This is a genomic window from Streptomyces sp. NPDC058279 (assembly GCF_042881255.1).
Taxonomy (GTDB): domain Bacteria; phylum Actinomycetota; class Actinomycetes; order Streptomycetales; family Streptomycetaceae; genus Streptomyces.
The window spans coordinates 54,935-110,375 of the sequence record NZ_JBHVYA010000016.1 but is presented as its reverse complement, the minus strand read 5'-3'; the positions used below and the strand labels follow the sequence as shown (position 1 = coordinate 110,375).

Sequence of the window (55,441 nt, the reverse complement as noted above, 5' to 3'; positions counted from 1 at the left end):
CAGGGACAGCCCTTCGGCGTCCGGGAACGGGGCGCAGGACAGCACCGTGCGCGCGTCCATGTTGACCACGTTGTCACGGCCCAACAGCCGGCCGATCTGACCGAGGGTCAGCCATCGGAAGTCCTCGTGCTCGGGGACTTCGCCGACGGCCTCGACGAGCATGTTCCGGTTGCTCTTGCGGAAGAACCACGAACCGTGTTCGGACTGGAGCACGTCGGCGAGCACCCGCCCGCGGCCGGGACCGGCGAAGTACTCCAGGTAGCGGACGTCGGCACCCTTGTGGGCCTTCGTGTAGTTGCTGCGGGTGGCCTGCACGGTCGGCGAGAGCTGGAGCAGGTTGGGGTTGCCGGGCTCCATCTTCGCCTGCATCAGGAAGTGCAGGACGCCGTCGAATTCCTTGACCAGGATGCCCAGGATGCCGACCTCGGGCTGCCGGATGATCGGCTGGTGCCATGCGTGGGCGAAGCCGTCCGTTGTGGAGGTGACCCGCAGGCCCTCCACCGTGAAGAACTTGCCGCTGTGGTGTCCCAGGTTGCCCGTCACCGGGTCGAACGACCAGCCGTCGAGTTCGGCGAAGGGAATCCGCTCCACCTGGAAGCGGTGGGCCCGGCGACGCTCCTCCAGCCAGCCGGCGACGTCCTCGGTACGCAGCGCGGCGCCCTCCGGGGTGGCGGCCGACCGGGCGAAGCGGTACGGGACTTCGATGTCGAGGCGCGCCTTGAGGGCTGGTTCGACCGGGCCGGGGAAGAGGGTTCGTACGGTCACCGCCGGCCTCCCACGAATTCCTTGACGGAGGCGATGACGTAGTCGAGCATCTCGTCGGTCAGCGCCGGGTACACGCCGATCCAGAAGGTCTGGTCGGTGATGATGTCGCTGTTGGTGAGGTCGCCGACCACGCGGTGCTCCTCGCCGATGTAGGCCGGGTGCCGGGTCAGGTTGCCCGCGAACAGACGCCGCGTTCCGATCTTGCGGTCTTCGAGGAAGTCGACGAGGGCTGCCCGGGTGTAGGGCGCGCCGGGGTCCACGGTGAGGGCGAAGCCGAACCAGCTCGGGTCGCTGCGCGGGGTGGCCTCGGGCAGGATCAGGTGGGGCACGCCGTCCAGGCCCTCGCGCAGCCGGCGCCAGTTGCGGCGGCGCGCCTCGCAGAAGTCGTCGAGCTTGTCGAGCTGGGTGAGTCCGAGTGCCGCCTGGATGTCGGTGGCCTTCAGGTTGTAGCCGACGTGCGAGAAGATGTACTTGTGGTCGTAGCCCTCGGGGAGGGTGCCCATCTGGTAGTTGAAGCGCTTGAGGCACTTGTTGGTCTCGCCCGGCTCGCACCAGCAGTCCCGGCCCCAGTCGCGCAGTGATTCCACGATCCGCGCGAGCGCCAGGTTCGAGGTCAGGACGCAGCCGCCCTCGCCCATCGTCAGGTGGTGGGCCGGGTAGAAGCTGACCGTCGTCATGTCGCCGAAGGTTCCGGTGAGCTGCCCGTCGTACGTGGAGCCCACCGCGTCGCAGTTGTCCTCGATCAGGAACAGGTCGTGGTCGGCGGCGAGCCGGGCGATCTCCGCGACCTCGAAGGGGTTGCCGAGAGCGTGTGCGATCATGATGGCGCGGGTCTTGGGCCCGATCGCCTGCGCGACCCGGTCCGCCGTCGTGTTGTAGGTGCCCAGCTCGACGTCCACGAAGACCGGGACGAGCCCGTTCTGGATGATCGGGTTGACGGTGGTGGGGAAGCCCGCGGCGACCGTGATGACCTCGTCCCCCCGCTTGAGGCGCCGGTCCTCCAGCAGGTGCGAGGTGAAGGCCGTCATGGCCAGCAGGTTGGCGGAGGAACCCGAGTTGGTCAGGTGCGCCTTGCGGTGTCCCAGCTTGCGGGCGAAGCGCGACTCGAACCGGCGCGAGCTGGGTCCGGCGGCGATCCGCATCTCCAGGGCGGCCTCGACCAGCGCCGTGCGGTCGCGTTCGTCCAGTACCGCTCCGGCGGGCCAGATCTCGGTGGTGCCGGGGACGAAGGGCCGCTCGACCTGGGTGTCCTGGTGGAACTTCACGGTCTCGTCGAGGACGAGTCCCTTGTGTGTGTTCATGACGTGGTCCCTTCCCGGCCTTCCAGGCCGGAGTGGTCGCTCGGGTGCTTCACTGCCTTCCACCAGCCGGGGTTGTCCCGGTACCAGGCGACGGTGTCGGCGAGGCCCTGTTCGAAGGGGACACGCGGCGTGTACCCCAGCTCTTCGCGGATCTTGGTCCCGTCGAGGGCGTAGCGCAGGTCGTGGCCCCTGCGGTCGGCCACCCGGCGCACCGCGGACGCGTCCGCGCCGCACAGTGCGAGCAGCCGCTCGGTGATGTGCCGGTTGGTGTGCTCGCTGCCGCCGCCGATGTTGTAGACCTCGCCCGGCCGGCCTCCGGCCAGGACGAGGGCGATCGCCCTGCAGTGGTCGTCGACGTGCAGCCACTCCCGGACGTTGCGGCCGTCGCCGTACAGCGGGACCTGGAGGCCTTCGAGCAGGTTGGTGACGAAGAGCGGGATCAGCTTCTCGGGGTGCTGGTGGGGCCCGTAGTTGTTCGAGCAGCGGGTGATCGACACGTCGAGCCCGTGCGTCTTCCAGTACGAGCGCGCGATGAGGTCGGAGGCCGCCTTCGAGGCGGCGTACGGGGAGTTGGGCAGAAGTGGCCACTCCTCCGTCCAGGAACCTTCGGCGATGGACCCGTAGACCTCGTCGGTGGAGACGTGCACGACCCGGCCGACGCCGGTGGCCAGACAGGCATCCAACAGGGTCTGGGTGCCCGCGACGTTGGTGTGGACGAACTCGGCCGCGGAGCGTACGGACCGGTCGACGTGCGACTCGGCCGCGAAGTGCACGACCGCGTCGTGGCCGGGGAGCAGCTCCAGCAGCAACGGCCCGTCGCAGATGTCGCCCCGGACGAAGTCCAGGCGGGGGTGTGCGGCCGGCAGGTTCTCCCGGTTGCCCGCGTAGGTGAGCTTGTCGAGGACGGTGACCCGGGTCTGCCCGTGGCCGGCGTAACCGCCGTCGAGCAGGGTCCGTACGAAGTGCGAGCCGATGAACCCGGCCCCACCGGTGACGAGCAGTCTCATGCCGCCACCTCGGTGCGCGTCCGCTCGGGGACGAGGCGTGTCATGGATGTCTCCTTGCAAGGAATGGGGAGGGGAAGAAGGGGTTGCGAAGGGGCGCTGACACTCAGGCCGACGGGGCGGGCGCGGAGTGGTCGCGCCAGGTGCGGGGGCCGAGGAAGCCGCGCGTCCGCTCGGGCCGGTACCAGCTCGCCCGGGCCGGTCCGCCGCCCGCCGTACCGCCGTGCTCTCCCTCGTAGGCCGCCGCCCGTGCCAGCACGACGGCGGTCAGGGCCGCCAGTTCCTCGGCGTCGGGCCGGCCCTTCACCACCCGGATCAGGTGGCCGGAGTCGTTCGTTTCCACGGGCTGCTCCTCGTCTCGTGACGTCGCTGCGGCCCCGGGACCGGGTGCCGCGGGGCCGCGCGTCCGCTCACTGCGGCGGGTTGCCGTGCTTGCGGACGGGCAGGTCGGAGTGCTTGGCGCGCAGCATGTCCAGCGAGCGGATCAGCACCGAGCGGGTGTCCCGCGGGTCGATCACGTCGTCGATCAGGCCGCGTTCGGCCGCGTAGTACGGGTGCATCAGCTCCTGCTTGTACTCCGCGATTCGCTGCGCACGGACGGCCTCGGGGTCGTCAGCCGCGCTGATCTCGCGCCGGAAGACGACGTTCGCCGCGCCCTCCGCCCCCATCACCGCGATCTCGTTGGTGGGCCAGGCCAGTGCCAGGTCCGCGCCGATCGAGCGGGAGTCCATGACGATGTAGGCACCGCCGTACGCCTTGCGCAGCACGAGCGAGATCCGGGGCACGGTCGCGTTGCAGTACGCGTACAGCAGCTTCGCGCCTCGCCGGATGATGCCGTTGTGCTCCTGGTCGACGCCCGGCAGGAAACCGGGGACGTCGACCAGCGTCACGAGGGGGATGTTGAAGGCGTCGCAGAACTGGACGAACCGCGCCCCCTTCTCGGAGGCCTCGATGTCCAGTACGCCCGCCAGCGCCGCGGGATTGTTCGCGACGATGCCGACGACGTGCCCGTCCAGTCGGGCCAGCGAGCAGACGAGGTTCGGCGCCCATGCGGGGTGCACCTCGAAGTGGGCGCCGTCGTCGACGACCTCCTCGATCACCTTGCGGATGTCGTACGCCTGCCCGGGCTGGGCCGGCACCAGGTCGAGGAGGACATCGTTGGGACGGTCCGCCGGATCGCCGGAGTGCTCTACGGGGGCCAGCTGCCGGTTGTTGGAGGGCAACAGCCCCAGCAGGTAGCGGACCTCGGCGATGCAGGTCTCCTCGTCGTCGTACGCGAAGTGCGCGACGCCGGAGGTCTGCGCGTGCACGTCCGCTCCGCCGAGGCCGTTCTGGCTGATCTCCTCGCCGGTGACCGCCTTGACGACGTCGGGTCCGGTGATGAACATCTGGGAGGTCTCGCGGACCATGAACACGAAGTCCGTGAGCGCCGGGGAGTACGCGGCCCCGCCGGCGCAGGGGCCGAGCATCACGGAGATCTGCGGGATGACGCCCGAGGCCTTGGTGTTGCGCCGGAATATCCCGCCGTAGCCGGCCAGCGCCGAGACCCCCTCCTGGATGCGGGCGCCGGCCCCGTCGTTCAGCGAGACCAGCGGGGCTCCGGCGGACTCGGCCATGTCCATGATCTTGTGGATCTTCTCGGCGTGGGCTTCGCCCAGCGCACCGCCGAAGATCCGGAAGTCGTGCGCGTAGACGAAGACGGTGCGGCCCTCCACGGTGCCCCAACCGGTCACGACGCCGTCGCTGTAGGGGCGCTTCGCCTCCAGGCCGAAACCGACGGCCCGGTGCCGGCGCAGCGGTTCCACCTCCGTGAACGAGCCCTTGTCCAGCAGCAGCGAGATCCGCTCGTGGGCGGTCAGCTTGCCCTTGGCGTGCTGGCGCCCGGTGGCACCCTCGTCGCCGCTGCGTGCGGACTCCTTGATCCCGTTGAGCTCTTCGATCCGGGACCGGATCGTGTCGTCCGCCATGGGCATTGTCCTCTCCCCACCCTTCCTGTCGGTCGACGGTCAGACTGTGGTGTCGGTGAGCGCGTCCACGGCCGCGGCCAGCCGCGCCGCCGTGTGCGTCGTGTGGACCCGGGCCCGCGGCAGGATGCGCCGGACCAGGCCGCTGAGCACCTGGCCGGGTCCCACCTCCACGAACCGGTCGGCGCCCGAGGCCGCGAGGGTCTCGACGGTTTCGGTCCATCGCACCCGGCTGGTGAGCTGGCCGCGCAGGGAGACGACCGCCTCCTCCGCCGTCGTCACCCGCCCGCCGGTGACGCCGGAGACCAGTGGTACGGCCGGGTCGCGGAACTCGGTGGCGATCAGGGTCTCGGTGAACTCCGCCTCGACATCGCGCAACAGGCTGGAGTGGAACGGGCCGCCGGTGCGCAGCCGCCGCACCCGCGCCCCGGCCGCCCGGGCGGACGCGATGAGGTGGTCGACCGCGACGGCCTCTCCGGAGACCACCGTCTGGCGGGGCTCGTTCTCCCCGGCCACCTCCACGACCCGGCCCGTGGCCGCCCGGGCCTCGGCGCACATCCGCGCCAGGTCGGTGCGGCGCAGGCCGATGACGGCCGCGGTGGCGCTGCCCACCCGGTCGCCGACGGTGGCCACGAGTTCGCCGCGCAGCCGGACCAGCCACAGCGCTTCGCTCCACTCCAGGACGCCAGCGGCGACCAGCGCCGCGTACTCGCCCAGGCTGTGCCCGGCGACCACGTCGGGTTCGAGGCCCTCGCCGCGCAGCACTTCCAGCGCGACCAGGCTCGTCAGGAACACGGCGGGCTGCGCCACCGCGGGGTCCTCCAGGTCCCGGGCTGAGCCCTCCCGGCACAGCCGGCCGAGGGGGATGCCGAGGAGGTCGTCGGCGGCTCGGAGGTAGGTGTCGGCGAGGTCCGGTCGCAGGGCGAGCAGTTCCTTGCCCATGCCGGCGCATTCGGAGCCCTGGCCCGGGAAGACGAAGGCGGTGTGGATCATCCGGTCACGTCCTTACTTGCGGTCGGCTGGGGCGTACTGTGCGGCCGGCCACGGGGAGGCACCGCACGCGGAACCCCCGGCCGCGAGCCAGGTGTCGGGCACCCACCGGACGTCGACCACTTCGGGAGGGGTCCCGGCCACGGCGACGGCGGCGGCATGTCCGGAGTCGGCGGGAACGCCGACCATGGTCCAGCCGTCCGGGTGGCGGTCGTGGTCGGTGCCGAGGTAGTCCTCGGCGGGTGAGCGGCTCAACCCTGTCCCGAGCCCCTTGAGGAACGCTTCCTTTCGCGTCCAGATCCGGCCGAAGAGCTGCCGGCGCTCGTCACCTGCCTCGGTTTCGGCGATCTCCGACTGCTCGTCCGGGTGCAGCGCCTTCGAGCAGATGTCGACGGTTTCGACCCCCGGCAGCTTCTCCACGTCGACGCCGAGGGGTCGGGTACCGACCCCGACGAGCGCGACTCCCCCGCTGTGCGAGAGGGAGTAGTGCAGCGGAGGCGGCGGCGGTGACAGGGCGGGGCGGCCGTGCGCCTCACCGCAGCCGGGGCAGGGCTCGCGCATGAAGCGGACGTCCTGCGGCAGGGTGGCGGTGTAACGGCCGAGCAGCCGGCGCACGGCGACGTGAGCCGCGGCGTAGAGCATGCCGTCGGACTGGCGGATGAACGCGTCGGTCTTCCTGCGCTCGTCGTCGTCCAACTCCCCGATCGCCAGGGCATCGGCCGCCGCGCCGGTGGGACGGCGCACCAGCCACAGGTCGATCCGGTCCGCGGACAGGGTGAAGTCGCAGTCGGGCAGGTCCAGGTGGTGCACCGCCGGGCGGGCGGCGGACAGCAGGGTGGTCGTCGTCATGCCGGCACCGGGGCCCCGTGCAGGTGGGCGTCCGGGCCGAACTGTCCGACGAGGCAGTCGATGAGCTCCTGCGCGCTGTTCGCCAGCAGGAGGCGCTGGAGGTTGAGGTCGACGCCCAGCACCGACTCCATCCGGTACTGCAGTTCGATTCCGGAGATCGATCCGATCCCGAGGCAGCCCATCGGACGGCCCGTCGTGTCGACGTACTGCGGTGCGATCCCGAGGATGCGGCCCAACTCCTCGCGGACGTACTGCTCCAGCATGCGGGCCCGCTCACGCCGCCCTACGGAGTTCAGCACGGTGACGTCCGGCGGGGAGATGCGGACCTGGCCGGTATCCGTCTCGTACGTATGTGACATGTGCAGTGTGGTCATGTTGTTCTCCAGGTCGGGGCGGACGGGTGCCCCCGTCCGCCCGTCGAGGTGAAGTGGGGGTCAGGCCTGGTACGGGGTCTTCTCACGGCCCTCGCGCAGGACGGTTCCCCACCAGGCGAGCTGGTCGAGCAGCACCTTCGCGGCGCCCTCGGGCCCTTCGGCGTCCTTGGGGAGGCCGTCCTCGCCGAAGTGCTCCCACGCCGAGTGGAAGCTGACGACGTCGCGGACGGTGACCGCGTGCAGTTCGGCGAAGACCGGCCGCAGGTGCTCCACCGCCCGCAGGCCGCCGGCCAGGCCGCCGTAGGAGACGAAGCCGACCGGCTTGGCGCGCCACTGGGTGTAGTGCCAGTCGATGAGGTGCTTGAGCGAGGCCGGGTAACTGTGGTTGTACTCCGGGGTGACGACCACGTACGCGTCGGCCCGCTCCAGCCGGGGCGAGACGGAGGCGAGTGCCTCGGCGGTCTCCGGGGAGGGGTTGAAGGACAGGGCGGCCGGCAGGTCGTGCTCGGTCAGGTCGATCACGTCGACCTCCAGGTCCGCCCGCTCACGGGCCTGCGCGGCGATCCATTGGCCGGGCACCGGGCCGAAGCGGCCCTCGCGGACGCTGCTGATGATGACGGCCAGTCGCAGAGGCACGTTGGACATGGGACTTCCTTTCAGAGGTGGGTGTGCGGGAACTTCGGGGCAGGCCCTCGCGGGCCCGCCGGACGGACGGGCGTCGGGGCTCCGACGCCCGCCCCAGGCCCGTCAGCGCGACGACGGCGCCCGCCAGGCCGACTGCCGTCACCAACCACAGGGCGTGATCGGTGCCGGCGGTGTACAGGGCGGAGACGAGGACCGTCGTGAGGGCCGCGCCGAGTTGGACGCAGGTCTGGTAGAACGCGCCGGCCTCCGCCTGCCGGTGCGCGGGAACGCCCGCCGTGGCCTGGAGGTGCAGCGCGGTGAAGGCGAGCACGAAGGCGGCGCCGACGCACCCCGTGGCGGGGAGCAGGTCGGTGTAGGCCACCTCGGTCGCGGGGCCGCGGGGGTACAGGGCGTAGCCCAGCGGGGCGGCGGCCGCGCCCGCCGCCACCGCCCGCGCCGGTCCGAGGCGGACGGCGATCCGCCCGGAGCGCAGCGCGAGCAGCGCGAGCGGCGCCCCTGCCGGGAGGAAGGCGAGGGCCGTCTCCCAAGGGGTCCACCCGGCCCGCTGGAGCTGCAGGGTCACCACGAACAGGAAGGCCACGTACGAGCCGTTGAGCGCGGCGGCGCCCACCGCGGAGCGCACCAGGGGCGCGTGCCGCAGCAGCCCGGGCGGAACCAGCGGCCGGCCGGCCGTCCGCTCGGCCCGCACGAAGCCGGCGCCGAGCAGCAGGGCCCCGGCGAACGCGGCGGACGCGCGCCCCGGCTGCCGCCCGGGCCCGGCCGCCTCCGAGACGGCGTACACGAGCAGCAGCACCGTGCCGGTCAGCGCGGCGCCGCCGGCCGCGGCGCGCCGGGTGTGCACCGCGCGGGTCCGCACGGCGGGGACGTCGCGCGGGACCAGCCGGAGTCCTGCGGCCAGCAGCAGGAGGGCGACCGGGGCGGGGAAGGCGAAGGTCCAGCGCCAGCCGACTTCGGTGAGCAGGCCCGACAGCAGCAGTCCCGCGCAGAAGCCGGCGGCGCCGAAGAAGGAGTACAGCGATACCGCCCGGCGCCGGGCGGCGCCCTCCGGGACGGCGGAAACGATGATGGCGAGTCCGGTGGGCGCGGTCAGCGCGACGCAGAAACCCTTCACCACCCGGGTGGCGATCAGCAACCCCGGACCGTCCGCCAGCGCACCCGCCAGCGAAGCGCCGGCGAAGACGAGGAGCGCGGCGAGGTAGACGGGGCGGCGGCCGAGTCGTTCGACCAGCCGGCCGCCGAGCAGCAGGAGGCCGCCGAAGCCGGCGGCGAACCCGCTGACGACCCATTGGAGCCGGGGCTCGGACAGCGCCAGATCGCTGCCGACGGCCGGCAGCGCCACCAGTGTCGCGGACACTTCCAGGGCGTCGACCAGCATGTTCGCGGCGAGTACGCAGACCAGGGCCCAGCGGGCCGCGGACCGGGGGGCGTCTGCCGGGGAGTTCGTCGAGGACTGCATGCTCGCGTTTCGCCAGAGGATCGGTGTCGTCGGAATTCGGTGCCGGAAGGGGCGGGTGGTGGTGGGAAGGGACGGGCCGGCCGGGGAGGCTCCCCGGCCGGCCCGCCCGTCGCCGGCGTGGCGTGGGTGGGCGCCGGCGGTCTCGGGTGGGGGCCGTCTCGGGTGGGGGTCGTCTCGGTTGGGGGTCGTCTCGGTTGGGGGCGGCGGTCAGCCGAGCAGCGTGCCGCCGGTGGCGTCGACGAAGGAGCCGGTGATCCAGCGGGCCTCGTCGGTGGCGAGGAAGGCGACCACGTCGGCGACGTCCTCCGGCTCGCCGACCCTGTTGAACGCCGACAGCGCCGCCATCTGCTCGACGGCCTCCGGGATGTCGAAGACCGGGTTGCCGTTGCGGGTGATGCCGGGAGCCACCGAGTTGATGGTGATGTTCCGCGGCCCCAGGGCCTTCGCGAAGTGCAGTGCGAGCTGTTCGAGCGCGCCCTTGCTCATCGCGTACGCGATCTCGTCCGGGTTCGCGAAGCGGGTCAGGCCGGAGGAGATGTTGATGATCCGGCCGCCGTCGGGCATGTTCCGCAGCGCCCGCCGGATCAGGAAGAACGGCGCCTTGGCGTTGACCGCGAAGATCCGGTCGAAGTGCTCCGGGGTGATGTCTTGGGCGCCGACCCCGCCCATCACCCCGGCGTTGTTCACCAGGATGTTCAGGTCGGTGCTGCCCGTGCGCTCCAGCAGCCCCTCCTCCAGGGCCGCGAAGAGGCCGTCCACGTCGTCGTCGACGCCCAGTTCGGCCCGTACGGCGAAGGCCCGGCCGCCGTCCCGCTCGACCGAGACGACGACCTCTTGGGCGGCGGCCTCGTCGCTGCTGTAGTGGACCGCGACGAGCGCGCCCTCCTCCGCGAGCCGCCGAGCGGCCGCCCGGCCCATGCCCCGGCTCGATCCCGTGACCAGCGCGGTGCGGCCGGTGAGCCGCTCGCCACCGCCCTGGCGCCGGACGGGGCCGGCCGCCGCCGGGGTCACGGCCGTCGGCGCCGCCGCCTCCGACGCCGGGCGGAGTCCGGCACGGGCCCCGTCCGGTTCCTCCTGCGGGCCGAACCAGCGGACCAGTGCCCCGGTGAGGCCGGGTGCGTCCGGACCGTCGACCCAGACCACGTGGCCGTCGGGCCGTACCAGGACCGCGCCGATGGCGTCCGCGCCGTCCCCGGCCACCGAGACCGCGTCCAGGGTGCCGATCCGGTCCGCCCAGGGTTCGGCCAGGGCCGCCAGCTCCGCACGGCGGGCCTCGGACCCGGGCGGCAGCAGCAGGAAGCCCTTCCCCCGGCGCAGGAGCCGGAACGTGGTGGTGCGGCCTTCGCCGGTGGTGACCTCCCAGTCCGGCAGCCGCAGACCCAGCAGTGGGGAGCTGCCGGCGCCCACGTCGTGCCGTACCGACAGGCCGGAGATGCTCCCGGCCAGATGGGTGCGTACGTTCGCGCTGGTGGTCAATTCGGCGAACACCTCACGGATCGCCTCGACTTCGGCGCCGCCGAGCAGCAGCAGCGCTTGGGTCCGGATGTTGCTCTGGACCCCCTGACCGACCGCGTGCCGTTCGTCGTGGTAGCTGTCGAGCAGGGCCTCCGAGGCTCTCCCCGCGACCGTCGCGGCGAGCTTCCAGCCGAGGTTGAAGGCGTCCTGCAGCCCGAGGTTGAGTGCTTGACCGCCGATCGGCATCTGCTGGTGTGCCGCGTCGCCGGCGAGCAGCAGCGGACCGCGGCGGTACCGGGCGGCCTGTCGGGAGGCGTCGCCGAAGGAGTTCACCCACAGCGGGGTGCCGCCGCCGATGTCCTCACCGGTGATGCGCTTCCACGTGTCGGCGACCTCCTCGAAGGAGGGCCGCCCGTCGCGGGGCCGCGCCCCGAACTCGTGGACCATCACCCGGGTCACCCCGTCGGGGCGACGGGCGGCGATGACCAGGCCGTCGTCGAGGCGCTCGAAGCGGCGGGCGGGGATGTCGATGCCGGCGACGTCGGCGCGCAGGAGTTCACGGCCGGCTTCGGTGCCGGGGAACTCGAAGCCGCCCAGCCGGCGTACGGCGCTGTGCTCGCCGTCGCAGCCGACGACGTACCGGGCCCGGAGGGCCGGCTCCGTGCCGTCCTCGGTGCGCGCGGCGGCCACCACGCCGTCGCCCGTCACCGTCAGGGCGGTCAGCTCGTGGCCGCGGCGGATGTCCGCGCCGAGGTCGGCCGCCCATTCCCCGAGAATTTCCTCGAGGCGGGTCTGCGCGACCTTCCACTGGCCGGGGTAGGGGCCGGGAAGGGCGAGGTCGAGCGGGATGCCCGCGAAGTGGCCGGTGCGCTCGCGCGGTACTTCGCCGAGCCGGTCCAGCAGGCCGCGGCTGTCGAGGATCTCCATGGTCCGGGCGTGCAGCGTGGACGCCCGCGATTCGGAGGTGGGAGCGGTCAGCTTTTCGAGGACCACCACGTCCGCGCCCGCCAGCCGGAGTTCTCCGGCGAGCAGCAGACCGACAGGGCCCGCGCCGACCACGATCACCTGGGTCTCGGTGAAGTCCTGATCGATTGCCATGGGCGTACTCCCTTTCTGTGGGCAGGGGTGGCGGGGAGGGGAGCGGCGGCCCGACGGGCCGGCCTCCGCGCACGTTCCGTGTGCGGAGGGCCGCCGTCGTGCCGGGTGCCGGATCCCGTCAGACTCCGACGGTTTCCTTGAGGCTCTCGTTGATGGCCGCGACCAGGGACCGCGGCGTGCTGTTGTCGACGAAGACGTCGTCGTCCAGCGTGATGCCGAACTCGCGCTCGATCCGGCCGCCGGTTTCCAGCAGCGCCAGCGACTCGTAGCCCAGGGACTCGAAGTCGGTGTCGAGGATGTCGCCGTCGAGGTCGACGCCCTCGTCGGCTCCCGCGCCCTCCAGGAGGATGCGCTTGAGGTCGTCAATGGTGAATTCCTGCTTGGACAAGGTGAATCCCTTCTTCGGTCTGCCCGCAGCGGTGGAAATCCGGTTGCGGGGCATAAAAAGCACCCGCCGCTGTCAGATGAGGTGACAGCGACGGGCGCCGGCTCAGGGGCGGTCAGTCGACGGCTCGTACGATGACCGCGGAGTTGAAACCGCCGCGACCGCGGGCCAGGACGAGGGCGGTGCGGACCGAGGCGGTCCGCGGGCGCACGGCCACCAGGTCGAGGTGGTAGGCGGGCGACAGTTCCACGTTCGTGGTCGGCGGAATGAGGCCCTCACTCATGGCGAGGACCGCCGAGACCACGTCCACGGTCGCGGCGCCCGCGCCGAGCCGGCCGGTCATCGTCTTGGGCGCGGTGACCGGGACCCCCCGCGGGCCGAAGACCGAGGTGATGGCCTCTGCCTCCTCCCGGTCGAGGCGCTTGGTGCCGGCGGCGTCCGCGAAGACCACATCGACCTCGGCCGGGTGGCAGCCGGCGTCCGTGAGCGCCGCGTCGATGGCGCGGCGCAGGCCCGGCTCGCGCCCGCTTCCCGGCTTGGGGTCGAGCGTCGCCCCGTAGCCCGCGATCTCGCCGTACACCGTCCGCGCGCCGCGGGCCAGGGCGCTCTCCTCGTCCTCCAGGATGAGCAGCGCGCCGCCCTCGCCGGGTACGTAGCCGGCTGCGGCCTCGTCGAAGGGCAGGTAGGCGCGCTCGGGCTCGTCGCTCTGCGACATCAGCCCGTCGGACAGGCGTGCCGCCCAGCCCCAGGAACAGATGGAGGCGTCGAATCCGCCGGTGGCCATCAGCCTGCTGCCCTTGCGGATCTGGCGCCGGGCGTGGGCGAGGGCGTCGAGGCCGCCCGCCTGATCGCTGACGACGGCTCCGGTGGGGCCGCGCAGGTCGTTGCGGATGGACAGCTGCCCGTTGTTGACGGCGTAGAACCAGGCGAAGGACTGGTACGCGCTGACGTGGTTGGCGCCCTGGCTCCAGAGTTTGCGGAGCTCGTTCTCGCCGAACTCGAAGCCGCCGGAGCCCGCGGCGGTGACCACCCCCGCGTCGTACGCGTCGAGGTCCCCCGGTGCGACGCCGGCGTCGGCGAACGCGCGGTCCCCGGCGACCAGGGCGAGCTGCGTCATCCGGTCGGTCTGCGGCACGAGCCGCCCCGGCAGGTGCTCCTTGGCGTCGAAGCCGTGGATCTCCCCCGCCAGGCGCGACGGGTAGGAAGAGGCGTCGAAGCGGGTGACGGGCCCGATGGCGTTCTTGCCGACACGGGTCGCGGCCCAGAATTCCTCCGCCCCCATGCCGGTGGGGGCGGCCACACCGATGCCGGTGACCAGGGTCCTGGCGCTCATGCGGTCCTCCTGTCGGGACGGGCCAGCACCATCGCGCTCTGGAACCCGCCGAATCCGCTGCCGACGGTCAGGACGGCATCGGTGCGGTGTTCCCGCGCGACGAGCGGGACGTAGTCGAGGTCGCACTCCGGGTCGGGGGTGTGCAGGTTGGCGGTCGGCGGCACCACGTGGTGCTCCATCGCCAGCAGCGAGGCGGCGATCTCCATCGACCCGACGGAGCCAAGGGAGTGCCCGATCATGGACTTGACGGAGCTGATCGGGGTCCGGTAGGCGTGCGGGCCGAGGGCGAGCTTGTACGCGGCCGTCTCGTGCAGGTCGTTCAGCTTGGTACCCGAGCCGTGCGCGTTGACGTAGTCGAGGTCCTCGGGGTTCAGCCGGGCCTCGTCCAGCGCGACCGTGATGGCCTCGGCCAGCTCCCGGCCGTCGGGGCGCAGCCCCGTCATGTGGAAGGCGTTGGAGCGGGAGGCGTAGCCGGCGAGTTCCGCGTAGACGTGCGCGCCGCGTTTGCGGGCGCTCTCCAGCTCCTCCAGGACGAACGCCGCCGCGCCCTCGCCGAGGACGAAGCCCTTGCGGGAGGCGTCGAAGGGGCGCGAGGCGGTCTCCGGCTCGTCGTTGCGCGAGGTCGTCGCCCTGATCGCGTCGAAGCAGGCCAGGGTGATCGGGGTGATCGGGGCGTCGGCGGCGCCGGTGACCATGATGTCGGCGCTGCCCTCCCGGATCAGGTCGGCGGCGTGCGCGACCGAATCGATGCCGGAGGTGCAGCCGGTGGAGACCACCGTGGCCGGGCCTTCCGCGCCGACGGCCCAGGCCACCTCGGTGGCGAACGAGCTGGGCACGTAGTAGTCGTGCAGGTGTGGCGAGGCGTGGGTGTGGTCGACCGCGGCGAGCCGGCCGTCGTCGCTGACCACGCGGTACTCGCTGTCCAGCCCGGTGGTCGCGCCCACGGCGGTGCCGAAGCTGACCCCGGCGCGGTGCGCGTCGAACGCGGCGGCGTCGAGGCCGCTGTCGGCGAGCGCCTCGCGGGCCGACACCACGCCGAACTGGACGGCACGGTCCATGCGGCGGATCTCCCGGGGCGTCAGCCCGTGCCGCAGCGGGTCGAAGTCCGCCTCGGCGGCGACGCGGGAGCGGAACGCGGACGGGTCGAACAGGGTGATCCCCCGGGTCGCCGTGCGTCCTTCGCTCAGGAGACTCCAGAAGGCCGGGGTGCCGGTGCCCCCCGGCGCCACCACGCCGATCCCTGTGATCACTACCCGGCGGGCCACGAGCGGTTCCCTTCCCTCGAATCGGCGGTCCGGGACCTCACTGCGAAGCCGTCCAGTCGTAGAAGCGGGTTGCCATGGCGTCGGCCGGGGAGCGCCAGGTCTCCGGGTCGTACGGCTGTATGAACGGCTGGAGGTCGTAACTGATCTTCATGAACCGGGGGTCGTTGCGGGATTCCTGGATGCGCCGGCCGCCGTCGTCCTGCGCGAAGTCCTGGAGGTGGAAGTACAGCCCGTTGTACGAGAACAGCCGGCGGCGCAGGGTACCCATCCGCTCCGGCATGTCGGTCTGGTCGAACTCGGCGAAGAGTTCGGCTACTTGGGCGCTCGAACGGACATCCATCCGCGCCACGATCAGGTTGCTGTGCATTTTTTTCTGCTTTCTTCATGGACCGGCGGGTCAGCGGGAAGGGTTCGGGGCGTACAGGCGGATGAAGTCCGCGACGCCGTCCGCGATGAGCGCGTCCTCTTCTCGGCGTGCGAGCGGCAGCGCCCCGTGGAAGGAGCGCTGTACGACGGTCGAGGGGACGAGGAGGATGAACCGTTCGGCGGCCTGTTCGGCGTCGGGGATGTCGAGCAGGCCGCGCGCGGCAACCTGCCGGAGCCGGTCGGCCAGCTCGCGGCGGGCCTGCCGGGGGCCGGCGGCCTGCCACTTCTCGACGGCCTCGATCGGCAGCGAGGTGATCTCGGCGCTGATGTGCCGGACGATGGCGAAGTGCTCGCGGAAGGAGCTCAGCGGCGCGAGCCAGGCCCGGCCCAGCGCGATGAGGCCCTGCTCCAAGTCGGTGATCTCCGCGAGGCGGCTTTCCGCGACGGACGCGAGCAAGGCCGCGACGGACGCCGAGCTGTCCAGCAGCACGCCCAGCAGCAGCTGTTCGTGGTCCGGGAAGTGTCGGGTGACGACCGCCGGCAAGACGGCCGCCTCGCAGGCCGTGGCCTCCGCGGTGCAGTGCCTCCAGCCTTCGCGGGCCAGCACGGTGCGGGCTGCCCGGATGATGTCCCGGCGCTCGTCGGCCGGGCCGGACGGGGCACGGTCGACGGTTGCTTGCGGCGTTGCCATGTGGGTGTGTCCTCCAATTGACGGGCTCGTCCGGCCCGGCGGGCTCAGGGGGTACCGAACCACCGCTCGAGCGCCATGGGCAGGTCGTGGTGGCTGCCGGGGGCGGCCCAGGCGACGTACCCGTCCGGACGGATCAGCAGCGCCGCGGCGTCGCCCGCTTCCGCGCCCCGCGGGGCGCCGTGCGGCTCGGCGGTGACGATGTCGATCCGGTCGGCCCAGGCCGTCGCGCGCCGGCGCAGCCGGGGGTTGTCCGCCAGATCGAGGAGGACGCCGCGGGCCGGGTGCAGCAGCTCGGTACTGGACGTCTTGCCGGCCGCACCGACCAGTTCGAGGTGCGGCATGCGCCGACCGAGCAGCGGGTGGGCGCCCGTGCCGACGTCGTAGGAGATCTCCAGGCCGCTCACCATGGCGGCGAGGTGGCGTGCGACGTCGTCGTACGCCATGAGCTCCTTGAGCGAGTCGCGCAGCGGTTGTACCTCGGCTCCGCTCAGGAAGAGCAGCCCTTGGGCCCGGGTGTTCATCAGCAGCCTGCGACCGACCGCGTGCCGCTCGTCGTGGTACGTGTCGAGCAGGCTCAGCGGTGCCCGGCCGCGCACCACCGCGGCCAGCTTCCAACCCAGGTTGACGGAGTCCTGGATGCCGGTGTTCATGCCTTGTCCGCCGGCGGGCAGGTGGATGTGCGCGGCGTCGCCGGCCAGCAGCACCCGGCCGCGCCGGTACTCGGTGACCTGCCGGGTGGCGTCGCCGAAGGAGCTCACCCACACCGGCTCGGCCGCGGAGATGTCCTCTCCGGTCAGCCGCTGCCAGGCGGCGGCGACCTCCTCGAAGGACGGCGGGGTGTCGCGGCGGCGCGGCGGCGTGCCGCGTTCGCAGACCACGATCCGGGTGGTGCCGCCGGGCAGCGGGCCGACCATCACCATGCCGCCGGGAAGGGTCTCCCCGATCGGCCGGGGCTTCAGATCGACGCCCTTGACGTCGGCGAGGAACATCTCCATCGTCGCCGCGGTGCCGGGGAAGTCGAAGCCGGCCGCCTTGCGGACGGTGCTGCGCCCACCGTCGCAGCCGACCAGGTAGGCCGCGCGCAAGGTGTGTGCCCCGCCCGGGCCACGCACCTCCACCTCGACGCCTGCCCCGTCGTCGTGCAGGGAGAGCACCTCGTGGCCGCGCCGGATGTCGGCTCCCAGTTCCGTGGCCCACTCCTCCAGGTGGGTCTCCGTCACCGACTGCGGCACCGACTTGGCGGCACGGCAGGACCCGCCGAGCACGCCGAAGTCGAGGGGCAGCCCGCCGAAGTGGCCGAGCGCGCCGGTCTCGATGTCGCCGAAGCGGGAGAGGATGCCGCGCTGGTCGAAGGTCTCCAGGGTGCGCGCGGTGAACCCGAGGCCGCGTGATTCGCCCGTACGCCGTTCCAGACGTTCCACGACGATGACGGCGACTCCCGCCAGCCGGAGTTCGCCCGCGAGCATCATGCCCGCGGGTCCGGCGCCGACGACGATGACCGGTGCGTCCATCACGTCTCCTTGAGATCAACCTCCGGAGACAGTGCACCGGATCTTGACTACAAGGTTCTTCGGAGGCGAACGGCCGTTCAATGGCGGCGGATTCAGGACTCGGTCAGGTTTCACAAGAGGCGGTCCGCAGCGTCGGAAGCCCGTCAACCGCATGCAAAGGACGGGTCAAACGGGCTCGGTCGGAGCCCGCCGACCCGCCCTGGGAAGGTCTGCGAAAGGGGTGCGGGAAGCGCCCGGGAACCGGGCGGATCGTGCTTCAGCCCCGCGCGGCGCGCGCGCTGAAACAGGTGCGGACATCGGTCTCGCTGTAGTAGGTGCGGCCGGCCGCCTTGCGTCGGCGCCAGCGCTCCTCGCTCGCCAGCCGGTACACGGTGCCCGTCGGTACGTGCCACAACCGCGCGATGTCGGACCCGGACAGCCAGCGCTCGGTGGTGGGTCGGTCGGCGGCGGACGGACGCGCCGGGTCGGCCGAGTCCATGACGTGGCTCAGCTCGCTCCACCGCTCGCTCGTCCAGCGGTGGGCGGGGTCCGCGTCGCACACGACGGCCGGGTTCTCGTCGGGTGTGCGCGAACGGACGGCCAGGGCGAGGGAGCCCGCGCAGTGGGGTTCCGGGCAGGCCCCCAGCCGGACGGTGCGCGCGGGGTCGGGGAAGGCGGCGCGGCGCCCGGCCCGTACCAGCCGGGCGATCTCCTGCGTCGCCTCGGCGGCGGCCGTGTGGCCCGCGAGCCAGTCCGCGTTGCGCAGCAGGAAGGCGGTGAGGGCGGCGACGGTGCGCGGGGGCGGGACCAGACCGCGCTGCTGCGCCACCAGGCCGCTCCACGAGCCCAGCACGGAGACCATCCTGGACCGTACGTCGGCCGCGGCGCCGTTGAAGGGAAGGCCGGGCAACTCACCGCCGGTGGTGCGCTCACGCATGCTGCCGGGGGCCCCGCCGCCGAGCACGCGCCCGCATTCCTCGTAGAGGTGTGCCAGTTCCACGAGGCCCGCGGTGAAGTGGTCGCGGCATCGGTGGCACAGCCGGGTTCCCCCGGCGGTGCGCTGCCGCGTGTGTCCGGCGCCCCCGCTGCGGCAGCCTTCGCCGTGGCACAGCACGGTCCCCGCCATTCCTTGCCCCCTTGGCCCTGTGTGTGGTGGTCCGCCCCAGCGGTAGACCTGGCCGGTTTCAGCCCTGGCCGAAACGGAAACCGACGCCGCGGACCGTGATGATCCAGCCGGCGCCGATCTTGTTCCGCAGGGTGCTCACGTGGGTGTCGACGGTGCGTCGCGACCAGGAGTCGCCCCAGACCTGCTGCATCAGCAGCTTGCGGGGAACGACGGTGTCGGGGCGGGAGGCGAGGAGGTAGAGCATGTCGAACTCCTTGCGCGTGGTCTCGACCAGCTCGCCGTTCAGCGTCACCTCGCGCGTACCCGCGTCGATCCGCAGCGGCCCGGCGGTGATGCTGGCCGCGAGTGGGCGCGCGGGGCGCGCCCGGCGCATGACCGCCTCCATCCGGGCCATGAGCTCGCGGAACCCGTAGGGCTTGACCAGGTAGTCGTCGGCACCGGCCTGCAGGCCCAGGACACGGTCCAGTTCGCTGCCCCGGGCGGTGACCGCGATCACGGCGATCTCGTGGGCGGCGCGGATGCTCCGGCAGACCTCCAGACCGTCGAGGTCGGGGAGTTCGAGGTCGAGCAGCACCAAGTCGGCGTCCGTGTAGCTGCGCAGCGCATCGCTGCCGGTGGCGACGATGTCGACCTCGTGGCCGTGCCGGCGCAAACCGCGCGCAAGCGTCTCGGCCTCGCCGGCATCGCTCTCGACTATGAGAATGCGCCACAGCGCAGGTTGTGCCTGCCGCTCGGGTGACGCTCTGAGACCCTCCGCAAGGGACGGTCCCCCGGCTACTCCTGCGGCAACTGCGTGAGGTTCCAGCACAGCGATGGAACGCTGGTTCATCTGCCCCCCTCCCTCAAGCTCACGTGAGTCAAGGTCAATGACGATACAAACCGCTTCGTCGGTTTGTCAAAGCCTCAGGGAGGTTTGTTCGGGAAGAGGAGATCCTCAAAGGGCGCCGGATCTCCGAGGTTTCCGCCAGATGCAGCGGTAGTTCAGCCATCGTGCGCAGGATGAGCCCCCTTCCAGTCGACGGAGAAGCCAAACCATACCAACGACGCGGTTTAATAGTAGGCAGGATCTGAAACAGGAGCTACGCGTGAGCAAAAAGGAACGCGCTGCCCGAACCCGTGAGGCGCTGATTCACTCGGCGGCCTCGGTGTTCGGTCAGCGCGGCTATGTCGAGACGACGCTGGGCATGATCAGCTCCGGCGCGGGGGTGAGTGCGGGCGCACTGCACTTCCACTTCGAGAACAAGGCGTCGCTCGCCGCGGCCGTCGAGGCGTCCGCCGCCGACTCCCTGCGCGCGACCGTCCGCGCGGTGTACGCGGCGCGGGGGTCGGCCCTCCATGCCTTGACCGAGAGCTCGCACGCGCTCGCGCGGACCCTCGCCGACGACGCGGTGGCGAGGGCCGGGGTCCGGCTGGGCCACGAAGCCGTGTACGTGACGGCCCGCAACCTGCCCGAGCAGTGGTACGCGTACGTCCGCCGGCTGCTCGCGGAGGCCGCGCAGGAGGGCGCGCTGCTTCCCGGGCTCTGCCTGCGGCACGCCGCCGCCATGGTGGTCGCGGCCACGATCGGCTTCGAGGTGCTCGCCCGGGACGATCCGAAGTGGCTCTCCGCCCGCACGCTCAACGGCTTCTGGCGCGTGGTGCTGCCGGCCCTCGGCACCCCCGAAGCCCTACGGCGACTGGCCCTGCGGGGCCCCGGCCCCTGACCGGCCCCGCGACCGGGCACAGCCGGCGGCAGGTCAGGGGCGGACGCGGGCAGGGCCTCGGCCGCGACGGGCCAGGGGCCGGGGGCCGGTCAGAGGGGAAGGCCGGTCAGGAGGGGAGGCCGGTCAGCGCTTCCAGACCGTCGAGCGGGCCTTCCCGTCGGCGGTGGTCGAGAAGCCTGCGGTCGCACCGAAGTCGTTGACGCCGTACGCCTCGGCCGCGCCCGAGGTGACCCCGGGAAGCTGGGTGATCGTGCCGTCGGGGTTCCAGCGCACCGCGCGGTGCAGACCGTCGGCCGTGGTCGAGAACCCGATGACCGTACCGGAGTCGTTGACCCCGTAGGCGCCGGCGCCGGTGTCGCCGGGCAGCGGCGCGAGTTCCGTGAGCCGACCGTCCGCGCTCCAACGCACCGCGTGCGAGGTCGTGCCGGTGTACGAGTTGCCGACCGCGATGCCGGTGTCGCTGATCGCCGACGCCTGCGCGGAGTCGTGGCCCGCCGGGGTCGTGAGCCGGGTGACGGTGCCGTCGGGGCTCCAGGTCACCGGGGACATCGAGCCCGCCGCGTTCTTGGAGTAACCGGCGACGGTGCCCTCGTTGTTGATCCAGCCGGCGGCCGCGGCCGGATCGCCCGGCAGGCCGGCGAGCTGGGTCGCCCTGCCGTCGCCGCTCCAGCGCAGTGCCTTGTAGACGCCGTCGACGCCCGTCGCGAAGCCGACGGCGATGCCGCGGTTGTTGACCGAGTAGGCCCGGCTGATGGTCGTACCGGGCGGGGTGGCGAGGGCGGTGATGGCGCCGTCGCGGGTCCACTTGACGGGGTGCTGGTTCTGGCCCGGTATCAGCGACCGGCCGACGATGACCGTGCCCCGGTCGTTGACCGTGTAGGCCGTGCTCGCCGTGTCGCCCGGGAGCGTGCCCAGGTCGGTGATCTGTCCGGACTCGTCCCACAACACGGCGTGGTTGGCGCCGGCGGCGTTGTTGGAGTAGCCCACGACCAGACCGCCGTCGTTGACGTCGAAGGCGAAGCTGGTGTTGCCGCCGGGCAGGACTCCGAGGTCGACGGTTCGGGTCGTGGCGGAGGCGGACGTGGAAAGCGTGGCGACCACGGCCGCGGTCAGGGCCACGGCGCCGAGGCGCAGTGCGGAGTGTCTCTTCTTCATGTCGTTCCCTTCCGATGGTTCAGGAGTGGGGGGTGCGCCGCCCGGCCCGCGCCGGTGATGGCGTGCCGGGGGCGGGAGGGGCTCAGGAGGCGGTGCCTACGAAGTAGCCGGGGCGCGTCCCCTGCGGTGCGACGTACTCGACCTTGAGGCCGGCCCGGCTGAACGCGGCCTCGTACTCGGCGGGCGTGAAGAGCGTCAGATCGTCGATCTCGCTGCGGTGGCGGACCCCCTCGGAGTCCGCGGTGACGTAATGGAGCTCCATACGGGCGATGTTGCCGACGCGGGTGGAGTGGGAGACGCGCGTGATGGTGCGGTTGTCCTTCGTGAGCGCGTGGCCGGAGACGTGTCCGTCGAGGAAGGTGTCCGGGAAGTACCAGGGCTCGATCACGACGACACCGCCGGGGGTGAGGTGCTCGGCGAACCGGCTCAGTGCCGCGTTCAGCTGCTCGGTGGTGCGCAGGTAGCCGATCGAGCTGAACATGCACACGATCGCGTCGAACGTGGTGTCCAGCCGGAAGCCCGTCATGTCGCCGTGGTGCAGGGCGGCGTTCGGCAACCGCTGCGCCGCCACCTCCAACATGTGCTCGGAGAGGTCGATGCCCTCGGCCCGGTCGAAGAGGGCGGCGAAGGCCTCCAGGTGGATACCGGTACCGCAGGCGACGTCCAGCAGGCTAGTGGCATCGGGCTTGTGGGCGCGTACGAGTTCACTCACCTCGGCGGCCTCGGCCCGGTAGTCCTTGCGGTCCTGGTAGAGCAGGTCGTACATCTCCGCGGCGCTGTTGTTCTCGTACATGAAGGCACCCCACATCGTCGGTTCGGTTGCCGGGGCGCGGCTGGGCCCCCAGTCGATGGCGTGATCGTGTGTCCATCGTCGGGAGCCGGGCTTGAGGTGAACTCGACACCGGGTCGACAGGACTGGGGCCGGTTCGCGCGGCTCGCGGTGGGGGAACGGCCGTGCCCGCACGTCGGCGTGCCCGCACGTCGCCGGGGGCGGGCACGGCCCGCGCGCGCGAAGGGGGCGTGGCCGCGGGATCTCCGCCGCCACGCCCTCCCGCCGATGGATGTCTCAGCCGATCGTGAGCACGACCTTGCCCCGGCCGTGGCCGGTCTCGACGTCACGGTGGGCGTCGGCCGCGCGCTCCAGGGGGTAGGTGGCCCGCAGGTGCACGGTGAGCCGGCCGGCCTCGTAGAGGTCGACGAGTTCCGCCAGTCGCGCCGCGGACCGGACGGGGGTCCATTCGCGCAGGCCGAGTTCCTTGGCCGTGTCGACGTCCACCATCGTCAGGACACGGTTCCGGTCCTTGGTCACCTCCGCGAGGGCGCGCAGGCCGTCCCCGCCGGCGGAGTCCAGCGCGGCGTCCACCCCGTCCGGGGCGAGGGCGCGCACCCGGTCGGCGAGCCCGACCCCGTATTCGACCGGGACCGCTCCCAGCTCGCGCAGGTAGTCGTGGTTCGCCTTGCTCGCGGTGCCGATGACAGTGGTCGCGCCCCAGGCCTTGGCCACCTGGACGGCGAGGGTCCCGAGGCCGCCGGCCGCACCGTTGATCAGGACGGTGTCGCCCGGGCCGACTTCCAGCTCACGCAGGGCCATGTGGGCGCCCTGGCCGTTGCCGGAGAGACCCGCCGCGATGTCCCACGGCATCGTGTCGGGCTTGCGCACGATCTGGTCCGCGGGGATGGTCAGGTACTCGGCATAGCCGTTCAGTACACCGAAGCCGAGTACGTCGTCGCCCTCGGCGAAGGTGTCGACCCCCTCGCCGACCTGGTCGACGACACCCGAGAACTCGTTGCCGGGTACCAGCGGGAAGCCGGCGCTCTTGACGAACGGGATGAGGCCGGCGCGCGCCTTGCAGTCGAAGGGCTGCACGCCGGCGGCCTTGACGCGGATGCGCACTTCACCGGCGCCGGCGTACGGCTCGACGGCCTCGGCCGTCCGGAGGACCTCCGGGGGGCCGAAGGCGGAGATCGCTGCTACTCGCACTGGGGGTTCCTTTCGGGATGCGGTCGGCGGCACGGGACGCCTGCCGGGGAAGAGTCTTGAACCTCGACCGCGATAGAGGTCAAGCGAAGGTGACGCCGGACGTCGTGGCCTGTGTCACCCGGCGACGAGATCGAGGAGGCGGGGGACGATCTGGTCGGGGCCGGGCTCCGCGGCGAGTTGCGCGGAGACGGCCCGGGTGGAGGCGCGCAGGTCCTCGTCGTGCAGGAGCGACTTGAGCAGGGCCGCGTCGACGTCCTCGGGGTCCCGGTTCAGTCCGAGGCCGGTCCGCTCGACCATGGCGGCGTTGATCCAGTTGTCGGCGCCGTGGGGCATGGCGAGTTGGGGGACGCCGGCATGCGCCGAGGTGAGCGTGGTGCCCGCGCCACCATGGTGGATGATCGCGTCGCAGGTGGTGAGGAGCGTGCTCAGGGGGGTCCAGCCGACGACGCGGACGTTGTCGGGAAGGGTGCCCAGCGTGTCGAGGTCAGGGTCGTCACCGAGAGCCAGGACGAATTCCGCGTCGACATCGGCGGCGGCGCCCAGGACGCTCTCGAGGCTGCCGATGCCGGCGACGTGCGGGACGGTGGTCCCGAGGGTGACGCAGACACGGGGCCGCTCCTTGGGCTCGGCCATCCAGTCGGGCAGGGTGCCGCCCCCGTGGAAGGGAACGGAGCGCATGGTCCAGCCCTCGCCCTCGCCGTGCATCATGTGCTCGGGCGCGAAGTAGAGCGACGTGATGTCAGGGAGTTCCGCCGGCACGCCGACACGCTCGAAGAGCGGCGTGAGGTGGGGCAGGAACCGCTGGGGCATGGCCCCTTCGCGCAGGAAGCTGAAGCCGTGCTCGACCGCCGGGATGCCGAGCGCGCGGGCCGCGACCAGGGCGGCGCCGTTGAGCCTGGAGTAGACGATCAGGTCGGGCTGCCATGCCTGGGCGAAGCGGAGCGTCCCGTCCAGCATGAGGTCACTGACCCGGCCGAACTTCTCCAGGATGATGTCGGGGGTCTCCAGGGTCTTGGCGATGGCGAGACCGCGTTCGCGCATGGCCTTGGCGCGCTCCTCGGGCGAGCCGGCCTTGGGGAAGATGGACGCGAAGTCGGCGCCCGGGGAGACCTCCCGGACGGCGAAGCCCGCGTGGGCCGCCGCTTCCGTGGAGACACCGGAGGTGGCGACCGCGACGTCGTGACCGGCGGTGCGGAATGCCCACGCGAGGCCGGAAGACGGGTACAGATGGTCAAGTCCCGGAGAGATGGCGAACAGAACACGCATCGCGACGACCTCGAATCCCAAGAAATCCTGCAGAGCAGTGGCGGCTTTCGCCTATCCGCACCGACGGTGCCCGCAGCCGCTCGACGCGGCCTCGAGCGCCGCCTGACCGCCTCGCCCCGGATTCCGGCCGCGCCCCGGGCGCGGTCCAGCCGCACCCGAGAAGCCCTTGAGCCGCTCCGGGGACGCTCGCCGTATGGAGTCAGAACTCAAACCCTCGGCCGCTCCCCCGCCGAGGGCGGCTGCCCCCACCGCGGGCAAGGACCCGGGGCTGTTCGCGCTCGGTGCGGTCGTCATCCTGGGCACGATCATCGCCGCGGTCGACGGCACGCTCATGGTGGTCGCGATCGACGCGATCGGTCGCGACTTCAGCGCCTCGACGCAGTCGATCCAGTGGATCACCAGTGCCTACCTACTGGCGACGTGCGCGGCGATCCCCGTCTCCGGTTACGCCGTCAACCGGCTCGGCGCCCGCACCGTTTGGCTGTCCTCCTTGGCGGGGTTCCTCATCGCCATCCTGCTCTGCGGCGTCGCCTGGTCCCCCCTCAGCCTGATCGCCTTCAGGGTGCTCCAGGGCTTCTCCGGCGGTCTCATGGCCATGGTCGCCACGGTCGTGCTGACCCGCGCGGCCGGCCCGGAACGCGCCGGACGGGCCTTCAGCGCGGTCGCGGTGCCCTCTTCCCTCGCCCCGGTCCTGGGCCCCATCGGAGGCGGAGCCGTCATCGACGCCACCAGTTGGCGCTGGCTGTTCTTCGGGCAGCTCCCCCTGCTGGCCGCCACCTTGGCGGCGGCCTGGTTCGTCCTGCCCCGCGACAACGGCGACAAGACGGCCCGGTTGGACTGGAAGGGGCTGCTGCTCGTCACCCCCGGCCTGTCCGCCCTGGTGTACGGGCTGTCGGTGATCGCCGGGCTCGGTGGCGCCGAACCGGCCGGGGTCCTGGAGACCGTGAACGGCGTCGCCGCTTTCGCCGTCGGTCTGCTCCTCGTGGCCGCGTTCGTCCGGCACGCCCGGCGACGCCGCTCCGAAGCGGTCATCGACCTGCGCCTCTTCGGCGACAAGGGCTTCGCCACGACCATCGTCATGATCTTCACCGTCGGCTTCCTGCTCTACGGGCTGCTCTTCCTGATCCCGCTCTACTACCAGGACGTCGTCGGGCTCAGCGCGACCGCGGCCGGAAGCCTGCTGGCCCCCCAGGGAGCCGGAATGGGGCTCGCCGCGATCTTCATCGGGTCGCTGAGCGACCGGTTCGGGGCCCGGCCCGTCGTCCTGTGCGGTCTGGTGCTCACCACGGCCGGCACCCTGCCCTACGCCCTCGCCGGCGCCGTACCCAACGACATGCTGCTGGGCGCCGCCCTGGTCCTGCGCGGCATGGGGCTCGCCGCCATCGCCATCCCGCTGTCGGCCTCCCTCTACACGAACTCGCCGTCCCCCGATGACATCCCGCACATCACCACGATCAGTACGGTCGCGCAACGCATCGGCGGGGCCCTGGGCGGTGCGCTGGCCGCGGTGAGTCTGCAACTGGGCTCCAGCGGCGGCGGGCACCCGGACGCCTCCGCCTTCACCACCACCTTCTGGTGGATGACCGGGCTGCTCGTCATCCCCTTCGGGCTGACCCTGCTGCTGCCGGCCCGGGCCAAGCCCTGACCGGCGGACACGGCGCAACGGCCCCGCCGCCCGTGAGGGCGGCGGGGCCGTTCGGCGGTCCGGGCGCGGGGTCCGGGCGGGGCGGGTCAGCCCGCCTCGACGAACTCCTTGGCCCGGTCCAGGATCATCCGGACCTTTCCGCTCAGCTCCCGCCGGACGAAGGCGGTCGCCTCGTCCAGGCCCTTGCCGCTGCCCAACAGCACCTCGATCCCGGACCGCTTCACGATCACCGTCTGCCGCGAGGTGACCGTGACGCCCTGCGCGGTCGGGGTGATGTCCCAGCGGACGTGATGGCTCCTGCCGATCGGCGGCAACACCAACTGCTTGTACACGATGGCGCGACCACCGATCCCGGCGCGCGCGGTCTTCATCTTCAGCACCGCGCCGCTGCTCTCGACGGTGTCGATCTCGACGAGCTGCAGTCCGTCCGCATCCTGCACGACTTCGGCACGGGTCACGTGCGGCAGCAACTCCGGCCAGTCGCGCACCTGGTAGAGAACCTCGAAGACGGCCTCCGCGGTGCCCGCGACGTGAACGGTGTCGGTCACCACCACGCGCAGGTCGGCGGCCTCGGTCAACAGCTCGGCGGCCGACTTCACGGCGGCCGTCTCACCGTCCGCGATGGAGTCGATCACGCCGGTGGTCGCCGCGCGCGCGGCGGCACTGTCGTCCACCAGCGTGTAGGAGTGCAGCAGCCGAACCAGGCTCTCCCCCTCCGACAGCGGCTCCACGACCCACGAGCGCTCCATCGAGGCCAGGGGCGACGACGGCTCCTCGGGGCGGAAGTCGATGCGCAGAGCGCCCGCGTCCAGGCGACGCAGCGCCACCCAGTGCTCGACGCTCTCGCCCGACGTGGTCCACATCCCCACCCGCTCGAACACCCCGTCGGTGCCGATGACCTCGGCGTGCACGAACGGCCCGAAGACCCACGGCCAGTTGTCCAGGTCGGCCAGCAGCCGGTAGATCTCGCGCGCCGGCGCCGACACCTTGACCTCGTGTGTGGCCCGTACCACCGAGTCGTGCGTCCTTGCCATTATTCCCTCCAGTTTCCGGGGCGAACGCCGGCTTCCGGAGGTGGACGTCCGCTCCGGCCGATGGTCGCCCAGGCGCCTGGAGTACCGCTCGAAGCGGGACCCGGCGCCCCGCGTCACACGGCGCGCAGGGCCCGGCCCCCCTCGGCCGCGGGCTGCCGCGCCGGCCCCAGGACGGCGGCGCTCTCGCGCCGGAGCAGCTCGCGGACGTGACGACGTGCCGACTCCGGGTCCGCGCCCGGCCCCGGCACCCGCCCGATCGCGCGCCCGTCCAGCAGGACGGCGTGCCGGGACACCACCGTGCACCCGGCCTCCGGGTCGGGCAGCACCGACCACTCGCCGTGGTGGGCGGCCAGCAGGGGGTGCGGCCGCGTATGGCGGTGGACGATGCGGCCCGCCGCCGGGAAGCACACCCGTACCGACTCCGTGGTGTACGCGGAGCCGTCGCCGTTCACCCGGACCAGGGCGGTGCGCTGTACCCCGGGCCGCTCCTCGGTGACGTCGGCGCGGACGACGTGCGGGACCCGGCCGGGCCAGGAGCCGACGCGGTACAGGACTTCCAGGAGCTGTTCGGCGGTCCCGGGCACGCGCAGCCGGTCCTCGAAGGTCATCAGCAGCCCGTCGAGGGCGCTCCAGTTCTCGGCCGCCGCCCGGACCCCGTCCAGCGCGGCGCGCGCGCCCCGCTCGGCGGTCGCGAGCGCCTCCTGGGTCCGCGCCGTCCAAGCCCCGGCGGCGGTGCTCTCCTGCTCCAGCGTCAGCCTGGACCAGCCGGGCGCCAGGTGCGTCACGCTCAGGGCGCCGGCCGCCGAGGTGAAGGGCGCCCGCGGGTCCTCCTGGTGGAAGTCGACCCGCAGCGCGCCCGCGTCGAGGGTCCGGCGCCACCGCGTCGAGGACACGGCGCTCCCCTCGGGGGCGGACCACAGGCAGAACGCGTCCCGCTCGCCGTCGGCGTCCAGCGGCTCCACGTGCAGGACGTGGGGCAGGAACAGCGGCCAGTGGGTGGTGTCGGCCAGCAGTGCGTACAGGACGCCCGCCGGGGCGGCGGCGTCGACCGCGCACGACATCCGGTGTGCTCGCCCGAGGGACATCGGACACCTCCTCCAACGCTTGACACAGACCTTGTCCGAAGCCGACGGAGACCCGCCGGAGCCGGGCCGGAGCCCGGCCGGAGCCGGGCCCCGGAGCGTCAGACGGCGGCGCGCGCGCCCAACACGCTGTTGACGAGGGCCAGGTAGCGCCGGGGGGTGTCGGCGGCTTCGAGCAGCTCGCCGTCGAGGAGGATGTCGAACTTCCGCTCGATGTAGCCGGTGGTCTGGTAGACGGACAGACAGTCGTAGCCGAGTTCCACCCAGTAGAGGTCGAGGGCGTCCTCGTTCAGCTCGACGCCTTCGTCCTCCCCTTCCCAGAACCGCAGGACGCGGGTCAGGTCGGTGAGTTCCAGCCGGTCCATGGCCATCCTTTCTCCTCCCACCGGGAGCGGTCCGCCCCTCCCGCGGCCCCGACGTGGCGTGTCGGGCCGAGCAGAGTCTGGCCGCGCCCGGTCGAGCCCGCCTTGAGCGCGCGTACGGCGCCGCTCGACCGCCGCCGCCGGGTGCGGCGGCCGGGTGCGGGCCGTCCGGTGCGACCGGCGCCGGGGTTCAGGCCGCGTACAGGTCGAAGGTCGAGCTGCGGCGCGGGCCCGCCACCACGTCCAGGGCGGGATCGACGCGCAGCATCGCCTGGTGCAGCCGCTGGAGCTGGTGCGAGGGCTCCACCCCGAGGTCGTCGATGAGCCGGGTGCGGAGCCTGCGGTAGACGTCGAGCGCGGTCGCCTGCCGGCCGGATCGGTACAGCGCCACCATGGCCTGGGAGTGCAGCCCCTCGTGCTGCGGATGTCTCGCCATCAGCTCGGCGAGTTCCGCGAGCAGTTCGGTGTGCCGGCCCAGCCGCAGGTCCACGTCGATGCGCCGCTCGGTGGTCACCAGTCGGCTCTCCGCCAGCCGCAGCACCTCGATCTCCAGGACCGGTCCGACGCGTACGTCGACCAGCGCCGGCCCCTCCCACAGCGCGAGTGCCTTGCGCAACAGGTCGGCCGCGCGTTCGTCGTCCCCGGCCTCGAAGGCGCTCTGGCCGCCGGCCACGAGGGTCTCGTACGCGTGGACGTCCACGCCCTCCGGCGGGATCTGGAGCAGGTAGCCGCCGTGCCGGGTGGTGAGCACGTCCTTGGCCGAGCCGGGGGCGCCGGGGCCCATGGCCGTCCCCAGGCGCCTGCGGAGCTGGAGGATGTACGTCTGCAGGGTGGTGAGCGCGCTCTGCGGCGGTTCGGTGCCCCAGATCTCTTCCATGAGGGTGGGGATCGGCGCCACCTTCCCGGGGTGGAGCGCGAGGAGCGCCAGGATCTGGCGCGGCTTGCCCGCCGTAGGAACGATCGATCCCCCGTTGACTTCGGCATTCAACGGTCCCAGAACCTGAATCTTCACGGTCTCCCGTCTCCCCTCCGGAATGGGTCGAGATGCTCACGGGTGTCAGCATTCGACGCGAGCACGGTAGCGGCGCGGTGTGCGGTGTCCCCGAAATCTCAAGCCGCTGTCGAGCGGCGCTCCGAGGGTGGTCGGCCGAGGGTGTGGGCCGAGGGTGTGGGCCGAGGGTTGGTCGGCGGTGTGGGCCGAGGGTGTGGGGGCGGGTTCCGGGCCGGGCGGTCAGCCCGCCGGGACCAGCCGCTTGCGCACCGGACGTGCCGTCTCCTCCCGTGCCTCGACGGCGCCTTCCGGGTCGGCCAGCAGGATCGAGCGCTGGAGCGCGCGCAGGGCGCCCGACGGCTCGATGCCGAGTTCCTCGACCAGGTTGGTGCGCAGCCGCTGGTAGGCGGTCAGTGCCTCGCCCCGGCGGCCGGAGCGGTGCAGGGCGAGCATGAACTGGCCGTGCAGGTTCTCGTGGGTGCGGTAGCGGCTGGCCAGCACGGTGAGTTCGGCGAGCAGCTCGCGGTGCCGGCCGAGCCGCAGGTCCGCCTCGATGCGCCGGTCGAGGGCGCACAGCCGGGTCTCCTCCAGCCGCCAGGTCTCCATGTCCAGCTGTACGCCGCCGGCCACGTCGGCGAACGCGGGGCCCGACCACAGGGCCAGCGCCTCGCGCAGCAGGCGGGCCGCGCCGCGGTGGTCACCGGCGTCCATGGCCCGGTAGCCCAGGCCCGCGAGCCGGTCGAACTCGCGGACGTCACTGGCGCCGCCGGCGCTGTTCAGTTGGTAGCCGCCGGGCAGCGTGAGCAGGACGTCCTTGGCGGTCCGGGTGTGGTCGCCGGCCCGTTCCAGCGCCGCCGTGACGAGGGTGCGGAGCTGGAGCACGTAGGTCTGGAGGGTGGTGCGGGCGCTGCGCGGCGGCTCGCCGCCCCACAACTCCTCGATGAGCGCGGTCACCGGCACCACCCGGTCGGCGTGCAGCGCGAGCAGCGCGAGGACCTGCCGGGGCTTGGCGGCCGTCGGGGTGATGGAGGTTCCGCTCTCCCGTACCGCCAGTGTTCCGAGAACCTGGATGTCCACGACGTGCTCCCCCTGCTTGATCCTGGATGCTTCCTTGAGTCCCGCTGGAATGAGGAAAAAACAGCATCGCCGGTTTGTCAATACCAAACCGTTCGCGCTGTTTCCTTCGGAACGCCGGCCCGGAGCTCCGCAACACACCCCTGACCTGTGCTTTAAGCGCATCGACGAGTGCTGCCGGGCCGCCGGCCGCACACAGAAAATCCCCTCGGGACGCATCCCGAGGGGAAGTCGAAGCGGCAGGAACCGACCACGGGGTCCGGTCCGCTCCGGTCTGCTTCGTGTCCGGTCCGTGTCCGGTCCGCTCCGGTCCGGCCCTCCGGTCGGATGGCATGCTCGGCCCGTCCACCGGCCCGCGGCGGCTGCGGCTGCGGCTGCGACGTTCGGGCGTCAGGAGGCCCGGGCGGACCGGGACGCGGGCGGTGCGCCCGAGCCGGCGGCCAGTACGTCGCCGAGCCGGTGCCCCGGGACCAACTGGGGCAGCATCAACGCCCAGTACCGGGTGAGCGAGGAACGCGAGGACCACTCGCGCCGGTCGACGCCGAGCACCTCGAAGCCGACGATCGCGGCGACGACGGCCGCGGCCGCGTCCTGCGGGGACACGCCCTCGGCCAACAACCCTTCGGCCGCCGCGTCGTGGAACTGCGCCTCGACCCAGCGCTGCCACTGCCGCCGCACGGCCCAGCCGCGCTCGCGGCCCACCGCCGAACGGGCGCCGTTGCCCACCACCAGCCCGAACGCCGCGCTGACGACGGCGTCCCGGGCCAGCAGCGCCACCAGGTCGTGGGTCGAGTCGACCAGCGACTGGAGGGAGTTGGCGCCGGCGAGCCGGGAGACGGTGATCACCCGCAAGGACTCCGCCGCCCGATCGACCACCGCGTCCGCCAGGGCGGTCTTGCTCCCGAAGTGGAAGTGCAGACCACCCGTGCTGACACCCGCCCGCTTGCTGATGGTGGCGATGGAGGCGGTTTCGTACCCCTCCTCGGCGAACACCTCTGCGGCGGCACGGACCAGACTTTCGCGCGTACGGACCGCGCGCTCCTGCTTCACCATGACATCTCCACAAACCGTGTCAGCGGTTTGCCCCAGGGAACGTGTGGATCGTGATGGTCGGCCGGGCCGATCGAATCGGCCCGGAGTCCCCCTCGACCCCTCAGGAAGCCACCGGCTCCTTGACGGCGGCCCGTGCCTCCTCCGCCGCTGCCCCGACGGAGAGTTCCAACGCGCGGATCTCCTCCACGACGCGCTCCCCGCGGTCCGCCGCCATGTCCAGGCGGGCGAGCACCGCCGGCGTCGCGATGCTGGGGTAGATGTGCTGGTAGAGCGAGGCCACCCGTTGTTCCAGATCCGCCCGGCCGGTCAACGTCTGGGAGTAGAGCTGCACGCCGGCCCAACCCGCGGAGAGGATCCAGGCGGCCTCCGACGGTTCCACATGCGGGAGCAGCTCGCCCTGGGCCTTGGCCTGGACCAGTCGCTGTTCGGTGAAGTAGTTCCAGGCGGGCACCGATCCGCCGCCGAAGATGTCCCGCATCTCGGGCCCCAGGGACAGCCGCGCACCGGCACTCAGCATGGGATGGCGCCGCATCCGGTGGCCGAGCACCATGCCGACGTCGAAGAGCTCCTGGAGCTTGCTCTCGCGCGGGGGGACATCGCCTTCGGCCATCTGCTCGTCGAGGATGCCCTGCGCCAGTTCCTGCTTCGAGGAGAAGTGGAAGTACAGCGCGCCCTTGGTGACGCCCGCCCGGGCGAGGATATCCGCGATCGTCGCCGCCTCGTAGCCTCGCTCGTCGAAGACGGCGGCCGCCGCCTCCAAGATTGCGCGCCGCGTGCGGACCGCACGCTCTTGCCGTGCCACGATGCCTCCGATGGTGTGTGGGAAACCGACCAAGGGGCTCTCTTCGGAGATCCCCCTCTCCCCCACCACAAAAAGAACCAGAAGGTCCGTATTTTATCAAGTCCAGGAAGATAACAACCTGGAGTTTGAGGCGCTTTCACCGGCCCGCCTCCTCCCGTCGGCGCGCTGCACACGGGGACGAACCACCCTCTTCCAGCCAGGCTGACACCCCACCGCCGGAAAAAATACTAAACCGCTTGAGCGGTTTGTTGCAGCCTACATGGGTTGCCCCCACGCGTCGGGATCACGTCCCACCGAACCTACTCTCCGCAGGCGGCAAGGGGTACGGGCAGACGAGGCGGCGACTCGCCTCCAGGGACCTCGAAGGACCGGAATACCCCCTCCCACTTGGGACGGGACCACCGAGTGCCACTCAGTGCGATCAGTTCGTAACGTGCCTGGTGGGGGTCGGGATGGGGTACCCACACACCGCGGTGGACGCCCTCCGGAGGTCGTGGTCATGTCACAACTGCACCGCCGAACCACCTTGCAAACAAAACCGGAGAGTACGTATCTTGCGGCATCAGGAATGCACCCCCAACCGTCGTTACGACTCTGTGGAGAGGTCAATGACCCTGCTGACGTTCCAGACCAACGCCCAGGTGCAACCCCTGTCTGGAACAGGGGCGCCTTGGACGCGCTGCAACGACCTTCCAGAGCTCACGAGCACGGTACCGAGGGAATACGTCCACCGGACCTCCGTCGCGGAGGTGTTCCTGACCGGTTACCGACGCATCGGTGACGACCTCTTCATGCTCAACGGCCAGTGGCCCCGCGCCCACACCTTCTTCACCAGTGCCGACGGCACCAGCCACGACCCCGTTCAGGCCGGCGAGACGATCCGCCAGGCCGGGCTCCTGCTGTGCCACGCCGAGTACGGCGTACCGCTCGGACACAACGCCCTGTTGTGGAACCTCGGCTTCAAGGCCGACCCCGCGCAGCTCCGCATAGGCACCAGACCCACCGACCTCGAACTCGTCGCCTCCTGCCGCGACTTCGCCTGGAAGGGCAACCGGTTCTCCGGCTTCCTCGAAGTGAGCGTCCGCCGCGAAGGCCGGGTCGCGGCCACCGGCACCGGGTTCTTCAGCTTCGTCCCTCCGGCGGTCTACCGACGGCTACGCGGCGAATGCACCAGCAGCACCGCGGCACCGCTACCCCGGGCGACGCCCATCCCCGCGGTCGAGGCCGGCCGGGTCCTGCCCATCGACGTCGTGCTCGCCCCCACGGGGGAAGCGGGCCGCTGGCTGCTCAACCCCCACCTGAACCACCCGATCCTGTTCGAGCACGCCAACGATCACCACCCCGCGATGGTCCTGGTCGAGGCGGCCCGGCAGGCGGCGTACAGCTCCTTCGCGAGCGACCCGTTCACCGTCACGGGCATCGAGTCGTCCTTCCTCAACTACGCCGAACTCGACGCGCCCTGCTGGATCGAGGCGGAGCCGATCCCTTCCTCGGACCCCTCCGTGCGCACGGTGCGGGTGGTCGGCCGTCAGGGCGACACCAAGGTCTTCGAGGCGCTGGTCACCGGCGCGGTATCCGTCCCCGCCGCTCCCGATCTCGCTTCTTCCGACCTCGCCGCCACCGTCCCCGCCGCCACCGACCTCGCCACGGCTCAGGTCGCCGCGGCTCCCGTCCCCGCCCCGGCGCTCGCCGTCCTCTGATCCCGGTACCAGGAGGCGTACCGCTCCAACCCCTGGGCCGGCGGCGGCCCGGGCTCCGTCCCCACCAGCTTCCACAACCGGCTGCTGTCGTACCAGTGGTCGACCGTGAGCAGGGAGAGCCTGCGGCGTACGAGGGGATCGTCCGCGCCGCCCAGCAGCGCCAGGGCCTCGTCCAAGGTGACGTCCCCCTCCGGCAGCGGCACGTCCAGCGCCCGGGCCACGGCGGTGATCAGCTCACGGCAGGTCACCGGCTCCGGGTGCGAGGCGTGCAGCACCTGTCCGGCGGGGAGCCCGGGCAGCCGGGCCAGGTCCGCCACCGCCCCCGCCAGCGCGTCCGCCGAGATCATCGAGAGCCGTGCCCGGCCGCCGTCCACCCAGTGCGGGAGCCGGCCCATCAGGTCCGCGACCGCGGGGATCACCCAGGTGTCTCCGCGGCCGTAGATCAGGTGCGGCCGCAGGACGGTACCGCCGGCCGCGAGGACCAACCGATCGGCGGCCAGCCGGGTGACGCTGGTCGAGGAGGACGGCTCCTCGACCGGCACTCCTTCCGCCGCGCCCCGGTGCGGCTCGTCCCGGTACACGGCGGCGGTGCCGAGGTGCACGAAGCGCCGCACGCCGGCCCGCTCGGCCTCGGCCAACAGGGCGCGGGTGCCCTCGGTGTTGACCGCCCGGCACTCCTCGTGCGTGCCGCCGATCCGGGCCGCGAGGTGGACGACGGTGGTGACGCCGTCGCAGATCCCGCGCAGCGAGGCCGGGTCGGTGAGGTCGCCGGTCACGGTCTCCACGGCCCGTGCGTCGGCGCCGTCCCCGGGGGTCGGGCGGCGGTGGGTGAACAGCCGCAGCACGGGGGCGTCCGGGCCCGAGGTCCGCAGCAACCGCGTCACATGGGAGCCGACGAAGCCGGTGCCGCCCGTCACGAGGATCCGTTCGGGTATCAACGACAGCCTTTCGCCGGAGAGCCGGGGGCTCTGCTGGGGGATTCTCTTCGGGCCGTGCCGAGGCCCTGACCGGGGTCCCCGATCGTGGTCTCGTCCTGTCATACCTCATGTCCGGCCTGACGATCACCTGACGACAGGAAAGTAGGCTGAGAATATGACCAGCTCAACTCCGCGTCTGACGCCGGTGACCTCCGACAACTTCGACGCCGTGTGCGCGATCCGGCTCCACCCGCACCAGGAGCACTTCGTGTCTCCTGTCTTGAAATCGCTTGCGGAAGCCTATGTCAACGGGCCGCTCGCCTGGCCCCGGGCCATCGTCGACGGGGACGAAGTGGTGGGATTCGTCATGGCGTTCCTGGACTGTGCCTGGGACGGCGACCCGGCCGACCGGCGTTCGGGCCTGTGGCGCCTGAACATCTCCGCCGACCACCAGGGCAAGGGATACGGCCGCTTCGCCGTGGAGGCCGTCGCCCAGGAGGTCCGCCGTTCCGGCGGCTCACGCCTCTACGTCACCTGGCACCCGGGGGAGCGCGGCCCCGAGCCCTTCTATCTCAGGCTCGGCTTCCGCACCACGGGCGAACTCAGCGGCGGCCAGCGGGTGGGCGTCCTGGACCTGACGCCCTCCGCGTAGCGGGCCCGCCCGCCGTCCCGGAACGAGGACTATGGGGTGGCGGGCCCGGCCAGGTGGTGGGCGACGAGGGCATTGGCGTGGCCGTGCCCGAGTCCGTGCTCCGCCTTCAGCCAGGCGACCAGTTCCATGTGCCCGGTCAACGGGGAGGTCCGCAGGAACTCCTGCCATTCCGCGATCGGGCGGCCGTACTTCCGCTCGATGGAGGGGAAGTAACTCGCGGGTCCCTTCACCGGGGCGCTCATGCCGTCACCGGCCGGTAGGTGCAGACGTTCACGCCCGTGGAGCCGGTGACCACGGACACCAGCTCCAGCGTGCGCAGACCGCCGTCCTCCGGGTAGATCGACTTTCCGCCGCCGAGCAGCACCGGCATGACGACGAGCCGGAGTTCGTCGACCAGGCCCTCGCTCAGCAGGGTGCGGACGAGTGTCGGACTGCCCATGACGACGATGTCGCCCCCGTCGGTCGCACGTAGTTCCGCGATCCGGGCGACGGCCTTGTCCGCGGGGATGAGCCGGGTGTTCTCCCAGGCCGACTCGGATGCGTCGAGCGTGCCGGACACCACGTACTTGGGCAGGGAGTTCATCCGGTCCGCGAAGGGGTCGCCGGCCCGCTCGGGCCAGGCCGCGGCCATCGTCTGCCACGTCCGGCGCCCGAACAGCAGCGCTTCGGCGCCGGCCAGGGTGTCGGTGAAGGCACCGCCGACCACTTCCGGGTCGAAGAACGGGTGGGACCAACCGCCGTGGCCGAAGCCGCCGTCACGGTCCTCGTCCGGACCGCCCGGCGCTTGGACGACACCGTCGAGGCTGATGAACTCGCTGATCACGATGCGCATGGGAAAGGTCTTCCTCCGTTTGGTCGTAGAACCCGATCACCGTCTGGCCGGCCCCGCAGATGTGGACGCCGTCCACATCTGATGTCGGGCCGCTCCCGGCCACCACTCACAGGGATAGACCCGGCACCCACGCGAAACTCATCGGCCCACGGCCCGGCGGTTCGCCGGGCAGTTCGGCCGGGCACGCGGCGAGGTTGCGGCACGGTTATGGCCGGGTTGTGGCCGGGTTGTGGCGGCTCGCGGCACCCTCACGCATGGCCGAGGGCGGGGAATATGATCACATGGCGGTATGACGAGGACTCTGTACCTGCTCTGCTCCGCCGCGCCACCCGTCTTCGACGTGGCCCATGTCATCGAAGACGCCCAGTCGCGCGGCTGGAACGTCTGCCTCGGCCTCACCCCGACCGCCGCGCACTGGGTGTCCGCGAGCCTCGACGGACTGGCCGCGCTCACCGGGAACGCCGTGCTGTGGCAGTACCCGCTGCCCGGCGAACCCGATGCCTGGCCACCCGCCGACGCGGTGCTGTTCGCCCCCGCCACCTTCAACTCGCTCAACGCCTGGGCCCTCGGGCTCACCGACCGGTTCGTCGCCGGGGTCGCCGCCGAGGCCATCGGCAGGGGCACCCCGACCGTGGCCGTGCCCAGCCTCAACGCCGCGCTGGCGGCGCATCCGCGCTTCGAGCTGTCGTTGACCGTGCTGCGCGGTGCGGGCGTCGAGCTGCTGTACGGCGAGAACGGCTCCGTCCCGGCCGCGCCGGGCGAGGCCGCCCCGGTCGCCTTCCCCTGGACGGCGGCCCTCGACGCCGTGGACCGGGCGACGGCCGGCCCGACCCCGTGACCGGCTGCCCGGGCCGCCGCGTACTGCGCGCACTCCGCGCAGTCCGCCGCTACGCGACGCCGGCCGTCCGGTACTGCCCCACCCGGGCCTCACCCACCAGGCTCGGCAGCAACAACCCCCACAGCGCCGCGACCTTCCGGCGCAACTCCCCGTACGACAGCCCGGTCCCGGACAGCACCTCGATCCCGGACAGGGCGGCGGCGACCAACGCCTCCGCCTCCTCCCAGCGTTCCCGGCCGGGCTGCCCGTCCGCGTCGAGCCCGTCCGCGTCGAGCCCGTCCGCGTCGAGCCCGTCCGGGACCAGTCCGGCCGCCGCCAGCTCCCCCGCGTCGCGCGCCATCCGCAGCAGCTCGCACACCGACGCCAGCCACGCCCCGTGGAAGTCCATCACCGCCGGTTCCTGCCCCGCACACTCCTTGGTGATCCGGAAGCTCGCGGGGATCGCCGCGTCCTCGTGCAGCGTCCGCGCCAGCCAGTGCGTCGTGTCGATCAGCACCTGCAACGGCGAGGCCCCGCCCTCCCGGAGCCCGCGCACCGCCTCGTGCAACAGCCGGCACCCCTTGCGCTGCACGGCGTCGGCCAGGTCGTCCTTCGACGCGAAGTGGAAGTACAGCGCCCCCTTGGTGACGCCCGCCGCCCGCGCGATGTCGCCCAGCGTCGCGTTGGCGTAGCCGTGGCGGTGGAACAACTCGGCCCCGGCGAAGACCAACCGCCTACGTGTCCGCTCCGACCTCTCCTGCACCGCTCGTCTCCTCTCGCCCGCGCAGCCACGCACGTACCGCACCCCACCCGTACATCGAGCCCGCACCCCGGGCCCCCGGGCCCGTCATCGGGCCCGGCCATCAGGCCCGTACGAGCCGCTCCCGCACCTCCGCCGTACCTGCCCCGAGACCCACACCGACCCCGACCCCGACCCCGGCGGTCGCGGTCGCCGGCGCGCCGACCACCCGCCCCGCGGCCACCCCGTCCGGCCCCGCCATCAGGATCGACCGCTGCAACCGCCGCAACGCGGCCGACGGCTCCAGCCCCAAGTCCCGTACCAGGGTGGTCCGCAGCCGCTGGTACACGTCCAGCGCCTCCCCCCGCCGCCCCGCCCTATGCAGCGCGAGCATGAACTGTCCGTGCAGGTTCTCGTGCGTGCGGTACCGGCTCACCAGCACCGTCAGCTCCGCCACCAGTTCCCGGTGCCGCCCCAGCCGCAGGTCCGCCTCGATCCGCTGGTCCAGGGCGCACAGTCTGGTCTCCTCCAGCCGCCGCGTCTCCATGTCCAGCTGCACACCGCCGTGCACGTCGGCGAACGCCGGTCCCGACCACAGCGCCAGCGCCTCCCGCAGCAGCCGCGCCGCCCCCGGGTGGTCGCCCGCGTCCATCGCCCGGTAGCCCAGCGACGAGAGCCGGTCGAACTCCCGCACGTCGCTCGTCCCGCCCCCGCTGTTCAGCAAGTACCCGCCCGGCAGGGTGACCAGCACGTCCTTCGCCGTCCGAGAGCCGTCACCGCCCTCCAGGGCCGCCGCTATCAGCGAGCGCAACTGGAGCACGTACGTCTGCAACGTCGTCCGGGCGCTGCGCGGCGGCAGACCGCCCCACAGCTCCTCGATCAGTGCCGACACGGGTACCACCTGGTCGGCATGGAGGGCCAGAAGGGCCAGGACCTGCCGGGGCTTGGGGGCGGTCGGCGTGATGGAGATCCCGTTCTCCCGCACGGCCAGTGCGCCCAGTACATCGATGTCCACGTCGTACTCCCCTGTCCTTGGATGAGGTCGCGGGAGTCAGTAAAAAACGGGACAGACGGTTTGTCAACCAGGGAAGCGCATCGGTCTTTTACTCCGCCCCCCTCCCTCCAGTCCACCGCCGCCCCCTTCATCACCCCCTCCACCTGCACATTTCCCCTCACATGGGCGCCAACCCATCCTCCCCAGCCCTCCCAACTCCCCTCAGATAGCAAACCGTTTGGTCTCTTCCCTTTACTCCGGTGCCTGCCCGCCCAGCATCAGCGCCCAGATCCGGGCCACCGTCTCCGGCGCGGCCCACCCCGGTTCGGCGGCGCCCATCACCTCCAGCCCGACCGTCGAGGCCACCACCGCCCGCGCCGCGTCCCGGCGGGACACGCCTTCGGCGAGGATCCCGGCCCGTTCGGCGGCCTCCAGTAACTCGTCCACCCACAACCGCCACTCGCCCCACACGTCGACCCGGCCGCCGCGCGCGACATCGGCGGACAGCCCGAAGCCGGCCCGCACCACGACGTCCTCGGCCAGCAACACCATCAGCGCGGACGTGGAGTCCGACAGCACCCGCAACGGGTCCGCCGCCGCCTCCCCGGCCGCCCTGGCCGAGTCGATGATCCGCCGCACCGCCTCGACGGACCGGTCTTCGACGGCCCGCGCCAGCGCGGCCTTTCCGGCGAAGTGGAAGTGGAATCCCCCGGTGGTCACTCCCGCCCGATGGCTGATCGTCGCGACGGACGCCGCGGCGTAACCCTCCTCGGCGAACACCTCCGCGGCCGCGCGCACGAGTGACTCCCGCGTGCGCGCGGCACGTTCCTGCTTATCCATGGGGGCTCCACAAACCGCATGCGCCGCATGCGCGGTACACCTGAGGGGGTGTGACGGGATCGGGCGGCCACAGTCGGTGGCCACAGCGGAGTCCGGGCGGACTCCCACTGGAGCCGCGGCTTCCCGTTCCGGTCGGCCGCTTTCCGTACCTCCGCCGCGCCCTCGACACGCTCCGTTGGCCCACCCGCTCTCCACATCCTTCTCCCTTCCTCGCGCTCACGGTGGCAGCCCGGTGACAGCCCGATGCAAGCCGCCTACCCGCTGCTAATGTCAGCTTTCATGACTGGTGACACCGGTGTTCTCGCAGGCAAGTCGGCTCTGATCACGGGTGCCAGCGCAGGTATCGGGGCGGCAGCGGCCCGGGTGTTCTGCAGGGAAGGCGCCGCGGTCACGTTGGTGGCCCGCCGGGAGCCGCAACTGGCCGCGCTCACCGAGGAGTTGCGCGCCGCCGGACACCAGGCCCAGTACGTGGTCGCCGATGTCGCCGATGCCGCGGCCGTCGCCCGCGCCGTCGCCGCGGCCGTGGACACGTACGGCACGTTGGACGCGGCTTTCAACAACGCCGGTATCGGCATCGAGCCGAAGCCCATGCACCTCCTCGACGAGGACTCCTACGACACCGCCATGGACACCAACGTCCGCGGCGTGTGGAACTGCATGCGCCACCAGATCCGGGCGATGCTGCTGACCGGCGGCGGCTCGATCGTGAACAACAGCAGCACCGCCGGCCTGGTGGCCACCCCGGTGGGGGCCACGTACATCGCCTCGAAGCACGCCGTCATCGGCCTGACCAAGGCCGCGGCGACCGAGTACGCGCCCCACGGCATCCGCGTCAACGCGGTCGCCCCGGGCTCCACCCGCAGCGAGATGATCGACAACTGGCTCAAGCGCAACCCGGAGGTGGAGGACATGCTCCTCCAGGCGGCCCCGCTCCCCCGGATCGCCGATCCGTCCGAGATCGCCGAAGCGGCCGTGTGGCTGTGCAGCGACCGCGCCTCGTTCGTCGTCGGCACCACCCTCTCCGTGGACGGCGGCTGGACCACCCGCTGACCCTCCCGGGACACCCACGGCCGTCAACGGTCCGCCGGAGGACCGTTGACGGCGTCGGCGTCGGCGTCGGCTTTCACGGTGTCCGCGGTGTCGGCGGTGTCCCGCACGACCATCCGCCGGACCACCGGCCCCGTCAGCGCGGTGGTCACCACGGTCATCAGCACCAGCACCGTGAACACCTCCGGCCCGATCACCCCGAGCCCCAACCCCACGTTCAGCACCACCAGCTCCGTCACCCCCCGGCAGTTCAGCAGCGCGCCCAGCATCACCGCCTCCCGCACCGGCTGCCCCACCGCCCACGCGGCCCCCGCACCCGCGCCCCACTTCGCGGCAATCGCCACCACCAGCACCGCCGCCGCCCACAGCCACGCCCGCACGCCGCCCAACAGCCCGATGTCCGTGCGCAGGCCGCTCCCGACGAAGAACAGCGGCAGCAGGACCGGCACCACGACCTCCCCCATCCGGTGGGCCGCCCGCTCCACCGGCGCCCGGCCCCGTGGCACCACCGCGCCGAAGACGAACGCCCCGAACAGTGCGTGCACTCCGATGGCGTCCGTCGCGTACGCCGCGAGGCAGAGCCCGATGAACAGGGCGACCACCCCGCCGGCGTCGCCCCACCGCCCGGCGCACCGGGCCAGTAGCGGCCGTACCCCCCACCACATCGCGGCGAGGAACCCGGCGGCGAGCGTTGCGGTCACCACCGCCCCGCCGACTCCGTGGCCGCCCCCGCCCGCCACCGCCACGACCACCGCCAGCAGGCACCACGCGACCACGTCCGCGACCGCCGCGCACGCCATCGCCACCGCCCCGACCGGTGTCCCGTAGAGCCCCTGCTCCGTCAGGATCCGTGCCAGTACCGGGAACGCGGTCACGCTCATCGCCACCGCGACGAAGAGGACGAACGCGCCCCGCCCCACCCCGTCCGGCGCGAAGGACCCGTACATCCCCGTCGCCAGCAACCCGCCGAGCACCAGCGGTACGACGACGCCCGCCTGGCTCACCACCACCACGTCCCGGCCCCGCCCGCGCAACAGCCCGAGGTCCAGCTCGAAGCCGACGAGGAACATGAAGACGACGAGTCCGAGGTTGCCCAGCACGCCCAGGTACGGGAGCACCTCCGCCGGAAGCAACCGGTGCTGCCCCGCCGGCCATAGCCAGCCGAGCAGTGAGGGCCCGAGCAGGATTCCCACGGCGATCTCGCCGAGCACCGCCGGCTGCCCGCACCTGCGCATCACCACCGCGCCGGCCCGGCACAGGAGCAGGACCACGGGCACCGCGATCAGCACCCCCGGCAGCGGATCACCCGCCACAGGCCCTCCCCTCGACGGCGTCCCCGGCCCCTTGCCCCCGACCTACCGCCCGGGAAACGGACCCGCGCCGCGAGGAGCGGACTTCCGAAGGTCGCCGCCGCCGGCGACGACGCGAAAAGGCCGGCCCCGCGCCATGGGCGCCGGGCCGACCTCTCGCGTCGTCCTCATCCTGCTCGTCCTGCTGATCGCGCTCGACGGACCCCGTCGGACCCGTGCGACCCATCGAACCCGTCGGACCCGATCCGTCAGTCCGTGCCGAACTCCATCGCCGCGCGGTCCAGCATCTCTTCCTCGCCGGAGACCTCGCCCCGGGAGGCGATGGCCTCGGCGCCGCCTTCCGGCATGCTGCCGATCAGCCCGGTCGCCGCCGCCTGCGCCGCGCCGATCGCGGGGTTGGCGGTGCCGATCAGGCCGAGGGCCGCGTACTGCTCCAGCTTGGCGCGGGAGTCGGCGATGTCCAGGTTGCGCATCGTGAGCTGGCCGATCCGGTCCACCGGGCCGAAGGCCGAGTCCTCGGTGCGCTCCATCGACAGCTTGTCCGGGTGGTAGCTGAACGAGGGGCCCCGGGTGTCGAGGATCGAGTAGTCCTCACCGCGCCGCAGCCGCAGCGTCACCTCGCCGGTGACGGCCGCGCCGACCCAGCGCTGCAGCGACTCCCGCACCATCAGCGCCTGCGGGTCCAGCCAACGGCCCTCGTACATCAGCCGGCCCAGGCGCCGTCCCTCGTTGTGGTACTGGGCGACGGTGTCCTCGTTGTGGATCGCGTTCACCAGGCGCTCGTACGCCGCGTGCAGCAGCGCCATGCCGGGCGCCTCGTAGATGCCGCGGCTCTTGGCCTCGATGATCCGGTTCTCGATCTGGTCCGACATGCCCATGCCGTGGCGACCGCCGATGGCGTTCGCCTCCATCACCAGGTCGACGGGCGAGGCGAACTTCGCGCCGTTGATCGTCACGGGACGGCCCTGGTCGAAGCCGATCGTCACGTCCTCCGGGGCGATGTCCACCGAGGGGTCCCAGAACCGCACGCCCATGATCGGCTCGACGGTCTCCACACCGGTGTCCAGGTGCTCCAGCGTCTTGGCCTCGTGGGTGGCGCCCCAGATGTTCGCGTCGGTGGAGTACGCCTTCTCCGTGCTGTCCCGGTAGGGCAGGTCGTGGGCGAGCAGCCACTCCGACATTTCCTTGCGACCGCCCAGCTCGGTCACGAAGTCGGCGTCCAGCCAGGGCTTGTAGATCCGCAGGTGCGGGTTGGCGAGCAGCCCGTACCGGTAGAACCGCTCGATGTCGTTGCCCTTGAAGGTGGAGCCGTCGCCCCAGATCTGTACGTCGTCCTCCAGCATCGCCCGGACCAGGAGCGTGCCCGTCACGGCGCGACCGAGCGGCGTGGTGTTGAAGTAGGCCCGGCCGCCCGAGCGGATGTGGAACGCGCCGCACGTGAGCGCGGCCAGACCCTCCTCGACCAGCGCGGCACGGCAGTCGACCAGGCGCGCGATCTCGGCCCCGTAGGTCTTCGCCCGCCCGGGCACGGAGCCGATGTCGGGCTCGTCGTACTGGCCGATGTCGGCGGTGTAGGTGCAGGGGATCGCGCCCTTGTCGCGCATCCACGCGACCGCGACCGACGTGTCGAGCCCGCCTGAGAAGGCGATGCCGACGCGCTCGCCGGCGGGAAGGGAGGTGAGGACCTTAGACATAGGAAGAGTATGCACACCCTCGCATGATCATGCAAAACCCGGCACCCCCCGATTTTCGGCGAGGAAGCTCAAGGGGGTGAGGTGGCGCGCGGGGCCGGCTCGCGATCAGCCGCGTTCGAAGCAGTGCGAGCGGCCGATGACGGTGAAGCCACGTCGCTCGTACCACTGATGGGGCCAGTCCGCCGCGTCCGCGAGCAGGAACCGGGTGCCGCAGGCGCTGTCGGCGGCTTGGCGCAGGGCGGTGGCGAGGACGGCATCGGCGTAACCGCGCCGGAGGTGGGCTTCCGAGGTGATCAGGTTCTCGATCTGCGCCGTGCCGGTCGCCGGGTCCGCGTAGAGGTCGGCCCACGAGGCGACCTCGCCCTCCTGTGTGCGGGCGCCGATGAAGCGAACGATCTCGGCGCCGCGGCGGCGCGCCTCGCGCCGCTCCACGAGCTGGCGCACCACCTCGTCGTCGGCCTCCGGAAGGAAACCCCGCCATCGCCGGGCGAGCGGGACGCGCAGGGCATCGAGGTCCACCTCCTGCGCGGGTCCGGCGGCCGGCACCGGGCCGGTGTGCAGCATGACGAGATAGGTGGAGTGGGTGTATCCGGCCCGGCTCAGGGGTTCCGCGCACGCCGTCGCGACCGTGTCGTCGAGGACGGAGATCAGCCGGTGGGGCAGATGCCCCAGTGCCTCGTCCGCTATGGCGGTCAGCGACTCGGCGTGGACCGCGCCGTCGACGGCCGCGTCGATGACGACCTGGTTGTCCGCGCGGGAGTGCGCGAAGGCGTCGTCGTACGCGGCGAACCCGCCCGGGACGTCGACGGTACGCGCCGCCGCGCGGCGGGCGAAGGCCGCCATGAAGGAGTTGGCCCGCCGGAGTTCCGAGTTCGACATGGGCCGAGGGTAGGCGGCCGAGGACGACGGGCACCTCCGGTTTTCCCCGGCTGCGGTGAAAGGGCCCGCCCGTCCCCGATCCTTTCGACACCGCCCATGACCTCCGTGCGTTTCAAGTGCGTTCAAACGTGCGCTTCGCATAGCCTTACCGCGGAGACGTCCACCCGAACGCGCCACACGAGAGACCCGACGAGAGCCCATGAGCCACGACCCTGAACAGACCACGCTCTTCGCAGCGGTCGACGCCTTGCTGGAAGCGGCAGCCGCACAGGACGGCCTGCCCCACCCCGACGAGCGCAAGCGCCTGCGCGAAGCCGCCGGCCTGAGTCAGGACCAGATCGCCAAGGCGCTCTCCGTACGCCGCGAAACGGTCACCTCCTGGGAAACCGGCCGTACCGCCCCCCGCCCGCCGAAGCGCGCGGCCTACGCCCGTCTCCTCGAAGGGCTCTCGGCCCTCCACCCGGCCCCCGGCACCCCGGCCACCCCCCAACCCGTGCCGCCCGCTCCCCCCTCCCCCACCGAGGCCGCCGAAGCCCCTGAACCCGCCTCCACCCCGACGCCCCGGCCCACGCCGGCGCCGGCGCCCCCGACACAGCCCCACCCCGCCGCCCCCACTACCCCCATCCCCCCCACCCGTCACTCCCCCACCCCACGCACCGCCGCCATCCCCCGCGCCACCTCCCGCGCCACCTCCCCCACCACCCCCCTCGCCGTCCTCACCGGCACCTCCCACGCCCACACCACCGGCGGCCTCCTCCTCGACCTCCCCCCCAAGGCCGCCACCCACCTCCCCACCCTCATCACCTGGGCCCTCAGCCCCGAAGCCGACCTCCGCTCCCCCCGCCTCCACCGCAACGGCAAGGACGGCGACCCCCTCCTCGTCCTCACCGCGGCCGCCACCGAAGCCCTCGGCCTCCCCCTCACCCTCGAAGACCGCCGCGCCCTCCGCCTCCCCGACAACCACCCCGCCCTCAAGCTCCTCGCGCAGCACAAGTGGCAGCTCACCCGCCGCGGCTTCGGCCCCTGGGCCCGCGTCTACCGCCCCGCGAGCCCCACCACCGGCCGCCAGTGCGTCCAGCTCGCGATCCTGCCCTGGGGCGCCCTCGACCCCCGCGCCTGGGGCGAGGACACCGCCGACCTCCCCGCGCCCGAGCTCGCCGAACTGCTCACCACGTACGCCACCCGCGTGCTGACCCCGCGCGGCTCCACGGCGGTCACCGGCCTCGAACTCATGACGGCCCTGCGCCCGCCCACCCGTGCCGCCCGCAACCCCGTCACGAACGTCTGGGAGTCCGCCCCCGTGGCCGGCTCCCTCACCCGCCCGGTCGACCCGGCGCCCCCGGAGGCCCCCGACGAACACCCCGTCGTCGCCGCCCTCTACCCCCGCGCCCACCAGCGCACCCCGGACCAGGTCCTGGACGAAGAGGCGTACGACTGGATCCGCGACCCGCAACTCCTCACCGACGCCGAGTGCGCCCGTACCCACGCCGTCGGCATCGACGTGAACATGGCCTTCGCCGCGGCCGCCAACCGGCTCGTCGTCGGCCTGGGTCCCGCGACGCACACCACCGCGCCCCGCTTCGACCCCAAGACCCCCGGCTGCTGGCTGGCGGACCTCTCCGCCCTCCCCCACGACCCCCGGCTCCCCAGCCCCTTCACCCCCCACGGCCGGCCCCCCACCGGCCCGGCCTGGTACGCGACCCCGACCCTCGCCTACGCCGAGGAACTGGGCCACGCCGTGCACCCCACCGAAGCGTGGATCCGCCCCGAGAGCGGCGCCTACCTCGACGCCTGGTACACCCGCCTCCGCGACGCCTACATGGCCACCATGGCCGACCTCGGCATCACCCCCGCCCTCACGGAAGCCGAGTTCCTGGAGGCCATGACGGCGTACAAGCAGCGCGATCCGATCGCCGCCTCGGTCCTCTCGGCGATCAAATCCACCGTCAAGGGCGGCATCGGCAAACTCCGCGAACGCCCCCAGGGCGCCGGCTACCGCCCCGGCGAACCGTGGGCCGCCCTCGAACGCCCCACCTGGCGCCCCGACATCCGCGCCGCCGTCATCTCCACGGCCCGCGTCAACATGCACCGTAAGATGCGCAAGCTCGCCACCGCAGCCGGGGAGTACCCCATCGCGGTCCTCTCGGACTGCGCCGTCTACCTCTCCCCCGGCCCGGGCCCGCTCGACTTCCTGCCCCGCACCCCCGAGGGCAAGCCCCTCCCCGGCGGCTTCCGGATCGGGGTCAGCCCGGGCATGGTCAAGCACGAGGGGACCCAATCCCTCCTGTGGGCGGTCGAGATGCTCGACTCGCAGCTCAACCCCGCACGCCACATCAAGGGCCACGACGCAGCGGCCGACGGAGAGTAAGAACCCATGCCCCCCTCCGACATCGACGACAGCCTGCTCCGCGCCGACGAGCAGAACTTCACCCGCCCGATCCCCAGGTCCGCGGGCGCCCAGATGCGTTTCCTCGTGAAGCAGCTCAAGTCCACCCGGGAAACCGCCCGTCTGCTGGGCATCTCCCAGCGCACGGTCGAGCGTTACGTCAAGAACCAGATCCGGAGCCCCAAACCGGCCCTGGCCGGCCGGCTGGCCGACGAGCTACGCCGCCGCTGGCAGCCCGTGGTCCGCAGGCGCGCCCGCGACCGGGCCGCCCGCACCACCGGCCTCGTCATCGAGACCCGCGCCCGCTTCGGCTTCACCGCGGCCCCCGGCACCACCGACGACGGCCGCATCCGACGCATCACCCAGCACCTGCCGCCGGAGTACGCGAGCCGCCTCTTCACCGCCCAGGAGGCCGGCGCCACCGAAGCCGAACTCCGCTCCATCGCGGCCGAGGGCCTCCAGGAGATCTACTTCAAGGACAACGGCGCCCGGGCCTCCGGCCTCCTGGTCGAGTTCACCGACATCGACTACGTCGACTTCGCCTTCTGACCTCCCCGGGCCCCTGACGGCCTCCACGATCCGCGCGGCGGCCTGGGCGGGCGTGAGGTGCGTGGTGTCGACGACCTCGCCCTCGGCGTGCAGCCACGTGCGTGCCGCCTCGGCGTAGGGCTCAAGGTGTTGGAGACGGAACGCGGAGGGACCGAGACAGGTGTCCCCCTCGATGCGTCCGCGGAGGGTGTCCTGGTCGGCGTGGAGCACGAAGTGTCGGACGGGAACGGCATGTTCGGCGAGACCCGTGCTGATCTCGCGCCAGTACCGCTCGACCATGACGGTCATGGGCATCACCAGAGTGCCGCCGGTGTAGTCGAGTACGCGCCGGGCGGTCTCGACCACGAGCGGCCGCCACGGCGGCCAGTGCTGGAAGTTGCCCGTCCAGGGCAGCCCGGGCGTGATGTCCATGAGGGTCTCGCCGACCTTCTCGGCGTCGAACACCCGTGAGTCGGGGATCAGCTGCCGCACGAGCGCGGCGGTCGTCGTCTTGCCCGCGCCATGGGCGCCGTTGAGCCATACGATCATGAGACCCGACGCTAGCGCCGGGTGGGCGGCGCGACCAGGCACAGCCGGGATCCGGCCCCTGGAGTCCCGCGGCGCTCCCCGCGCGCCGGGAGATCCCAGGGACCCGAGGGACCGCTACCGGAAACGGGTCAGGCGACCGTGGGCGCGGACAGTCCCCGCTGCGACCGCTCCGTCTTCCGGCCCACCTGTCGGGGCTGGATCGTACGGGGATCCACGGCCTCGCCGGGCGCCCCTTCGCGGTAGAGCCCGTCGGGCTCGGCGTCCCGGTCGTGCGGCAGCAGGTAGAAGACCCGACGCTTTTGGAGCCCGCTGTCGGGATCGGCCTCCGCCGTCTCACCGAGTTCGGTGAAGCCGATCATCCGCCCGTCGCGGTGGTACCGGGGCTTGCCCCGGCGCCGGGGGGTCTTGTCGAGGGCCTGGCGGACGTAGTCGAGCTGTTCGGGGTTCTCCAGCCACACCACTTTGACCTCGTGGGCGAGATCGCTTGCTGACAGTAGCGAACTCATGGCGTGGGTCCCTCCTCGTGCGCGTCGCCCCCGTGGGGCCCCTGGTTCCGCCACGCCGCGAGCGACGCCGGTGTCGTTATGCAGCCGCCGCCGGGGCGGCGCGAACGGGTGGTGGATGTCTTCATCTTCCTCGTCCATCGTAGGCATGCCCGTCCCGGGGCGGCGGCACGCATGGGCCGATCACGTCGTGGTTGCCCTGTTCGCCTCGCGCGGTAATTGGTCCTCGTCCGCGAGAAGCGCCAGCCCGGGATAGAACTTCTGCCCGTTCGAGCGCAACATCTCACTGGGCGACGCGACACCGACCTCGGCCCGGATCCGCGTGGCGAACGCGCGCGTGGTCGCGGGCCGCAGACCCTCCCCATCACTGCACCAGGCACTGTAGGCCCGGTAGAGGGCGCCCTGTTCCACTTTCAGGTCACGGGGCTCGGCGAAGTCGCTCCCGGTCGTGCAGCACTCCGCCAGGAACCGCCCGATGTGGTCCTCGGTGGTGGCGTACGCCTGCGTGGCCGTACGGACCACGCTGGGCCCCACCAGAGCCGGTTTGGCGGCGAGGTACGCCTTGGCGCCCTGGATCATCCAGTGCAGGATGCCGGCGCCCTCCTCCTGGACCAGCGTCTCGGCCAGGTTGTCGATCTTGCGGTGGTCGGGCACCACCTTCTCGAACGGGATGAGCCGGATCCGGCGCCAGAAGGCATGGCCGCCCGTCCCCACCTCCGGCCGGTGGTTGCCGAGCAGCCACAGCTTGTGGGTGGGTTCGAAACTGAAGAAGTCCTGCCGCATCCGGCGCGCCTTGAGCCGGTCGCCGCCGGTCAGCAGTTTGACCCGGGCCTCGTCGAACTTGTCGTGGGGCTTGAGCTCGCTACACACGAACAGCCGCCGACCGTGCAGCTCCGTCAGCTCGGTGGAGTGCTCGTTGAACTTGCCGCGCTCCATCAGGAAACCGGGCGGCGCCACGTCCGCGTAGTCCCCGAGGATCTTGATCACCACGTCGAGCAGCGCGGACTTCCCGTTCGCCCCCACCCCGTACAGGAACGGCAGCACCTGCCCGCCCACATCACCGGTGATGCTGTAGCCGAGCAGGAGATGCAGGAAGTGGATCATCTCCTTGCCCTTGTCGTCCTCGCCGAAGGTCTCGTCGAGGAACCGGTGGAACCGGGGCGTGGGCATGGCCTCGGGCGCCAGGTGCGTGGCGCGCGAATGCAGGTCGCGGTTGGGGTCGGGCTTGTGCAGGTCGCCCGTACGCAGGTCCACGACGCCCGCCGGGGTGCACAGGGCGTACTTGTCCCCGTCCAGGGTGTCGGGGTCGAGCGCGAGCTCCGGCGAGGCCTTGGCCTGCGTGAGCATGGCCTTCACGCCCGAGGTGGACATGGCCCGCTTGCGGTGCTGGGCCAGCTCGCGGTCGGTGAACACCCCGCGCGGGTCGTGGGCGGGCAGTTCCTCGGCCATGTCCCCGGCGGCCCAGATCGCGGCCTTCTCGCCACCGGTGCGCTTCCACCGGTACTCGTCCCACACGTACCAACCCAGGCCCTCGACGTGCCGGAACCGGTCGTGGTGCAGGTGCGCGAACAGCTTCGCGTTGCCCCGGTCGGTCAGGTTGTTCAACAGACCGGCCTGGACGAAGTCCGCGGCGCCCGCGACGGCCTGCCCCCCTACTTGCTGGGCGGGCAGCCGAGGGCCCGCCGACGTGGCGTCCGTGGTGAACGCGGCGAGCTGTTCCGCCGCGGCCTGGGCGTCGAACCCCGTGCTTCCGGCGCTCATGTGCGTTCCTTGGGCTGGATCGGTCGGTCTCTTCCGGCGCGCAGCCCCGCGTCGACGATCAGGACGTTGCGGCGCGTCTGGTGCGGTCGCGCCCGGTCCGCCGCCTCCAGGAGCAGCCGGCGGCCCTCCTCCTCCGGGAGGTGCCCGGCGGCGGCCAGTCCGCCGGCGGTGAAGGCGGCCCGGTTGAGCTTCTCGCTGAACGCCGTCCCGGAGGGGCTGAGTCCACAGGCGCGCACTTCCTCCAGCAGCGACGCCAGGAGCCGCTCACCCCGCCCCTGCCCCCGCGCCTGACCCTGACCGCGCCCCTGCCGCCCCCTGCCCCGCGCAGGCGGCTCCGCGGGGCCCGTCGCGGCCCCGGCGGCAACGGACTGCCCGTCGTGCCCCGTACGCACCAACTCGGCCGCCAGCCACAGCGGCAGGGCCGCGGGCACCCGCGCCCCGGGCAGCGCCTCGTAGATCCCCGCGGTGGTCCGGGTGGAGGGTGCCACGATGTAGCCGCCGATCGCACGCACATCGACCTGCCAGGCCAGCGCGACCCGGGAACTCGACCCGCTGGAACACCGGAACCGGGGCCCGTCCTTGGGCGCCCGGTACCAGATGTGCATCCCGCCGGAGGGCGTGCGTACGCGCAGGGTGGAGGTGTCCTCGCAGGGGTTGGGCCGGGACCTGTATGCGGCCAGAAGCGCCAAGGTGTCGAATCCGCTCTGCAGACCGGTCAGATCGACCCGGTCGTCGATGGGAATGCCGGGAAGCAGCCGCTGCCGGTCGGGCAACGGCGCCGAGTGCGCGTCCACGTCGATGACCACGAGCCCGGCGGCCCCGCAGGACACCCCGATCCCGAATCCCGGCTCGGCCGCCCACCACTCCCGCACCGTACGCGGGTCGGTGGTCGCCGCGTGGAACCCATGACACCAACGACGCTCGGCACGGCACGGGCACGCCTCCGGGGCGTGCTCACTCTCCCGGCAGTCACGGCAGTTGGCGGCCGGCGTCTTGCCCCCCGGAGCCAGCGGATGGACGGGATAGCCCCGCCCCGCCAGCCAGACGGCCACATCCACCGGCCCCCCGCCGCGCACACCTTGTGACGGCTCCTCGGGATGGACAAGCACTGGCTCTTCCTTGACGCGGTGTCGGGTCGGCTGCTCTGTCCTCGGACCTTGCTACGGAGGGACCAGAGGGACTGAAGATTCACTATCGCGGAGATTACCCCAGCCACACCGTCGCGTCCGGTGTGGATCACTCCTCTATTCGAATTTGAGTCCCTTCAGTCCCTCCGTCCCTGAGGCCCTACGCTCCTTCGCCCCGTCGGGATCCCGGCGCTTTTCTGCCCGTCCCCCGGGCGTGTCGCCTCCCTCCGCACCCGCCGAGAAACTCGCTCCTCCTCCACCGGGCTTCCAGGCGCCTGCGACGGCCGCCCCAGGCAAAAAAGACAACCTGCGGCTCGCCCCGGCCCGGCGTGGCCTCCGACAGGTACTGAGGGTCTGAAGAACGGCTTCGGTCCCTGACCCTTCAGTCCCTTGAGAAAACCGCAGGTCACAGAGGTGCACAGGGACTGACAGGGACCAAAGGGACTCAAAGTCACTACTTCCGGCCTTTACGTGCGTGTGTGTATGCGCGGGCGCGTAAAGGATCTAGGTAATGCATATCTGGCTTATAACTAGAGATTTGAGTCCCTTCGGTCCCTGTGCAGCCGGGCCTGAGCCCCTGACCTGCAGGTTTATGCAGTGACTGAAGGACCAGGGACCGAAGCCGTTCTTCGGACCCTCAGTACCTGTCGGGGGTCAGGGGACAGGGGGAGGGGGGCTCGATCCCCGAAGCACGGCAGCGCCTTTGGGGAGGAGGGACGGAAGCAAGACACAGCAGGAGGGCACGGGAACAACCGGCCCCGACCTCCCGGTCCACGAGCCGCTGTGCGGGGCCCAGAAGAGCGCCTTCCAGCCCCCTCCACCCCCCTCCAGTCCCTTTCAGAGCTCCCTGGTCATGAACGTGCTGTTCGGGTCGGGCCGGTAGGCCGCGAACGGCTCGCACTCCCGGAAGCCGAACTTCTCGTACAGCCTGCGCGCGGGCAGGAAGAACGCGGAGGAGCCCGTCTCCAGGCTCAGCCGGGCGTAGCCCATTCCTTTGGCCTCCGCGATGATGTGCTCCAGCAGCCGCGACGCGACCCCGCTCCTGGTCCGGGAGGCCCGCGTGCGCATCGACTTCAGCTCCGCGTGCGCCGGGTCCAACCGCTTGATCGCGCCGCAGCCGACCAGTGTGTGCCCGTCCGTAATCGACCAGACCGTCGTGTCCGCGTTCCGAAGGCCGTCGAGATCGAGGGCGTGCTTGCTGCCCTCGGGCGTGATGGACCGCATCTGCCGGACGTGTTCCTCAAGGAACCGGGCGATCTCGGGACCCGACAGGTCGTCCACCACGATGTCCACGTCTCGTCCTCTTCCCCGAAGTCATCCCTCAACTGTTGGCGGTGCGGACCGAGTCGCCCGAGGCTTTCCCCGAACCCCGCGCCGGCCGGCCGGCCCCCAGCATGCCGGACGCCCCTTGACCGGGACCCCGGGCCCTCCCCCGAAGCCCGCGCCCTCAAGACGGCGAACCTGTCGGGGTTCGCCGCCCCCGGAACAGACCGAGGAGCGGGACCGCCGCCCCGACCGCCACCACCGGCAAGCTCCACCGGTCCTTGCCAAGGGCGTCCCAGATGACCATGCCGTGGACCGCCGCCCGCATCGTCGGACGTGCGGTGCTCCGGGATGCCTCGTACCGAGCAGCGCCGTACGACGTCCTACGCCCCTCACCAGATCCGGAACCCGCGCGCCCCGTGCCGCTCCGACTTTTGTCCGCGGACAAAAGTCCCCGCTCCGCCCCTCCGGCTCAGCGTCCCCACCCGGCGGCCCGACCTTTGTCCGCGGACAAAGATTCGGTGCCCCGGTCACCCGACACGCCACTCCCCGGCCCCCCGACTTTTGTCCGCGGACAAAAGTCGCTCCCCACGTGGCTCCGTCTCGGAGCCCTCCGCCCGACCTCCGTGCGGACTTTTGTCCGCGGACAAAGATCGGGCCGGGTGCGCGTCCAAGGCAGAACCGCTCCATCCCTCCTGCCGACTTTTGTCCGCGGACAAAAGTCGGAACCTGCCATCGCGCCCAGGCGTCGGGCTCGCGTTCGACGAGAGCCGGCCTACCTCGCCGTCCGCCACGCGATCCGCCGCCTCGCCCGCACCGCACAGCGCCGCTCGTCCTCCCGGCCGTAGACACCGGCGCCCGTCCAGTGCATCCGCATCGTCCGTCGCAGGACACCGTCCCGGACTCGCGTCACGCACTGCCAAGCTCAGGCACTCGCGCCAGACGCTCCCTCGTCGCCATAGCGGCCATAGCGCCGCTGCACATCAACCGGCCCCGCTCATCGAACGTGACCGCCTCGCCCCCGCACCTCGCCCCCGCACCTCGCCGCCGCCACCTCGGGCTGACTTTTGTCCGCGGACAAAAGTCAGGAGCCGTACGGGCCGGTCTCGGAGCGGATGCCCCCGTTCTGACCCACCTCGAAGACCAGCCCGCTGCCCGACTTTTGTCCGCGGACAAAAGTCGCGTCCTCTCACGGGCCCGGCGCAGGGCCTCCCCTACCCAGGCACCGATCTTTGTCCGCGGACAAAGATCGGGCAGCTCGGACGACCGACACGGACGCCCCCTCCGCAGCCCCCAACTTTTGTCCGCGGACAAAAGTCAGGCCCCGGCCATCGACCCCCAGGCCGCAGAACCCCCCTCCTGGAGCGATCTTTGTCCACGGACAAAAGTCGCTCCAGGAGGTCCCGGTCTGACGCGGCGCCGCCCCCTTGAGGCACCGAACTTTGTCCGCGGACAAAAGTCGGGGCCCACCGCGCGTCTCGCGGTGGGCCCCAACCGATCGGCGGAAGGTCAGCTTCGCCGGTTGTTCTCGATCAACAGCACCGTCAGCTCGGCGCGATGCTTGGCCGACATGTTGGCCCAGATCGCCTCGTACATCGCCTTCGGGTCCTGCCACGGAGCCGGCGTCGTGTCCGTCGTCCGCGTCTGCGAGGGGATCACGCCCTCCGGTTCGCGCCCACCGGACGGCAGAGCAGCGGACGGCGCGCGCACCGGTTCAGCAACCGGGGCGGTCGCCGAAGCCGCCGCCGGCGGCACGCTCTCCGTTCCCCGACCTTTGTCCGCGGACAAAAGTCGCTCGGGGTGCGCGTCCGACGCGGACCCCACTCCACCCTCCTCCTGCCGACTTTTGTCCGCGGACAAAAGTCGGTCCTCACACGGCTGCGGCTCGGAACCCTCCGCCCGGCCCCCGTGCGGACTTTTGTCCGCGGACAAAGATCGGGCCGGGGGTGCGTCCGACGCAGACTCCGTTCCCCCCTCCTGCCGACTTTTGTCCGCGGACAAAAATCGAGCCGGCTCCCCCACCGGCCCGGAACCCACCTCGTCAGGGCCGACCATGCCGGGGCGGTCCGCCACGGACCCCGCCGCCGCTCCCCCGCCCAGGCTCGTCCCCGGCTCCAGCGACACGCTCCGCAGGATCTCCCGCTGCGCTGCCTTCACCTCCGCCTCCTGCTGCTTGTTCTGCTGGAGCAAGCCCAGGA

At 71.9% G+C, this 55,441-nt stretch carries 52 protein-coding genes and 1 pseudogene (2 of these 53 cut by a window edge); 8 read left to right on the top strand and 45 right to left on the bottom strand.

The window, feature by feature from the left end:
* From ACFVXJ_RS25240 to ACFVXJ_RS25150, 19 genes are all read right to left on the bottom strand, one after another.
* Positions 1-765, bottom strand: the 5' portion of a protein-coding gene (locus tag ACFVXJ_RS25240) for an NDP-hexose 2,3-dehydratase family protein (RefSeq protein WP_389664950.1). It extends 645 nt beyond the left edge of the window; the window shows 765 of its 1,410 coding nt (coding positions 1-765); the start codon lies at positions 763-765; its stop codon lies beyond the left edge, outside the window.
* A complete protein-coding gene (rfbH, locus tag ACFVXJ_RS25235) occupies positions 762-2,066 on the bottom strand; it encodes a lipopolysaccharide biosynthesis protein RfbH (RefSeq protein WP_389664948.1) in 1,305 nt (434 codons plus the stop codon). Before rfbH ends, ACFVXJ_RS25240 begins: the two co-directional genes overlap by 4 nt.
* Positions 2,063-3,073, bottom strand: a complete 1,011-nt coding sequence (rfbB, locus tag ACFVXJ_RS25230; protein WP_389664947.1) for a dTDP-glucose 4,6-dehydratase — start codon at positions 3,071-3,073, stop codon at positions 2,063-2,065. The genes rfbH and rfbB overlap by 4 nt, the downstream gene beginning before the upstream one ends.
* 103 nt (positions 3,074-3,176) lie before the next feature.
* Positions 3,177-3,413: an acyl-CoA carboxylase subunit epsilon gene (locus tag ACFVXJ_RS25225; protein WP_389664945.1), complete on the bottom strand. Its 237-nt coding sequence runs from the start codon at positions 3,411-3,413 to the stop codon at positions 3,177-3,179.
* 67 nt (positions 3,414-3,480) lie between these two features.
* The gene (locus tag ACFVXJ_RS25220) at positions 3,481-5,043 is read right to left on the bottom strand and encodes an acyl-CoA carboxylase subunit beta (RefSeq protein WP_389664943.1); all 1,563 of its coding nucleotides are present in this window, start codon (positions 5,041-5,043) and stop codon (positions 3,481-3,483) included.
* 33 nt (positions 5,044-5,076) lie between these two features.
* Positions 5,077-6,027: an ACP S-malonyltransferase gene (locus tag ACFVXJ_RS25215; protein WP_389664941.1), complete on the bottom strand. Its 951-nt coding sequence runs from the start codon at positions 6,025-6,027 to the stop codon at positions 5,077-5,079.
* 12 nt (positions 6,028-6,039) lie between these two features.
* Positions 6,040-6,873 (bottom strand): 4'-phosphopantetheinyl transferase family protein, encoded by an 834-nt coding sequence (locus ACFVXJ_RS25210; protein ID WP_389664939.1) that lies wholly within the window; start codon positions 6,871-6,873, stop codon positions 6,040-6,042.
* Positions 6,870-7,247 (bottom strand): acyl carrier protein, encoded by a 378-nt coding sequence (locus tag ACFVXJ_RS25205; protein WP_389664937.1) that lies wholly within the window; start codon positions 7,245-7,247, stop codon positions 6,870-6,872. Before ACFVXJ_RS25205 ends, ACFVXJ_RS25210 begins: the two co-directional genes overlap by 4 nt.
* Before the next feature lie 60 nt (positions 7,248-7,307).
* Positions 7,308-7,892: an NADPH-dependent FMN reductase gene (locus ACFVXJ_RS25200; RefSeq protein ID WP_389664935.1), complete on the bottom strand. Its 585-nt coding sequence runs from the start codon at positions 7,890-7,892 to the stop codon at positions 7,308-7,310.
* Positions 7,792-9,348, bottom strand: a complete 1,557-nt coding sequence (locus ACFVXJ_RS25195) for an MFS transporter (RefSeq protein WP_389664933.1) — start codon at positions 9,346-9,348, stop codon at positions 7,792-7,794. The genes ACFVXJ_RS25200 and ACFVXJ_RS25195 overlap by 101 nt, the downstream gene beginning before the upstream one ends.
* 207 nt (positions 9,349-9,555) lie before the next feature.
* Entirely contained in the window at positions 9,556-11,901 is a 2,346-nt protein-coding gene (locus ACFVXJ_RS25190; RefSeq protein ID WP_389664931.1) for an SDR family oxidoreductase, read from the bottom strand.
* Between the two features lie 118 nt (positions 11,902-12,019).
* Positions 12,020-12,289, bottom strand: coding sequence for an acyl carrier protein (locus ACFVXJ_RS25185; RefSeq protein ID WP_389664930.1), 270 nt, complete (start codon positions 12,287-12,289; stop codon positions 12,020-12,022).
* Positions 12,290-12,401: 112 nt separating this feature from the next.
* Positions 12,402-13,619, bottom strand: a complete 1,218-nt coding sequence (locus tag ACFVXJ_RS25180) for a ketosynthase chain-length factor (protein ID WP_389664928.1) — start codon at positions 13,617-13,619, stop codon at positions 12,402-12,404.
* Positions 13,616-14,884, bottom strand: a complete 1,269-nt coding sequence (locus ACFVXJ_RS25175; protein ID WP_389664926.1) for a beta-ketoacyl-[acyl-carrier-protein] synthase family protein — start codon at positions 14,882-14,884, stop codon at positions 13,616-13,618. Before ACFVXJ_RS25175 ends, ACFVXJ_RS25180 begins: the two co-directional genes overlap by 4 nt.
* A gap of 37 nt (positions 14,885-14,921) precedes the next feature.
* Positions 14,922-15,251, bottom strand: a complete 330-nt coding sequence (locus tag ACFVXJ_RS25170; RefSeq protein WP_389664924.1) for a TcmI family type II polyketide cyclase — start codon at positions 15,249-15,251, stop codon at positions 14,922-14,924.
* Positions 15,252-15,281: 30 nt separating this feature from the next.
* Positions 15,282-15,941, bottom strand: a complete 660-nt coding sequence (locus ACFVXJ_RS25165) for a TetR/AcrR family transcriptional regulator C-terminal domain-containing protein (protein WP_389664923.1) — start codon at positions 15,939-15,941, stop codon at positions 15,282-15,284.
* A 44-nt stretch (positions 15,942-15,985) separates the two neighbouring features.
* Complete coding sequence (locus ACFVXJ_RS25160; RefSeq protein ID WP_389664921.1) at positions 15,986-17,452, bottom strand: FAD-dependent monooxygenase; 1,467 nt, start codon at positions 17,450-17,452, stop codon at positions 15,986-15,988.
* A 256-nt stretch (positions 17,453-17,708) separates the two neighbouring features.
* On the bottom strand, positions 17,709-18,557 hold the full coding sequence (locus tag ACFVXJ_RS25155) for a hypothetical protein (protein ID WP_389664919.1): 849 nt from the start codon (positions 18,555-18,557) through the stop codon (positions 17,709-17,711).
* Positions 18,558-18,615: 58 nt separating this feature from the next.
* Entirely contained in the window at positions 18,616-19,386 is a 771-nt protein-coding gene (locus ACFVXJ_RS25150; protein WP_389664918.1) for a response regulator transcription factor, read from the bottom strand.
* A gap of 256 nt (positions 19,387-19,642) precedes the next feature.
* On the opposite strand from ACFVXJ_RS25150, the gene ACFVXJ_RS25145 reads away from it, so the two are divergent.
* Positions 19,643-20,260, top strand: coding sequence for a ScbR family autoregulator-binding transcription factor (locus ACFVXJ_RS25145; RefSeq protein ID WP_389664916.1), 618 nt, complete (start codon positions 19,643-19,645; stop codon positions 20,258-20,260).
* Between the two features lie 123 nt (positions 20,261-20,383).
* On the opposite strand, the gene ACFVXJ_RS25140 is transcribed toward ACFVXJ_RS25145, so the two are convergent.
* The 4 genes from ACFVXJ_RS25140 to ACFVXJ_RS25125 all read right to left on the bottom strand — a co-directional run bounded on the left by ACFVXJ_RS25140 (position 20,384) and on the right by ACFVXJ_RS25125 (position 24,662).
* Positions 20,384-21,415, bottom strand: coding sequence for a hypothetical protein (locus ACFVXJ_RS25140; protein WP_389664915.1), 1,032 nt, complete (start codon positions 21,413-21,415; stop codon positions 20,384-20,386).
* Between the two features lie 82 nt (positions 21,416-21,497).
* Positions 21,498-22,208, bottom strand: coding sequence for a class I SAM-dependent DNA methyltransferase (locus ACFVXJ_RS25135; protein ID WP_389664913.1), 711 nt, complete (start codon positions 22,206-22,208; stop codon positions 21,498-21,500).
* A 273-nt stretch (positions 22,209-22,481) separates the two neighbouring features.
* Positions 22,482-23,396 (bottom strand): NADP-dependent oxidoreductase, encoded by a 915-nt coding sequence (locus tag ACFVXJ_RS25130; protein ID WP_389664911.1) that lies wholly within the window; start codon positions 23,394-23,396, stop codon positions 22,482-22,484.
* 114 nt (positions 23,397-23,510) lie between these two features.
* Positions 23,511-24,662: a nucleotide disphospho-sugar-binding domain-containing protein gene (locus ACFVXJ_RS25125; RefSeq protein WP_389664910.1), complete on the bottom strand. Its 1,152-nt coding sequence runs from the start codon at positions 24,660-24,662 to the stop codon at positions 23,511-23,513.
* A gap of 193 nt (positions 24,663-24,855) precedes the next feature.
* Between ACFVXJ_RS25125 and ACFVXJ_RS25120 the strand changes: the two genes are divergently transcribed.
* Positions 24,856-26,307 (top strand): DHA2 family efflux MFS transporter permease subunit, encoded by a 1,452-nt coding sequence (locus tag ACFVXJ_RS25120; RefSeq protein ID WP_389664908.1) that lies wholly within the window; start codon positions 24,856-24,858, stop codon positions 26,305-26,307.
* 86 nt (positions 26,308-26,393) lie between these two features.
* Here ACFVXJ_RS25120 and ACFVXJ_RS25115 read toward each other — a convergent pair whose 3' ends face one another.
* The 7 genes from ACFVXJ_RS25115 to ACFVXJ_RS25085 all read right to left on the bottom strand — a co-directional run bounded on the left by ACFVXJ_RS25115 (position 26,394) and on the right by ACFVXJ_RS25085 (position 32,705).
* Positions 26,394-27,341, bottom strand: a complete 948-nt coding sequence (locus tag ACFVXJ_RS25115; protein WP_389664906.1) for an SRPBCC family protein — start codon at positions 27,339-27,341, stop codon at positions 26,394-26,396.
* 113 nt (positions 27,342-27,454) lie between these two features.
* Positions 27,455-28,426 carry an SRPBCC family protein gene (locus ACFVXJ_RS25110; protein WP_389664905.1) on the bottom strand — a complete coding sequence of 324 codons (972 nt, stop codon included), beginning with the start codon at positions 28,424-28,426 and terminating at the stop codon, positions 27,455-27,457.
* Between the two features lie 98 nt (positions 28,427-28,524).
* The gene (locus ACFVXJ_RS25105) at positions 28,525-28,794 is read right to left on the bottom strand and encodes an actinorhodin polyketide synthase (protein WP_389664903.1); all 270 of its coding nucleotides are present in this window, start codon (positions 28,792-28,794) and stop codon (positions 28,525-28,527) included.
* A gap of 181 nt (positions 28,795-28,975) precedes the next feature.
* On the bottom strand, positions 28,976-29,797 hold the full coding sequence (locus ACFVXJ_RS25100) for a BTAD domain-containing putative transcriptional regulator (protein ID WP_389664902.1): 822 nt from the start codon (positions 29,795-29,797) through the stop codon (positions 28,976-28,978).
* A 219-nt stretch (positions 29,798-30,016) separates the two neighbouring features.
* Positions 30,017-30,853, bottom strand: a complete 837-nt coding sequence (locus tag ACFVXJ_RS25095; protein WP_389664901.1) for a BTAD domain-containing putative transcriptional regulator — start codon at positions 30,851-30,853, stop codon at positions 30,017-30,019.
* A 387-nt stretch (positions 30,854-31,240) separates the two neighbouring features.
* Positions 31,241-31,903, bottom strand: a complete 663-nt coding sequence (locus ACFVXJ_RS25090) for a ScbR family autoregulator-binding transcription factor (RefSeq protein ID WP_389664899.1) — start codon at positions 31,901-31,903, stop codon at positions 31,241-31,243.
* Between the two features lie 100 nt (positions 31,904-32,003).
* Positions 32,004-32,705 carry a ScbR family autoregulator-binding transcription factor gene (locus ACFVXJ_RS25085; RefSeq protein WP_389664897.1) on the bottom strand — a complete coding sequence of 234 codons (702 nt, stop codon included), beginning with the start codon at positions 32,703-32,705 and terminating at the stop codon, positions 32,004-32,006.
* Positions 32,706-33,313: 608 nt separating this feature from the next.
* On the opposite strand from ACFVXJ_RS25085, the gene ACFVXJ_RS25080 reads away from it, so the two are divergent.
* On the top strand, positions 33,314-34,405 hold the full coding sequence (locus tag ACFVXJ_RS25080) for a ScbA/BarX family gamma-butyrolactone biosynthesis protein (protein WP_389664895.1): 1,092 nt from the start codon (positions 33,314-33,316) through the stop codon (positions 34,403-34,405).
* Here ACFVXJ_RS25080 and ACFVXJ_RS25075 read toward each other — a convergent pair.
* Positions 34,357-35,322: an NAD-dependent epimerase/dehydratase family protein gene (locus ACFVXJ_RS25075; protein WP_389664893.1), complete on the bottom strand. Its 966-nt coding sequence runs from the start codon at positions 35,320-35,322 to the stop codon at positions 34,357-34,359. The two genes, ACFVXJ_RS25080 and ACFVXJ_RS25075, sit on opposite strands and share 49 nt — an antisense overlap.
* 175 nt (positions 35,323-35,497) lie before the next feature.
* On the opposite strand from ACFVXJ_RS25075, the gene ACFVXJ_RS25070 reads away from it, so the two are divergent.
* Entirely contained in the window at positions 35,498-35,974 is a 477-nt protein-coding gene (locus tag ACFVXJ_RS25070) for a GNAT family N-acetyltransferase (RefSeq protein ID WP_389664891.1), read from the top strand.
* Positions 35,975-36,003: 29 nt separating this feature from the next.
* Here ACFVXJ_RS25070 and ACFVXJ_RS25065 read toward each other — a convergent pair whose 3' ends face one another.
* Together ACFVXJ_RS25065 and ACFVXJ_RS25060 are read right to left on the bottom strand one after the other, a co-directional pair.
* Positions 36,004-36,216: a DUF4287 domain-containing protein gene (locus ACFVXJ_RS25065; protein WP_389664890.1), complete on the bottom strand. Its 213-nt coding sequence runs from the start codon at positions 36,214-36,216 to the stop codon at positions 36,004-36,006.
* Positions 36,213-36,806, bottom strand: a complete 594-nt coding sequence (locus tag ACFVXJ_RS25060) for a dihydrofolate reductase family protein (RefSeq protein ID WP_389664888.1) — start codon at positions 36,804-36,806, stop codon at positions 36,213-36,215. The genes ACFVXJ_RS25065 and ACFVXJ_RS25060 overlap by 4 nt, the downstream gene beginning before the upstream one ends.
* Before the next feature lie 289 nt (positions 36,807-37,095).
* Here ACFVXJ_RS25060 and ACFVXJ_RS25055 point away from each other — a divergent pair, with 289 nt between their 5' ends.
* Positions 37,096-37,644, top strand: a complete 549-nt coding sequence (locus ACFVXJ_RS25055; RefSeq protein WP_389664887.1) for a flavoprotein — start codon at positions 37,096-37,098, stop codon at positions 37,642-37,644.
* A 49-nt stretch (positions 37,645-37,693) separates the two neighbouring features.
* On the opposite strand, the gene ACFVXJ_RS25050 is transcribed toward ACFVXJ_RS25055, so the two are convergent.
* The 3 genes from ACFVXJ_RS25050 to ACFVXJ_RS25040 form a co-directional block, all read right to left on the bottom strand.
* A complete protein-coding gene (locus ACFVXJ_RS25050; protein WP_389664885.1) occupies positions 37,694-38,386 on the bottom strand; it encodes a ScbR family autoregulator-binding transcription factor in 693 nt (230 codons plus the stop codon).
* A gap of 100 nt (positions 38,387-38,486) precedes the next feature.
* Complete coding sequence (locus ACFVXJ_RS25045; protein ID WP_389664883.1) at positions 38,487-39,377, bottom strand: BTAD domain-containing putative transcriptional regulator; 891 nt, start codon at positions 39,375-39,377, stop codon at positions 38,487-38,489.
* 231 nt (positions 39,378-39,608) lie between these two features.
* Positions 39,609-40,196 (bottom strand): ScbR family autoregulator-binding transcription factor, encoded by a 588-nt coding sequence (locus tag ACFVXJ_RS25040; protein ID WP_389664881.1) that lies wholly within the window; start codon positions 40,194-40,196, stop codon positions 39,609-39,611.
* 279 nt (positions 40,197-40,475) lie between these two features.
* Between ACFVXJ_RS25040 and ACFVXJ_RS25035 the strand changes: the two genes are divergently transcribed.
* Complete coding sequence (locus ACFVXJ_RS25035) at positions 40,476-41,246, top strand: glucose 1-dehydrogenase (protein WP_389664879.1); 771 nt, start codon at positions 40,476-40,478, stop codon at positions 41,244-41,246.
* A 23-nt stretch (positions 41,247-41,269) separates the two neighbouring features.
* On the opposite strand, the gene ACFVXJ_RS25030 is transcribed toward ACFVXJ_RS25035, so the two are convergent.
* From ACFVXJ_RS25030 to ACFVXJ_RS25020, 3 genes are all read right to left on the bottom strand, one after another.
* Entirely contained in the window at positions 41,270-42,556 is a 1,287-nt protein-coding gene (locus tag ACFVXJ_RS25030; protein WP_389664878.1) for a cation:proton antiporter, read from the bottom strand.
* Positions 42,557-42,801: 245 nt separating this feature from the next.
* Positions 42,802-44,247, bottom strand: a complete 1,446-nt coding sequence (gene argG, locus ACFVXJ_RS25025) for an argininosuccinate synthase (RefSeq protein ID WP_389664876.1) — start codon at positions 44,245-44,247, stop codon at positions 42,802-42,804.
* Between the two features lie 105 nt (positions 44,248-44,352).
* Complete coding sequence (locus ACFVXJ_RS25020; RefSeq protein ID WP_389664874.1) at positions 44,353-45,126, bottom strand: GNAT family N-acetyltransferase; 774 nt, start codon at positions 45,124-45,126, stop codon at positions 44,353-44,355.
* Positions 45,127-45,325: 199 nt separating this feature from the next.
* Here ACFVXJ_RS25020 and tap point away from each other — a divergent pair, with 199 nt between their 5' ends.
* Complete coding sequence (gene tap / locus ACFVXJ_RS25015) at positions 45,326-47,494, top strand: telomere-associated protein Tap (protein ID WP_389664872.1); 2,169 nt, start codon at positions 45,326-45,328, stop codon at positions 47,492-47,494.
* A gap of 6 nt (positions 47,495-47,500) precedes the next feature.
* Entirely contained in the window at positions 47,501-48,061 is a 561-nt protein-coding gene (gene tpg, locus ACFVXJ_RS25010) for a telomere-protecting terminal protein Tpg (RefSeq protein WP_389664870.1), read from the top strand.
* Between the two features lie 12 nt (positions 48,062-48,073).
* Here the strand turns inward: tpg and ACFVXJ_RS25005 are convergent.
* The 6 genes and pseudogenes from ACFVXJ_RS25005 to ACFVXJ_RS24980 form a co-directional block, all read right to left on the bottom strand.
* A pseudogene (locus tag ACFVXJ_RS25005) lies at positions 48,074-48,589 on the bottom strand (ATP-binding protein); the annotation flags it as partial.
* Positions 48,590-48,717: 128 nt separating this feature from the next.
* The gene (locus ACFVXJ_RS25000) at positions 48,718-49,095 is read right to left on the bottom strand and encodes a DUF6009 family protein (RefSeq protein WP_136214053.1); all 378 of its coding nucleotides are present in this window, start codon (positions 49,093-49,095) and stop codon (positions 48,718-48,720) included.
* 180 nt (positions 49,096-49,275) lie between these two features.
* Entirely contained in the window at positions 49,276-50,853 is a 1,578-nt protein-coding gene (locus tag ACFVXJ_RS24995; RefSeq protein WP_389664869.1) for a phage/plasmid primase, P4 family, read from the bottom strand.
* Entirely contained in the window at positions 50,850-51,962 is a 1,113-nt protein-coding gene (locus ACFVXJ_RS24990) for a bifunctional DNA primase/polymerase (protein ID WP_389664867.1), read from the bottom strand. Before ACFVXJ_RS24990 ends, ACFVXJ_RS24995 begins: the two co-directional genes overlap by 4 nt.
* Before the next feature lie 855 nt (positions 51,963-52,817).
* Entirely contained in the window at positions 52,818-53,273 is a 456-nt protein-coding gene (locus tag ACFVXJ_RS24985) for a GNAT family N-acetyltransferase (protein ID WP_389664865.1), read from the bottom strand.
* Between the two features lie 1,479 nt (positions 53,274-54,752).
* On the bottom strand, positions 54,753-55,441 hold the 3' portion of the coding sequence (locus tag ACFVXJ_RS24980) for a ParB/RepB/Spo0J family partition protein (protein ID WP_389664863.1). It continues 718 nt past the right edge of the window; 689 of the gene's 1,407 nt are visible here — the last part of the coding sequence; its start codon lies beyond the right edge, outside the window; it ends in the stop codon at positions 54,753-54,755.

Excerpts from the sequence above, each read along its gene's own strand:
- rfbH (WP_389664948.1), bottom strand. The coding sequence starts at position 2,066 with ATGAACACACACAAGGGACTCGTCCTCGACGAGACCGTGAAGTTCCAC.
- rfbB (WP_389664947.1), bottom strand. The coding sequence starts at position 3,073 with ATGAGACTGCTCGTCACCGGTGGGGCCGGGTTCATCGGCTCGCACTTC.
- ACFVXJ_RS25220 (WP_389664943.1), bottom strand. The coding sequence starts at position 5,043 with ATGCCCATGGCGGACGACACGATCCGGTCCCGGATCGAAGAGCTCAAC.
- ACFVXJ_RS25215 (WP_389664941.1), bottom strand. The coding sequence starts at position 6,027 with ATGATCCACACCGCCTTCGTCTTCCCGGGCCAGGGCTCCGAATGCGCC.
- ACFVXJ_RS25210 (WP_389664939.1), bottom strand. The coding sequence starts at position 6,873 with ATGACGACGACCACCCTGCTGTCCGCCGCCCGCCCGGCGGTGCACCAC.
- ACFVXJ_RS25205 (WP_389664937.1), bottom strand. The coding sequence starts at position 7,247 with ATGACCACACTGCACATGTCACATACGTACGAGACGGATACCGGCCAG.
- ACFVXJ_RS25200 (WP_389664935.1), bottom strand. The coding sequence starts at position 7,892 with ATGTCCAACGTGCCTCTGCGACTGGCCGTCATCATCAGCAGCGTCCGC.
- ACFVXJ_RS25195 (WP_389664933.1), bottom strand. The coding sequence starts at position 9,348 with ATGCAGTCCTCGACGAACTCCCCGGCAGACGCCCCCCGGTCCGCGGCC.
- ACFVXJ_RS25190 (WP_389664931.1), bottom strand. The coding sequence starts at position 11,901 with ATGGCAATCGATCAGGACTTCACCGAGACCCAGGTGATCGTGGTCGGC.
- ACFVXJ_RS25180 (WP_389664928.1), bottom strand. The coding sequence starts at position 13,619 with ATGAGCGCCAGGACCCTGGTCACCGGCATCGGTGTGGCCGCCCCCACC.
- ACFVXJ_RS25170 (WP_389664924.1), bottom strand. The coding sequence starts at position 15,251 with ATGCACAGCAACCTGATCGTGGCGCGGATGGATGTCCGTTCGAGCGCC.
- ACFVXJ_RS25165 (WP_389664923.1), bottom strand. The coding sequence starts at position 15,941 with ATGGCAACGCCGCAAGCAACCGTCGACCGTGCCCCGTCCGGCCCGGCC.
- ACFVXJ_RS25160 (WP_389664921.1), bottom strand. The coding sequence starts at position 17,452 with ATGGACGCACCGGTCATCGTCGTCGGCGCCGGACCCGCGGGCATGATG.
- ACFVXJ_RS25155 (WP_389664919.1), bottom strand. The coding sequence starts at position 18,557 with ATGGCGGGGACCGTGCTGTGCCACGGCGAAGGCTGCCGCAGCGGGGGC.
- ACFVXJ_RS25150 (WP_389664918.1), bottom strand. The coding sequence starts at position 19,386 with ATGAACCAGCGTTCCATCGCTGTGCTGGAACCTCACGCAGTTGCCGCA.
- ACFVXJ_RS25140 (WP_389664915.1), bottom strand. The coding sequence starts at position 21,415 with ATGAAGAAGAGACACTCCGCACTGCGCCTCGGCGCCGTGGCCCTGACC.
- ACFVXJ_RS25135 (WP_389664913.1), bottom strand. The coding sequence starts at position 22,208 with ATGTACGAGAACAACAGCGCCGCGGAGATGTACGACCTGCTCTACCAG.
- ACFVXJ_RS25125 (WP_389664910.1), bottom strand. The coding sequence starts at position 24,662 with ATGCGTGTTCTGTTCGCCATCTCTCCGGGACTTGACCATCTGTACCCG.
- ACFVXJ_RS25120 (WP_389664908.1), top strand. The coding sequence starts at position 24,856 with ATGGAGTCAGAACTCAAACCCTCGGCCGCTCCCCCGCCGAGGGCGGCT.
- ACFVXJ_RS25115 (WP_389664906.1), bottom strand. The coding sequence starts at position 27,341 with ATGGCAAGGACGCACGACTCGGTGGTACGGGCCACACACGAGGTCAAG.
- ACFVXJ_RS25110 (WP_389664905.1), bottom strand. The coding sequence starts at position 28,426 with ATGTCCCTCGGGCGAGCACACCGGATGTCGTGCGCGGTCGACGCCGCC.
- ACFVXJ_RS25105 (WP_389664903.1), bottom strand. The coding sequence starts at position 28,794 with ATGGCCATGGACCGGCTGGAACTCACCGACCTGACCCGCGTCCTGCGG.
- ACFVXJ_RS25090 (WP_389664899.1), bottom strand. The coding sequence starts at position 31,903 with ATGGTGAAGCAGGAGCGCGCGGTCCGTACGCGCGAAAGTCTGGTCCGT.
- ACFVXJ_RS25080 (WP_389664895.1), top strand. The coding sequence starts at position 33,314 with ATGACCCTGCTGACGTTCCAGACCAACGCCCAGGTGCAACCCCTGTCT.
- ACFVXJ_RS25070 (WP_389664891.1), top strand. The coding sequence starts at position 35,498 with ATGACCAGCTCAACTCCGCGTCTGACGCCGGTGACCTCCGACAACTTC.
- ACFVXJ_RS25065 (WP_389664890.1), bottom strand. The coding sequence starts at position 36,216 with ATGAGCGCCCCGGTGAAGGGACCCGCGAGTTACTTCCCCTCCATCGAG.
- ACFVXJ_RS25060 (WP_389664888.1), bottom strand. The coding sequence starts at position 36,806 with ATGCGCATCGTGATCAGCGAGTTCATCAGCCTCGACGGTGTCGTCCAA.
- ACFVXJ_RS25055 (WP_389664887.1), top strand. The coding sequence starts at position 37,096 with ATGACGAGGACTCTGTACCTGCTCTGCTCCGCCGCGCCACCCGTCTTC.
- ACFVXJ_RS25040 (WP_389664881.1), bottom strand. The coding sequence starts at position 40,196 with ATGGATAAGCAGGAACGTGCCGCGCGCACGCGGGAGTCACTCGTGCGC.
- ACFVXJ_RS25035 (WP_389664879.1), top strand. The coding sequence starts at position 40,476 with ATGACTGGTGACACCGGTGTTCTCGCAGGCAAGTCGGCTCTGATCACG.
- argG (WP_389664876.1), bottom strand. The coding sequence starts at position 44,247 with ATGTCTAAGGTCCTCACCTCCCTTCCCGCCGGCGAGCGCGTCGGCATC.
- ACFVXJ_RS25020 (WP_389664874.1), bottom strand. The coding sequence starts at position 45,126 with ATGTCGAACTCGGAACTCCGGCGGGCCAACTCCTTCATGGCGGCCTTC.
- tap (WP_389664872.1), top strand. The coding sequence starts at position 45,326 with ATGAGCCACGACCCTGAACAGACCACGCTCTTCGCAGCGGTCGACGCC.
- tpg (WP_389664870.1), top strand. The coding sequence starts at position 47,501 with ATGCCCCCCTCCGACATCGACGACAGCCTGCTCCGCGCCGACGAGCAG.
- ACFVXJ_RS25000 (WP_136214053.1), bottom strand. The coding sequence starts at position 49,095 with ATGAGTTCGCTACTGTCAGCAAGCGATCTCGCCCACGAGGTCAAAGTG.
- ACFVXJ_RS24995 (WP_389664869.1), bottom strand. The coding sequence starts at position 50,853 with ATGAGCGCCGGAAGCACGGGGTTCGACGCCCAGGCCGCGGCGGAACAG.